Origin of the sequence: Zoogloea sp. 1C4 (assembly GCF_009469605.1) — a bacterium.
Taxonomy (GTDB): domain Bacteria; phylum Pseudomonadota; class Gammaproteobacteria; order Burkholderiales; family Rhodocyclaceae; genus Zoogloea; species Zoogloea oryzae.
Genome location: NZ_SSXU01000014.1, coordinates 1 through 55,768 on the forward strand (window position 1 = coordinate 1; position 55,768 = coordinate 55,768).

Here is a 55,768-nt window from a genome sequence, read left to right on the forward strand (position 1 = left end):
CAGATCAAGGCCGATACGCGTAATCTTCATGGCGGACTCCTTCTTTCTGATTGACCGGGGGTGACACTTCCCAGTCTGGCTCATCGAAGCCGTTTCAGGAGGGAGGAGTCCATCTCATTGACCTACAGTTCTGGCTTCCGGGCGACGTGGGGACGGCTCGCCGTCCCCTTCCAGATCAGAAACCCCGGCCCGGCACCCAGTTGGTGCCCGCCAGCGGGACGCCGGCCATGGCGGCGGCTTCGATGGTGAGGGCGACCAGATCTTCCGGTTCCAGGTGATGCACGTTCTGCTTGCCGCAAGCCCGGGCAATGGTGGTGAGCTCCATGTTGAGGGTCTTGAGGTAGTTCTTCAGGTGCTTGGCGCCCACCGCCGGGCTCAGGCGCTGCTCGAGGATCGCGTCCTGGGTGGTGATGCCCACCGGGCACTTGCCGGTATGGCAGTGGTGGCAGAAGCCCGGCGCGGTGCCGAGGGCGTTGTAGTCGGCGAGGGCGTCGTGGTGGGCGCCGTGCTGGAAGTAGGTCTCGCCGTTGCAGCCCAGCGCCACCAGCACGCCCTGGCCGATGGCCACGGCGTCGGCGCCCATGGCCAGCGCCTTGGCGACGTCGGCGCCGGTGCGGATGCCGCCGGAGACGATCAGCTGCACCTTGCCCTTCATGTCCAGGTCTTCGAGGGCATCGACGGCCTGGCGCACGGCGGCGAGGGTCGGGATGCCCACGTGCTCGATGAAGCAGGTCTGGGTGGCCGCGGTGCCGCCCTGCATGCCGTCCACCACCACCACGTCGGCGCCGGAATGCACGGCCAGCTTCACGTCGTTGAAGGTGCGGGTGGCGCCAACCTTCACGTAGATGGGCTTCTCCCAGTCGGTGATCTCGCGCAGTTCCTGGATCTTGATGGCGAGGTCGTCCGGGCCGGTCCAGTCCGGGTGGCGGCAGGCGGAGCGCTGATCCACGCCTTCCGGCAGGGTGCGCATCTTGGCGACGCGCGGGTTCACCTTCTGACCCAGCAGCATGCCGCCGCCGCCCGGCTTGGCGCCCTGGCCGATGACCACCTCGATGGCGTCGGCCTTGCGCACGTCGTCGGGGTTGAAGCCGTAACGGGACGGCAGGCACTGGTAGATCAGCGTCTTGGAGGAGCGGCGCTCTTCCTGGGTCATGCCGCCGTCGCCGGTGGTGGTGGAGGTGCCCATCTCGGTGGCGGCGAGGCCCAGCGCCTCCTTCACGTTGGCGGAGAGCGCGCCGAAGCTCATGCCGGCGATGGTGATGGGGATGTCGAGCTCGATGGGCTTCTTGGCGAAGCGGGTGCCGAGCACGGTCTTGGTGAGGCACTTCTCGCGGTAGCCTTCGAGCGGGTAGCGCGACATCGAGGCGCCCAGGAAGACGAGGTCGTCGAAGTTGGGCAGCTTGCGCTTGGCGCCCATGCCGCGGATTTCATACAGGCCGTGGGCCGCGGCGTTGCGGATGTAGTCGAGGGTCTTGCGGTCGTAGCCGTAGGATTCCTCGCGGGAGATGTTCTTGAAATGCAGGGGTTTGGTTTCCATGATCGTGTCCTCGATGTTCCGGGTGGCGCGCGGGGGGCGGCGCAATATTCCTGCTCGGTATTCCTGCTCAGTACTCCTGATTCGCGTCGGCGTTCCAGTGGTACAGGGAACGCTTGGAGGCGATTCGCCGGAAGGCCTTGGGGTCGTGGTCGAGGCCGGCCTGATCGAGCAGGCTGGCCACGGCGGCGATGTCGGCGTCGCTCATCTCCTCGTACTGGGCGTCGGCGCCGAGGGATTTCACCTTGCCCTTCACGTAGAGCACCGCCTCGTAAAGCGAATCGCCGAGGGCGTCGCCGGCGTCGCCGCAGATCACCATGCGGCCGGCCTGGGCCATGAAGGCCGAGAAGCTGCCCACCGAGCCGCCGACGACGATGTCGCCGCCCTTGAGCGAGATGCCGCAGCGCAGGCCGGCGTCACCGTCGATCACCAGGAGGCCGCCGTGGGCCGAGGCGCCGGCGCCGTTGCTGGCGAAGCCCTTCACGTGCACCTTGCCGCTCATCATGTTCTCGGCCACGCCGGTGCCGGCGCTGCCGGTGATGGTGACGGTGGCCGACTTGTTCATCCCGCCGGCGTAGTAGCCGGCATGGCCGACCACTTCCACCTGCACGGGGCAGTCGAGGCCAACGGCGATGTTGTGGGCGCCGTCGGGGTTGAGCACGGTGACGTGGCGGGGCTTGCCATCCTTGGCGTCGTTGTGCAGGAAGGTGTTGAGCTCGCGCAGCGGGGTGGTGGCGAGGTCAAAGGTCAGGCGTTCCATACGTACATCTCCTCGGGCGCGGGTTCGAAAACGGTGGCGTGCTTGATGCCGGGCAGGTGGGCGAGCGAGCGGAACTCGGAGGCGATGGCCACGTAGTCGTCGGTCTCGGCCACCACCGCCGGCTTGCAGGCGAAGGGGTCGCGGATCAGGGCCAGCTTGTCGGGCGTGCCCATCAGGAAGGTGAAGAAGCCGTCGAGCTCCTCGAAACCCTTCTGCAGCGCGGTTTCCAGGTCGTCGCCTTCGCGCAGGCGCCACTCCAGAAAGCGGCAGGCGGCTTCGGTGTCGTTGTCGGTCTCGAAGCGGATGCCGCGCGGCTCCAGCATCCGGCGGATGCCGTTGGGGTTCGACAGCGAGCCGTTATGCACCAGGCAGAAGTCCTCGCCGGCGGTGAAGGGGTGGGCGCGGTCCGGCGTCACCGCCGATTCGGTGGCCATCCGGGTGTGGCCGACCAGGTGCGAACCGGTGAGGCCCGAGAAGCCGTAGCGGGCGGCCACCTCGGCCGGCGTGCCGATGTCCTTGTAGAGGTCGATGCTGCGGCCGGTGGAGAGGATGTGCAGCTTGGGGTGATGCTCGGCGATCCAGCGCTTGACGATGGTCGGGGCCACGTCGAAGCTGAGGATGGCGTGGTTGCCCTTGATGCTGACGTCCACCGGCACGCCCAGGTGCTCCTTCAGGCTGTGGGCGAGGCCCAGCCAGTTGAAGTCGGCGCCGTCCTCGGTGAGGCCGGAATACACGCTGATCTTGCGCTGGCTCTCGGCCAGCGGGTTGCCGAACACCGCCAGGCCGGCCGAATCAGGGCCGCGCTCGGTCATGCCGATCAGCATCGGCACCATCAGTTCGCCGAGCTGCTCGCGCAGGGCCGGTGTCTTCACCAGCAATCCAACGATTCCACACATGGTTTGTTCTCCTTCGTCCTGTTATCAGAAAAATTCCAGGTAGTTCTTGATTTCCCAGTCCGACACGTGGCGCATGTACTCCACCCACTCCATGTGCTTGAGGCGCAGGAATTCGGGGGCGACCGGGCCGAGGGCCTTGCACAGCACGGTGTCGTTCTCGAGCGCCAGCAGGGCCTCGTGGAGGTTCTGGGGCAGGATGCCGATGCCGGCGGCCTTGAGCTCTTCGGGGCTCAGCGCGTAGAGGTTCTGGTTGTGGGGTTCGCCCGGATCGAGGTCGCGCTCGATGCCGTCGAGGCCGGCGGCGATCACCGCGGCGGTGGCGAGGTAGGGGTTGCAGGCGCCGTCCGGCAGGCGCAGTTCGAGCCGGCCGTGGGGGATGCGCACCATCGACGAGCGGTTGTTGTCGCCGTAGCTGATGTAGGCCGGGGCCCAGGTGGCGCCGGTGAGGGAGCGGCCGACCACCAGGCGCTTGTAGCTGTTGACCGTGGGCGCGCAGATCGCCGCCAGCGCCGGGGCGTGGGCGAGGATGCCGGCCAGGAACTGGTAGGCCAGCTTGGAGAGGCCCAGTCCGCGCTTGTCGTGCTTGTCGGCAAACAGGTTGGTCTTGCCATCGCCCAGCGACATGTGGATGTGCATGCCGTTGCCCGGGCGGTTGGCGAAGGGCTTGGGCATGAACGAGCAGATCATGCCCAGGTCGTTGGCGATCTCCGAGGCGGCCATCTTGAACAGCAGGTAGTGGTCGGCGGAGGTGAGGCAGTCGGCGTAGGTGTAGTTGATCTCGAACTGGCCGTTGGCGTCCTCGTGGTCGATCTGATAGACGTCCACATCCACCTTGCGCAGGCTGTCGGTGAGGGTTTCGAGGAACTGGCGGTTGCGCGACAGGCCCTTGTAGTCGTAACAGGGCTTGGGCAGCGTGTCGGTGGGGTCGGTGGGGATGATCTGGCCGGCCTCGTCCTTCTTGAGGAGCGAGAACTCCGGCTCCAGCCCGGTGAAGAAGGTGTAGCCGCGGGCCTCGAGGCGCTTGATCTGATCCTTCAGCACCACGCGGGTGTCGAGCGGCCAGGGCTCGCCCTTCACATGCCCGTCGCAGGCGATGCGGGCGTAGCCGGGCTGCCAGGGCACCAGGGTGAGCGTCGAGAGGTCGCCGATGGCCATGTAGTCCGGGCCGTTGGGCTCGATGCCGAGGCCCCACACCGCGAAGCCCGCAAAGCCGGCGCCAGTGGTGAGGATGCTCTCGAAGTGCGCGGCCGGTACGGCCTTGGTCTTGGCCGCGCCGTGGATGTCGACAAACTGGGCAAGGACATACTTGACGTCGTTGTCCGCGAGAAACTGCTTGGCTTCTGTGGGCGTCATTGCCGCTCTCCTGAAGTTGGGGTTTGGGGGTTTTTTCAGTCGATGCTGCGGGCAACCACCGCGCCGCCGCCGAGATCGCCGGCGATGTCGAGCAGGGTTTCCCACAGGTAATGTCCGTAGGTGCCGTCGCACCAGATGCGCAGGGTCGGGCGGCCGGCGCAGAGCTCGGGGATCGCCGTCACCCCGACACCGACCATCGAGGTCAGCACCACCGGGCGGGCGGTCAGGTCGAGGGCGCGGAAATTCACGCTGCAGCTCTGGCGCAGCAGCTCGTCGAGCCGGCTGCCGGACAGCACGAAAGCGGCGTCCTGGCGCAGCACCGGATACACGCCCGGGCCCCGCGGTGCGGCGGCAAGGGGGGCGATCAGCGCGACCGGGCCTTCAATCAGAAACTCGGTGAAGCCGAGCCGGGCGATGCGCCCGCCGTCGTCCAGCGGCAGCCAGCTGTTGGGCGCCGGCGGAATCGGCAGGCCGCGGGCCACAAGCCATTCGGCGGCGCCGGGGCCCTTGCAGCCGTGGCGGGCCAGGTCGGAGCGGTCGGCAATGCCCAGGGTGGCCGCGGCGGCGGCCTGCTGCTCGGGCGGGAGGAGCGTGGCGGCGACGAGGTCGGCCACCGGGCTCAGGGCGAGGTGCGCGCTCATGCGGCCTCCTTCTGCTTGAGGTTTTCGGGGTCGTAGAACGGGGCGGCGGCGACGGTGGCCTGCACCAGCGAGCCACCGGTGAGGCGGATGTCGAGCCGGGTGCCGGTTTCGGCGAGCTCGGGCTTCACGAAGGCGAGGCCGATGTGGCAGCCGACCGCCAGGCTGAAGGCGATGCTGGTGACGCGCCCGGCGATCTCGCCGCCGGCGATGACCAGGTTGCATTCCAGCGGCACGGGGCCGACGTGATCCGCCGGGAAGCGGATGCCCACCAGCTTCTGGCGGCGCGGCAGGCGGCCGACCGCGGCGAGGCTGCGCTGGCCGACGAAGAAGGGCTTGTTCATCTTGAGCGCCCAGTCGAGGCCCACCTCCAGCGGGGTGGTGAGGCCGTCGGTGTCCTGGCCGATGATGATGTGGCCCTTCTCCAGCCGCAGCAGGCGCTGGGCTTCAACGCCGAAGGGGCGGATGCCGTGGGCGCTGCCGGCGGCCATCAGGGCGTCCCACAGGGCGCCGCCGCTGTTGGCGGGCACGTGGATCTCGTAGCCCCACTCGCCCACGAAGCCGACGCGCATCAGCCGGGCGGGGATGCCAGCCACCTCGGCCTCGCGCACCGCCAGGTAGGGGAAGGCGGCGGCGGAGAGATCCAGCCCGGTGAGCTTGGCCAGCACCAGCCGGGATTTCGGCCCGGCGAGATTCACCGCGGCAAAGGCGCCGGTGTGATTGACGATGCCGCAGTCGAGGCGCCACATGGTGTTGAGGCGCGACAGCTCGCGGTAGATCGTCGCGGCGCCGGAGGTGGTGGTGGTGAAGTAGAAGTGATCCTCCGCCAACCGGGCCACCACGCCGTCGTCGATCACCACGCCGGCCTCGTCGCACATCACCGCGTAGCGGGTCATGCCCACCTTGAGGTTGGCGTAGCTGGCGGTATAGACGCGCTCGAGGAACTCGGCGGCCTGGGGGCCGATCACCTCCAGCTTGCCGAGGGTGCCCACGTCGATGATGCCGACGCCCCCGCGCACCGCCGCCGCTTCGCCGCGGATGCAGTCGAGACGGCTCTCGCCGGCGCGCTGGTAGAACTCCGGCCGCTGCCACACGCCGGCGGGCATCCACCTGGCGCTGAGGGCTTCGTGGCGGCTGTGCAGCGGGGTGCGCCGCTCGGGGCTGAAGCCGCGCCCGGCCAGGATGGACATGGGCACCGGGTGGAAGAACGGCCGGGCAGTGGTGGTGCCGACCTGCTGGGGCGCCTTGCCGGTGAGCCGGGCCAGGATGCGCAGCCCGTTCATGTTGGAGTGCTTGCCCTGGCTGGGGCCCATGCCGTTGGTGGAGAAGCGCTTGAGCAGTTCGATGTTGTCGAAGCCCTCCTGCACGGCGTTGCAGAAATCCTTGTATTGCAGGTCTTCGTCGAAATCGACGAAGTTCTTGCCAGCCGGGTGATCGACGATCGGCCACGGATGGCTGGGGCACTCGGCTTCCGGTGGCAGCGCGTCGCCGGTGGCGCTGCCGAAGCCGGCCGCAGCGGCGGCGTGGCTGCCGGCACGGGCGCCGTCGGCGAGCTTGCGCTCAAGGCCGAACACGCCATTCACGCGGCCGCAGGCGAACACGCCGTCGGGCAGCACGTCGGGCACGAACTGCTCGACCGCGGTATCAAAGCGCATCCGGGTGCCGGCCTGGTAGAGCAGGTTGGCGGCGGGTGCCCAGCCGGTGCTCATCAGGATGCCGTCGCAGGCGATCTCGCGCTCAGCGCCCACCGGCTTGCCATCGGCGCCGAGGCTGGCGATGCGGGCGCCGGCGCACAGCCCGGCGGCGTCGGCGACGCCTTCGACGATGCAGCTGCCGGTGAGCACCTCGACGCCGGCCTGGGCGAGCAGGCGGGCCAGGGGCTCGGCGCTGCCGACCGTCGGGCGCAGATCCACCACCGCGGCCACCGCCACGTCGTTGGCGAGCAGGTCGAGGGCTGCGCGGTAGCCGTCGGCGTTGGCGGCGAGCACCACGGCGCGCTGCATCGGCTTGACGCCGTAGCGGTAGATCAGGCGCTGGGCGGCGCTGGCCAGCATCACGCCGGGCAGGTCGTTGTTGTGGAAGACGGCGGGCTGCTCGAAGGCGCCGCTGGCGACCACCACGCTGCCGGCGCGCATCTTGACCATGCGATCGGCGCTGACCAGCGGAATCCAGTGGTCCTTGTAGTAGCCGGCGGCGTAGGTGGCGGTGACGACCCGGATGCGCGGCTCGGCGGCCACGCAGGCGAGGAGCTCGGCGTGGGTGCGGCGGCGGGTGGCGTCGTTGCCGAGCTGGTAGCCGGCGGCGCCACCGATGCGGGCGTTCTCGTCCACCACCACCACGTCGGCGCCCTGGGCGGCCGCAGCCAGCGCGGCGGAGAGGCCGGCGGCGCCGCCACCGATCACCAGCACGTCGCAGAAGTCGTAGGCCTTGGGCGTGCGCTTGCGCGGGGCGCTGACATCGACGCGGCCGAGGCCGGTCATCACCCGGAACATGCGCTCCCACATGGGGAACAGGCGCTTGTTGTGGAAGGCCTTGTAATAGAAGCCCACCGGCAGGAAGCGCGACAGCTTGCCGAGGATGCGGCCCTTGTCGTTCTCCAGCGAGCCGAAGGTGTTCACCGCGGTGAGATCCATCCCGGCGACCAGCGGCGTCACGTCGGCGCGCAGGTTGGGCATGTCGCCCCACTGGTGGATGGCGTTGGTGTCGTGGTTGGCGAGGGACAGCACGCCGCGGGGCCGGTGGTACTTGAAGCTGCGGCCCAGCACGCGGACATCGGCACCCCACAGGGCGGTGGTGACGGTGTCGCCCTCGTAGCCCTTGTAGGTGCGGCCCTCGAAGCGGAATTCGACGGAACGGGAGCGGTCGATCCATTCGCCGCTAACGGCAGGCAGTCGCATCAGGCTTCTCCCTCGTAAAAGTAGGTGCGCACGACGACATCCTTTTCGGTGTCGCGCTCGGCGATGAACCAGGTGTTGCTGGGGGTGTGGCACCACCACTCGCGCTTCACGCCAGGGGCGCCGTTGCGGTTGAAGACGTAGTCGGCCCAGGTGGCGTCGTCGCAGGCGGCGGGGTCGGGCATCGGCCGGACTTCGCCCCAGCAGAAGAACTCGGAGACGGGGCGCGGACCGTTCAGGGGACAGGTCAGGATCTTCATGGTCGGAACCTCGCTTAGTGGCCCACGCTCGCCGCGCCCTTTTCGCCGGTGAGGGCGTAGTTGCGGAAGCGGTCGAGGGAGAAGCCGGTGATGAGCGGATGGTTGGTGTCGGTGGCCACCGTGTGGGCCATGGTCTTGCCGCACACCGGCGTGGCCTTGAAGCCCCAGGTGCCCCAGCCGGAATCCAGGTAGAAGCCTTCCACCGGGGTCTTGCCCATCACCGGGGCAAAGTCCGGCGTCATGTCGGCCATGCCGGCCCACTGGCGCATCACCTTCACGTTGGAGAGGAAGGGGAACATCTCGAGCATGTGGGTGGTGAGGCCCTCCACGAAGTCGAGGGTGGAGCGGGTGCCGTGGAGCTCGTAGGGGTCGAGGGAGGCGCCCATCACCAGCTCGCCGCGGGCCGACTGGCTGATGTACACATGCAGGCTGCCGGAGACGAGGATCGGGTCGAGCCAGGGCTTGACCGGCTCGCTGACCATCGCCTGCAGCGGGTGGATGTAGATCGGCGACTTGATGTCCACCATCTTGAGGATGCGCGGGGTGGAGCCGGCCACCGCACACAGCACCTTGTTGGTGGCGATGTAGCCGCGGGAGGTCTGAACGCCCTTGACCTTGCCGCCTTCCACGTCGATGCCGAGCACCTCGGTCTGCTGGTGGATCTCGACGCCGCGCTGGTCGGCACCGCGGCCGTAGCCCCAGGCCACCGCGTCGTGGCGGGCCACGGAGCCCGGCGCGTGGTACAGGGCGCCGAGGATGGGCGCGTGGCCGCTGCAGGTGATGTCGATCATCGGGGCGGCTTCCTTCACCACCTCCGGGCCGACCACTTCCGAGGCCACGCCGTAGTGCTTGTTCACCTCGGCGCGCCAGCGCATGGTGCGCAGGGCCGAATCGGTGTGGGCCAGGGTGAAGTGGCCGCGGTTGGCGTAGAACAGGTTGAGGTCGAAGTCTTCCGACAGGTCCTGCCACAGGCGCACCGACTCGTCGTAGAACTGCACGCCCTCGGGGGTGAGGTAGTTGGAGCGGATGATCGTCGTGTTGCGGCCGGTGTTGCCGCCGCCGATGTAGCCCTTCTCGAGCACGCACACGTTGGTGATGCCGTGCTCGCGGGCCAGGTAGTAGGCCGCCGCCAGGCCGTGCCCGCCACCGCCGATGATCACCACGTCGTAGCTCGGCTTGAGCTCGGCGTGGGGGGTGAACATCCGCGGCTCGGGATGTTTCTTGTTGAGCGCAAAGCGCAGGAGACGCCAGGGCATGGTGGATTCCTCAGTCTCGGTTCAGGGGTGCCGGGTTGTGCTGCGCTAACCCGGCCTGCCTCTTGGTTACGTAGGTCGGGTTAGCCCGCAGGGCGTAACCCGACGGAAGCGGCTCAGCGGAACACCACCGTCTTGTTGCCATGGACCAGCACCCGGTCCTCCAGGTGGTAGCGCAGGCCGCGGGCCAGCACGGCCTTCTCGATGTCCTTGCCGTAGCGCACCAGATCGTCCGGGGCGTCGGAGTGATCCACGCGGATCACGTCCTGCTCGATGATCGGGCCCTGATCGAGCTCGCTGGTCACGTAGTGGCAGGTGGCGCCGATCAGCTTCACGCCGCGGGTGTAGGCCTGGTGGTAAGGCTTGGCGCCCACGAAGCTGGGCAGAAAGCTGTGGTGGATGTTGATGATCCGGCCCGGGTAGTTGGCGCACAGCTCCGGCGACAGGATCTGCATGTATCGCGCCAGCACCATCACGTCGCCCTCGGCCTCGTTGAAGAGCTGCTCGACCTTGGCGTAGGCGGCGGGCTTGTTGTCGGGCGTCACCGGCACATGGTGGAAGGGGATGCCGTGCCATTCCACGAAGCCCCGGAAGGTCTCGTGGTTGGAAATCACGCAGGGGATGTCGATGTCCAGGTCGCCCGACTGCCAGCGGGCGAAGAGGTCGTACAGGCAGTGCTCCTGCTTCGAGACCAGGATCACCACGCGCTTCTTGCGGGCGCTGTCGCTGATCGACCAGTCCATGTCGAACTCGGCGGCGATGGGGGCGAACTTCTCCTGAAACTCACCCAGGCCGAACGGCAGCGTGTCGGCCAGGATTTCCTGACGCATGAAGAAACGGCCGGCTTCGGCATCGGCGTGGTGGTTGGCCTCGGTGATCCAGCCCTTGTTGTGGGCCAGGAATCCGCTCACCGCGGCGACGATGCCGACCCGATCCGGGCACGAGAGGGAGAGGGTGTAACGACGATTCGACGACATGTTCGCTGCTCCGCTGGAAAGTTCATACAACGAATTATTTTTGAACATGGTGCATCTTCGATAACTGCGTGTCAACTATTTTTCTCAGCAGGAAACATATGGCGTGTGCAATAATCGCCCCAGCCTGTTGAGGGGAAATTCCATGACCGAAAACCAAGACACGACCAGCCTCGAGCGCTACCTGGGCAACACCATCCGGGATCTGCGCCAGAAGCACGGGCTGACCATCGCCGACGTGGCCAACCTGGCCGGCATCAGCCGCGGCATGCTGTCCAAGATCGAGAACGCCCAGACCGCCACCAGCCTCGACACCCTGTCACGGCTCGCCAACGCCCTCGGGGTGTCCATCTCCACCCTGTTCCGCGGCTACGACGTGCGCGACGGCAGCGCCCAGCTGGTGAAGGACGGCGAAGGGATGGAGGTCGTCCGCCGGGGCACCAAGAGAGGCCACACCTACCACCTGCTGGCCTACGACCAGGGGCCCACCAAGGTCTTCGAGCCCTTCCTGATCAGTATCGACCACGCCTCCGAGACCTTCCCGATCTTCGAGCACCCGGGCACCGAGTTCATCTACATGCTCGAAGGCGAGATCGAGTACCGCCACGGCCAGAACACCTACGTGCTCAAACCCGGCGACGCCCTCACCTTCCGGGGCGACGTGCCCCACGGGCCCGAGAAGCTCAACCAGGTGCCGATCAAGTTCCTGTCGATCCTGATGTACCCCTCGTCGGGCGGCGACGACTGACCGCCATCCGGTACGCTGACAAATCGGGACGCCCACGGGCGTCCCGATGTCGTTCCGGGCGCCCTCCGCTCAGAGGTGGTAGGCCGATTCGCCGTGGGCCGCGTGATCCAGGCCCTCGCGCTCCTCGTCCTCGCTCACCCGCAGGCCGATGGTCATGTCGATCAGCTTGAAGCCCAGGTACGACACCACGCCCGACCACACCACCGCGGTGCCCACACCCCAGGCCTGGGCGATCAGCTGCGCGCTCATGTCGTAGGGCGCAACCGCGTTGGCCACGTAGTCATAGACGCCGGTGCCGCCCAGCTCCGGCGCGGCGAACACGCCGGTGAGCAGCGCACCGAGGATGCCGCCCACGCCATGCACGCCGAACACGTCGAGGGTGTCATCCACGCCCAGCATGCGCTTGAGGCCATTGACGCCCCAGTAGCACACCACGCCACCCAGGAGCCCCATCACGATGGCGCCCATCGGGCCGACCAGGCCGCAGGCCGGGGTGATCACCACCAGGCCGGCGATGGCACCGGACACCGCGCCGAGCATCGACGGCTTGCCCTTCAGCACGGCCTCGATCACCGTCCAGGCGACGGTTGCCGCACAGGTGGCAACCAGCGTGTTGAAGAAGGCGAGGCCCGCGGTGGCGCCGGCTTCCAGCGACGAACCCACGTTGAAGCCGAACCAGCCCACGAACAGCAACGACGCGCCGACCATGGTCATGGTGAGGCTGTGGGGCGCCATCGACTCGCGGCGGTAGCCCAGACGCGGGCCGATCATGAAGGCGCCGATCAGCGCGGCCACGCCGGCGTTGATATGCACCACCGTGCCGCCCGCGAAGTCGAGCGCGCCCTTGCCGAACAGGAAACCCGCCACTTCGCCCGCCTTCTCCGCCGCTTCGGCCGAGGTGTAGGCATCCGGGCCGGCCCAGTACCACACCATGTGGGCCATCGGGATGTAGGAGAAGGTGAACCAGATCACCATGAAGATCAGCACCGCCGAGAACTTGATGCGCTCGGCGAAGCCGCCGATGATCAGCGCCGGGGTGATCGCCGCGAAGGTCAGCTCGAAGGCCGCGAAGATGTACTCCGGCAGCACCACGCCCTTGCTGAAGGTGGCCACCACCGATTCCGGCGTCACGCCCTTCATGAACAGCTTGTCGAAACCGCCGATGAAGGCGTTACCGTCGGTGAAGGCCAGGCTGTAGCCATACACCGCCCACAACACCCCGAGCAGACAGAACACCACCAGCGTCTGCATGAGCACCGACAGCATGTTCTTGGCGCGCACCATGCCGCCGTAGAACAGCCCGAGACCCGGCGCGGCCATCATCACCACCATCATCGTGGCGGTGATCAGCCAGGCCGTGTCGCCCTTGTTGGGCACCGGCGCCGCAGCGGCGGCAGGGGCCGCGTCCTCGGCAAAGCCGGGCACGGCAAACAGCATCCCCAGCAAGGGGGACGCACTGATGAGCAAGCGTTTCATCGTTATCACTCCTTACAGGGCTTCGTTGCCGGACTCGCCGGTACGGATGCGGACGGCTCTTTCCAGATCGAAGACGAAGATCTTTCCGTCGCCGATCTTGCCGGTGGATGCGGACTTCTCGATGGCGCCGATGGCGTCCTCGACGCGCTCGTCGGCCACCGCCATCTCCAGCTTCACCTTGGGCAGGAAATCCACCACGTACTCGGCGCCCCGGTAGAGCTCGGTGTGGCCCTTCTGGCGGCCGAAGCCCTTCACCTCGGTGACGGTGAGGCCGTGCACGCCCACCACGTTGAGGGCCTCGCGGACCTCGTCGAGCTTGAAGGGCTTGATGATTGCGCTAATCAGCTTCACGGGAGCGTCCTCCACGAAGCGGCGCCGCGGCGCACCGTACGACCGTTCTCTGCTGGCATTGCATGGCTGTACCTCCATTGCATGAAGTGAATAAATTTTTCACTACATGAAGCACGAGGCGTGCCACGGCGCCAAAGCCCGATTTAGCTGGTTTTAACCACAGAGAAACAAAGATTAATGCATCACAACACAGCGCACGCCTGCTGCGGCGCACCAAAGCGGAACGCAGAACCGGTGAGGAATGGACGCGGAGAAGGCGCGGAACCGCGCCCCGCGTCAGCCCGGCGGAAGGTGCTTGCCGGCCTCCCGCCGGGTGAGGGGCGACAGCACGCCGGCGTGACGGGCGAGGAAATCCCTCACCGCCGCCGGGTCGTGACGGGCGTAGTCGCGCAAGGCCCAGCCGATCGCCTTGCGGATGAAGAAATCCGGCTCCGGCGCCAGCCGCAGCGCGTAACCGAACAGCCGCGCCAGATCGGTGTCGCCGCGCCAGCCCAGCTGATGGAGCATCGCGATACGCCGCACCCATTTGTCCGGGTGCGCCACCGCCGCGTCCATCTGCCACGCTGCGTCGGCCGGCACTGGGCGCAGCACGTCGCCCACCACCCCAGCCAGCGCATCCACGGTGTCCCACCAGGCCTTGCCCCGGGCCAGCTCGATCACCGCCGGCATGTGGGCCGCATCCAGCACCCGCCACTGGCGGGCGAGCAGATCACTGCCCACGTACTGGCATTCGCGCTCCGGCTGCGCCCACAGGTCGGCCGCGATCGCGAAGAGCTCATCCGCCGGCCGCACCTCGCGGATGAACGGCCGCGTCAGCGCCCGCCGCACGGGCGTCTGAATGCCGAAGAACGCAAACTGACCACGCATGTAAGCCACCATCCCCTCAGCACGGGCGGAGTCGGCATGGGCGGCAAGCGCGGTGACGATGGACTGGGCGACGGGATGCATGGGCAAGAAGGCCGCGTTGGCAAATTGATCCACGAGCAGTAAAGGCGTCAATCCCGCGCCGCACATTGGTTTCGCACCTTCAGACGCGTCGGCGCGCAGAAGACGCGAAGCCTACCCTGCCTGAATCAAGCCAGAAAACCAAAGCGCTTCAAACCATCCCGCACCGCCCAGCTGGCACGCGGCTGCGCGGAAACGAGCCCTGAAGCACCCCCGAGTTCGGGTTTTCAGATTGGGGGCATCGGCTTCCAGATCGAGCGACATACCCCCAATGATGCCCCCGGGCATCGCCCGCTGGCAGCAGAAAGCTCGGAACACTACGGACGCAAAAAAGGCCGGAACCCTTGATTTTGCTGGGTTTGCCGGCCTGATTTGGACTGCTTTGGAACACCTAATGGTGCCTTGGGCGAGACTCGAACTCGCACGGCTTTCGCCACTACCCCCTCAAGATAGCGTGTCTACCAATTTCACCACCAAGGCACTGCAGCAACCTGTTTGACGAGGAGCGCAGAAGGGCATGGATTTTAGCTTAATCCTGAGCTTCGTCAAGGGGTGATTGCATGTCCCGGGCGGACGGCGCGCCGGCAGGGGTGGCCTGTGGTACCGTGGGAGACACGGCACGCCCGGATGCAGGGGCGGTTGTCCTGCCCCCGCCCGGCCTTGATGCGCGCCGCCCCTGCTCGTCCGGAGACCCCATCCGCATGATCGACTGGCTACCCGCTCTGGTCAGAACCCTCGCCGCCGGCGATTCTGCCGTGCTGCTCACGATCGTCCATACCGTCGGCTCCACGCCCCGCGAAGCCGGCACGACCATGCTGGTCACCCCGGGCGACAACCTGGGCAGCGTTGGCGGCGGGCAGCTGGAATGGCTCGCCACCAGCGCCGCCGATGCGCTGCTCGAAGTGGGCGGCCCACCCCGTCTGCTGCGCTTCACCCTCAGCCCGACCATGGGCCAGGCCTGTGGCGGCATCGTGTGGCTGGCGGCAGAGCGCATCGACACCGCCACGCAGCCCGAATGGCAGGTGCGTGCCTCGGCGGTCGAGGCCGGCATGGGCCTACGCCGCCGGCTCTCCGACACCGACGGCGCATCCGGCTGGACGCTGATCGACCCGCGGCTTGCGGGTAGCGGGCCGGATTTTGCCCACCTCACCACCCACGGCGAGCACTGGCGCTTCAGCCAGCAGCTGGGGGGCGATCCGTTTCCGGTCTATGTCTTCGGTGCTGGCCATGTGGGCTCGGCCGTGGTGCGCGCGCTCACGCCGCTGGGCACCCAGATCACCTGGGTGGATGGGCGGGCCGAGCTGTTCGAGGCGGCCGGCCCCCAGGCCGACAATGTCCGCCCGCTCGTCACCGACCAGCCCGCCACGCAGATCGCCACCGCCCCGCAGGGCGCCTACCTTCTGGTGATGACCCACAGCCACGCCCTCGACCTTGAACTCTGCGAGGCCGCCTGCCTGCGCGAGGACTTCGCCTTCCTGGGCCTCATCGGCTCCGAATCCAAACGGGAGGCCATCAGCCGACAGCTGGTCCATCGCGGGCTGCACCCGGAACGCCTCGACGACCTCACCTGCCCGATCGGCATCCCCGGCATCGAAGGCAAGCACCCGGCAGCCATCGCAGCATCGGTGGCGGCGCAGATCCTCCAGGTGCGCGAAACCCGCATGGCCATCGGCCACGCCACCCACCCCGGGCCCGACGTGCCGCCCCTGTCGTCGCTGCCGAGGCCCCAATGATGGCCGCGCAGCACGTCCTCGTCCGCGGGCAGATGCTCCACTTCCTGTCCGATCCGGGGCCGGAGGCCGACCCGGCCGCCTGGCAATATTTCGACGATGGCGGTCTGTGGATCGTCGATGGGCGCATCCAGGGCGCCGGGCCGTGGGACGCCATCGTCCCGGCCCTGCCGCCCGGCGTGCGCGAATCCGCCGCCTTCCACGACCACCGGGGCCGCCTCGTGCTGCCGGGCTTCGTGGACACCCACCTGCACTACGCCCAGGCCGGGATCATCGGCGCCTACGGCCGCCAGCTGCTCGACTGGCTGAACGAATACACCTTCCCCGCCGAGGCGCGGCTGGCCGATCTTTCCGAGGCCGAGCGGGCCGCCGCCTTCGTGGTGGAGCGTCTGCTCGCCCACGGCACCACGTCCGCGTCGGTGTTCGGCACCGTGCATGCCCACTCGGCCGACGCCTTCTTCGCCGTGGCCGAGGCGCACCGGCTGCGCCTGCTGTGCGGCAAGGTACTGATGGACCGCAACTGCCCCGACAACCTGCGCGACACCGCCGAATCGGGCATCCGTGACAGCCTCGACCTGATCGGCCGCTGGCACGGCCGCGGGCGCCTGCGCTACAGCCTCACGCCGCGGTTCGCGCCCACCTCGACGCCGGAACAACTGCGCCTCGCCGGCGAGCTCTTCGCAAGCGTGCCGGATCTGCACCTGCAGACCCATCTGGCCGAAAATCGCGCCGAGCTGGCCTGGGTGGCCGATCTTTTTCCGGATCAACGCAGCTATCTGGATGTTTACGCCCATTTCGGGCTTCTCGGCCCACGGGCGATCCACGCCCACTGCATCCACCTGGATGACGACGAACGCCGGGCGATGGCGGCCAGCGGCACCAGCGCGGCCTTCTGCCCCAGCTCGAACCTGTTCCTCGGCAGCGGCTTCTTCGATCACGCGGCCAGCCTCGACGCCGGCCTGCGGGTGGGCCTCGCCACCGACATCGGCGCCGGCACGGGCTTCAGCCTGCTCGCCACCCTGCGCGATGCCTACCACGTGAGCCAGACCTGCGGCACGCCGCTGGGGGCGCTCCGGGGCTTCTACCTCGCCACCCTGGGCGGGGCCCGCGCGCTTTACCTGGATGAATTCATCGGCAGCTTCACGCCGGGCCGCGAGGCGGACTTCGTCGTCCTCGACTGGGCCGCCACGCCGGAGCTCGCGTGGCGGATGGAACGCACCACCACGCTGGCCGAGCGCCTGTTCGCCCTGATGATCCTCGGCGACCAGCGCTGCGTGGTGGCCACCCACGTGCTGGGCGCGGTGGCCTGGCGACGGGGCTGACCCCCGTCAGGCGGGCAGCAGCACCGCTTCCTTCGGGTTGGGGCCGTATTCGTTGGTGCCCGGCTGGCTGTCCTTAACCATGAAGAACAGCATGATCAACGGGCCGACCAGCGGAATCAGCGTGATCAGCATCCACCAGCCCGACTTGCCGGTATCGTGCAGCCGACGCACCGACAGGGCGAGGCTCGGGACGAACACGACCAGGGTGTAGAGGCCCGACACCACGTCGGTCAGCCCGCCCTCCCTGCCGCCGACCAGCCCCGCCAGCATGCCCAGCCCCAGGGCGATCAGCAGGTTGAAGAGGGTGAACATCCAGTATTCCTTGCGCGGCGAACGCCCCTTGAACTCGGCGAACTTGCGGAAAGCCAGCAGATACCACTCCATCCTGTCACCTCATGCATGAAAACGGGCGGATTGCCCCTGAACGACGATAGCATGCGCCGCGCCGCCGGTGCTCGATCCGGGCGCGGCCAGCCCCTTCACAGCGGGCGGCAAGCAGACTACCTTCCGGGTTTGCCCGCCGCCTCGCCCCCATGCCGCCGTATCTCCGCGCCCTCGCCTCCCGCAACTACCGCATCTACTTCGCCGGCCAGCTGGTGTCCCTCGCCGGCACCTGGATGCAGCAGATCGCCATGGTGTGGCTGGCCTACCGGCTCACCGGATCGGCCTTCGTGCTGGGGGCGGTGGGCTTTGCCAGCCAGATCCCGATCCTCGTGCTGGGCGCCTTCGGCGGGGTGATGACCGACCGCTTCGACCGGCGCCGGCTGCTCCTCGTCACCCAGGCCCTGTCGATGGCCCAGGCGCTGCTGCTGGCGCTGCTGGCCTGGCAGAACGCCGCCACGCCGGCCCACCTCATCATGCTGGCCTTCGGGCTGGGCTGCATCAACGCGCTGGACGTGCCGGCCCGCCAGTCCATCGTGGTGCAGCTGGTGCATAGCCGCGACGACCTGCCCAACGCCATCGCCCTCAACTCATTCATGATGCACGCCACCCGCTTCGTCGGCCCGGCCCTGGCCGGCTGGGTGGTGGCCACCACCGGCGAGGCCCTGTGCTTCCTGCTCAATGCCGCATCGTATCTGGCGGTGCTGCTGGCCCTGCTGGCGATCCGCCTGCCGGCCGGCACCGGCACGCGTCCGTCCGCCCCGCCGCTGCAGGCCCTGAAGGAAGGCCTCGCCTACTGCACCGGCAACCGGGCGATCCGCTCGTCGCTGCTGCTGGTCGCCAGCCTGAGCCTGCTCGCCACGCCCTACGCGGTGCTGATGCCGCTGTTTGCGAAGGAGATCTTCGGCGGCGACGCCCGCCTGTTCGGCCTGCTGATGGGCTGCGCCGGCGCCGGGGCGCTGTCGGGCGCGGTGCTGCTGGCGAGTCGCACCGACACCGCCGGCCTCACCGCCCTGGTGGGGCGCGCCGCGCCGGCGGCCGGCGTGGCGCTGGCCGGTTTCGCGCTTTCCGGCAGCCTGTGGCTCAGCGTACCGATTCTGCTGGTGCTGGGCTTTTCGATCCTGCTGTGCGTGGCGGGCAGCAACACCCTGATCCAGACCGCCGTGAACAACGACTTCCGCGGCCGGGTGATGGCGCTGTTCACGATGGCCTTCCTGGGCCTCGCGCCCATCGGCAGCTTCGTCGTGGGCAGCGCCGCCCACGCCTTCGGGGTGCGCCCGACGCTGGTGGTGTGCGGGCTGGCGAGCTGCGTGGCCGGGCTCATCTACCGGCGCAGCCAGCGGGCCACTCAGGGGGCCGCCGAGGTGGCCACTTAGGCGGCCGCGTCGCCGCCCTTGGCCTCGCGCAGCTCATCCTCGTCGAGGAGCGAGGTGTCACCCTCATCCGGCAGCAGCGTCATCACGTTCGGGCCCCGCCAGGAGCCTGCCTCGCGCAGCACGGGCAGCTCCTTCAGCCCGGGCCGCACGTGTTCGAGCCAGAGCACCCCCATCAGGCAGGCGTCATGGGCTTCGCTGAGCAGATCGCGCAGGTTGCTCTCGCCACGCTCGACCAGCGCCCGCAGCCGCACCACGAAGGGCCGCAGCTGGGCCACGCTCAACATGTGGCCGCGGATCTCGTCGATGTCCACCTCGTCGTCGTTCTCGAAAACCAGCCGCTCGCGCTTGATGACCTCGGCCGCCTTCTGGATGAAGACTTCGTCGCGCGGGTAGAAGGGCGTGCCTTCGGGAAGTTCGGTCTCGTCGTAGTCGTCGAGGATCGCGAACTTTTCTTCGAGGATGGCCACTGCGCGCTCGATGGCCTGCAGATCGCTCTGGCTGAAGTCGAAGGTGGAACGGTAATCGTAGTCGTCGTTCATGGCGGGTTCCTGCAGGAAACGGGGGCATAGAACGCCGGAATTCTAGGCCGAAAATCGCCATTTGCATAATCCGGAATCCACCACCGACGCGGCAGGCCGCCATCCACGGGGCCGCGGGCAAGACCCCACAACGGCTAATCCGGAGCCCGCTCAGCCGTGCAACCACTCACGAACCGGCCACAAAGCCCCTTGCCGCCCTGTCGGCGCCCCGCTTATCGTCTAGTACCAACAACAATAATCCCGGGGAGCCCAATGCCTTCCACCTCCCGCCTGGCCGCACAGACCTGGCTACTCCTCAGCGAGAAAACCCCCGAGCGCATCCGGGCCGTCGTGGCCCGACTCATCCAGCAACACAAGACCACGCTCGCCACCACCTTCTACACCTTCATGCTCGACGATGCGGCGGCGCGGCCCTTCCTGTCCCTTGCCGCCGTCGAAGCCCGCCTCAAGCCCGGCCTGCAGCGCTGGATGGAGATGCTGTTCTGCCATTCGAGCCAGGAAGAGCTCACCGCCGCCCTGGCGATGCAGCGCCACGTGGGCGAAGTCCATGCCCGCGCCCAGATCCCGGTGGGGCTGGTGGCCAAGGGCCTGCGCCTGCTCAAGCACGACATCAACGCCCTGCTGATCGAGACATCCCTCCAGCGGATCGACCTCGTCCGCGCCGTGGTGTATGTGGATGCCCTGATCGACGTGGCCTTCGAGGAGATGAGTACCGCCTTCGTGATGTTCTCGGAGCGCGGCGCCCGCACCGACGAGGCCTTCCGCATGTCGGTGGCCGGACACGACCTGGCGCTGGAGCGGGAGAAGCAGTCGGTCGCGCTCCTCGAATGGGAAGCGCGCTTCTACCGCATGCTCGCCTCGGGCAACCTGGCCGAAGAGATGCCCAACCTGCAGGAATCCGAGTTCGGCCTGTGGCTGCACCACAAGGCGCCGATGCTCTTCGACGACTCCCGCGAGCTGCACCTCATCACCGAATGCGTCGAGCGGGTGGATGACGCCCTGTTCCCTCAGCTCGCCCTCGGCCGCGACCGGGACATGCAGTCCGACGCCAATCGCGACCTGGCCCGGGCGGTGCTCAGGCAGCTGGACGAGATCAAGTTCCTGCTGCGGGCGATGTTCGACCGGCTGGTGGATCTGGAAGTCGGCCGCGACGTGCTGACCCAGCTCTTCAACCGGCGCTTCCTGCCCTCGGTGCTCAAGCGCGAGATCACCCTGTCGCGCCAGCGCGGGCGCAGCTTCTGCGTGCTGATGCTCGACATCGACCACTTCAAGCGGGTCAATGACGCCCACGGCCACGAGGCCGGCGACCGGGTGCTCCAGCACGTGGCCAGCCAGATCGTGAACCTCGTGCGCAGCGGCGACTTCGTGTTCCGCTACGGGGGCGAGGAGTTCCTGGCGGTGGTGGCGGCGGTGGATCAGGAGCGCGCCCTCGCCGTCGCCGAGAAGATCCGCCAGCAGATCGAGGCGGCCGCCATCCCGCTCTCCGGCGGCCAGTCGGTACGCGTCACCACCAGCATCGGCATCGCCGAGGACAACGGCCACCCGGATTACCAGCGCCTCATCGAGCGCGCCGACAAGGCGCTCTACGCCGCCAAGGAAGGGGGGCGGAACCGCGTGGTGGTGGCCTGATATCATTCGGGCCTTCCCCCTTTTCGCGCCCCGCGGGCCTCGGGCCCGCCCCCGCCATGACCGAAAGCCCCGGCCTTCGCGTGCTGTCGCTCATCCCCCCGATGACGCAGCTCAACACGCCCTACCCGTCCACCGCCTACCTCACCGGCTTCCTGCGCGCGCGGGGCGTGGACGCGCGGCAGGACGACCTGGCCCTCAAGCTGGTGCTCGAACTCTTCTCCCCGGCCGGCCTCGACGCCCTGCGGGAGCGCACCCGGGCGATGCCCGCCAAGAAGCGCCCGCCCGCGCTGCAATCCTTCGACGCCCAGTTCGACCGCTACCTCGCCACCGTCGGCGCGGTGCTGGGCTTTCTGCAGGGGCGCGACCCGACCCTCGCCCACCGCATCGCCAGCCGCGCGTTTCTGCCCGAAGGCCCGCGCTTCGCGTCGCTGGACGCCTACTACGACCCGGACGGCGGCGATCCCCTCGCCTGGGCCTTCGGCGCCCTCGGCGTGCAAGATAAAGCCCGGCACCTGGCCACCCTCTACCTCAACGACCTCGCCGACGTGCTGCGCGAAGCCGCCGACCCGCGCTTCGAGTTCGTCCGTTACGCCGAATCCCTGGCGATGGCCCAGCCCACCTTCGCGCCCCTGGCCGCCGCGCTGGCCGCGCCGCCCACGCTGGTGGACGAAACCCTCGCCCGCCTCGCGCTGGATGCCGTCGCCCGCCACGCACCGCGCGTCGTGCTGCTGTCGGTGCCCTTCCCTGGCTCGGTGTACGCCGCCTTCCGCATCGCCCAGACCATCAAGGCCCACGACCCGTCCATCGTCACCGTGCTGGGCGGCGGCTTCGTGAATACCGAGCTGCGCGAGCTCACCGAACCCCGGGTGTTCGACTATTTCGACTTCGTCACCCTCGACGACGGCGAGCGCCCGCTGCTGGCGCTGCTCGAACACCTCGACGGCAAGCGCGGCAAGTCGCGGCTGGTGCGCACCTACGTGCGTGAAGACGGCCAGGTGCGCTACATCAACCTCGCCGAGCCCGACATCCCCTTCGCCGAGGTCGGCACGCCCACCTGGGACGGCCTGCCGCTGGATGGCTACCTGTCCATCCTCGACATGCTCAACCCCATGCACCGGCTGTGGTCCGACGGGCGCTGGAACAAGCTCACCGTGGCCCACGGCTGCTACTGGAAGAAGTGCAGCTTCTGCGACGTGAGCCTCGACTACATCGGCCGCTACGACGCCGCCAGCGCCGAAGTCCTCGTCGATCGCATCGAGGCCGTGGTGGCCGAAACCGGGCAGACCGGCTTCCACTTCGTGGACGAAGCCGCCCCGCCCAAGATGCTCAAGGCCCTGGCCGACGAGCTCGCCCGGCGCAAGCGCAGCATCAGCTGGTGGGGCAACATCCGCTTCGAGAAGTCCTTCACCCCGGAACTGTGCCAGCAGCTCGCCGACAGCGGCTGCATCGCCATCTCCGGCGGGCTGGAGGTCGCCTCCGACCGCCTGCTCACGCTGATGAAGAAAGGCGTCTCGGTGGATCAGGTGGCGCGCGTCACCAAGGGTTTCTCCGACGCCGGCATCCTGGTGCACGCCTACCTGATGTACGGCTTCCCCACTCAAACGGTGCAGGACACGGTGGACGCGCTGGAGTACGTCCGCCAGCTCTTCGACGCCGGCTGCATCCAGTCCGGCTTCTTCCACCGCTTCGTGTGCACCGTGCACTCGCCGGTGGGCCAGCACCCGGACGAATACGGCATCAAGCTCAAGCCCCTGCCGCCCATCAGCTTCGCCAAGAACGACGTGGGCTTCATCGACCCCACCGGCGTGGACCACGACGCCCTCGGCGTGGCCCTCAACAAGGCCCTCTACAACTACATGCACGGCATCGGCCTCGACGAGGACGTGCGTCGCTGGTTCGACACCAAGGTGCCCAAACCCCGCGTCCCCCGCAACTTCATCGCCCGCGCGCTGGGCTATTGATCCACTGCAATCGCCATGAAAATCAACCTCATCCCCCTCGGCACGCGCTTCGAATACGAAGGCGATATCTACACCAAGACCGGCCCGATGACCGCCGCCTCCGAGAAAGGCGGCCAGCGCATGATCCCGCGCTACGCGGTGCTGCGCCCCGTCGGCGAGATTCCGCCCGCGCCGCCCGCCGCCCCGGGCCGGCAGGTGGACGCCGACAAGGTCCGCGCCGCCTTCGATGCCTACCACGCCGTGGCCCTGCGCCTCGCCGACGACTTTGCCCGGCCGGAACTCGAAGCCGCCCGTCAGACCTTCCTGGCAACGCTCGACGCCTGAGGAAAGGCGCGGCGCACCCGAGCCGACCAGCCCCACGCCCATCCAGAGAAGATCGGCGCCCCGGCCCCCGACCGCCCTTGCCCTCGCCACCCCTGGCGAAGCCCTCGACACGACCGGCATGGCCGACTCGCCCCCCGCCCGGTGCTCCCGACCAGCCCGGAGCCCGTCGCGACCACCCCGGATCTCCTCGCGAGAAGCTCGGCGAGTGTCGTGCCCTGTCCCGGCGTCTCTCGCGAGCACCTCGCGGATAGACCACCCCTGTCCCGCCGACACACCCTGCCTGTCGGCGAGCTCCTCGCGAGGAGCAAAAAGCTGCTCGCGAGGAGCTCCGGGACAGGGGCCGCCTATCCGGAAGACAGACCCGAGCAGCCCGGAGACAGGCCCCGCCTATCCCGCAGGTCCAACCGAGGGCTTCCGCCATAGGCCCGACCACCTCGAAGGTAGGCCGGACTATCTCCGAGGTACTCGCGACCACCTCGCCGGTGGTCGGGCGCAGCGCGCCGGTGGTCACGAGCACCTGCCCGGGCGCGGCGACCACCGCAAACCCTCCCCGACGCCCTTCCAAGCTCGTCCGCAGCACCCGATGCATGGGCGCGCCGGGCCGGCCGTCCGGCGCGGCAGGCCCGACGGGGGTCAGCCCTTTTACCTTGCCTCCCTCCTGCCCGCCCCCCCTTGATGCGATAATCCGCCCTTTCCCACGATCGGCGTGCCGGCCTGCGGCTGCCGTTTGCGCTCATGCACGTTTTACTGCCGGACCATCCCGCCCGTCGCGCCGCCCCCATCGGCGCCGCCCTGCGCCCGAAGGCCGCCCGATGACGATGGACATCTCCAGCACCAGCGGCCGGGTTCGCGCCTGGTTCGACATGCACCTGGTGGACCACGGGGCGATCCGCGCCATCTACAACAACTTCTACGACCTGGGCGGCGGCATGTACCGCTCCAGCCAGCCCAGCCCGGCGCAGATCCGCAAGTACGCCCGCAAGTACGGCCTCAAGAGCATCATCAACCTGCGCGGCGCCCACGGCTACGGCTCCTACGCCCTCGAAAAGGAAGCCTGCGACGAGGCCGGCATCGCGCTCTACGACGTGAAGCTCTACTCCCGCACGCCGCCGGAGATCGAGGAAGTCCATGCCATGGACGAGCTCTTCAAGCAGATCGAATACCCGGCCCTGCTCCACTGCAAGTCCGGCGCCGACCGGGCCGGCCTGGGCGCCGCGCTGTACCGCATCCTGCACCTGGGCCATCCGGTCGAGAACGCCATGAGCGAGCTCGGCTGGAAATACGGCCACTTCAAGCAGGCCAAGACCGGCGTGCTGGATTTCTTCTTCGCCACCTACGTGGCCCGCAACGCCCAGTCGCCGATCAGCTTCCTCGAGTGGGTGGACACCGAATACAACCGGCTCGAACTGCACTCGCGCTTCCACGAGGAAGGCTGGGCCAGCCTGATCGTCGATAAGGTCCTGCACCGGGAATGAACGAATCCTTCCAGCTTTACCGCCGCCTGCTCGGCTCGGTGCGGCCCTACTCGCGGGTGGTGCTGCTGTCGATCCTGGCGATGGTCGCCGCGGCCTCCCTCGAGCCCGTGCTGCCGAGCCTGCTCAAGCCCCTGGTGGACGAGAGCCTCATCAAGAAGAGCCAGACCGCCCAGTGGCAGGTGCCGCTGTTCCTGATGCTCGCCTTCCTGGCCAAGGGCGTCGCCGAATACGCCGCCAACGTGTCGAGCCAGTGGATCGCCAACAAGGCCATCAACGACTTGCGCCAGCAGGTGTTCCGCCACCAGATGCACCTGCCGATCCCGGTGCACCAGGCCGAAGCCGGCGGGCGGATGCTGTCGCGCATCCTCTACGACATCCCCCAGGTGGGCGCGGCGCTGTCCAACGCGTGGATCATCGTGGTGCGCGACTCGCTGATCATCGTCGGCCTCACCGGCTACCTGATCTACACCGCCTGGGAGCTCACCCTCGTCATCGTCGCCATCGCGCCGATCGTGGCGTGGCTGATCCGCGTGGCGAGCCGCAAGCTGCGCGGCTCCAACCGCGAGATGCAGGAGACCGCCGGGCGCCTCACCGGCACGGTGGAAGAAACCCTCGGCGGGGTGCGCGAGATCAAGCTCTTCGGCACCCACGACCACGAGGACGCGCGCTTCGCCGACATCTCCGAAAAGCTCCGCAAGCAGACCATGCACACCGTGCGCGTGTCGGCGATCAACGTGCCGCTGGTGCAGGTGCTCGCCGCGGCGGCGGTGGCCACGGTGATCTGGACGGCCACGTCACTATCGGCCCAGGATAAGTTGAGCCCCGGCGAGTTCGTGTCCTTCGTCACCGCCATGTCGATGCTGTTCGAGCCGATCCGCCGCCTGACCAACATCAACGCAGTGATCCAGCGCGGCCTGGCCGGCGCCCAGAGCATCTTCGAGCTGCTCGACACGCCTGCCGAAGTCGACACCGCCACCGGCAGCTTCCCCCGCGCCACCGGCGCGCTGCGCTTCGAGCACATCAGCTTCCGCTACCCGGGCCAGACCGAATACGCCCTGCGCGACTTCGACCTGGACATCCCGCCCGGCCAGACCATCGCCCTGGTGGGCGCCTCCGGCAGCGGCAAGAGCACGCTCGTCAATCTGGTCGCCCGCTTCTACGACATCGACGAAGGCCGCATCCTGCTCGACGGCACGCCGCTGTCCAGCCTGCCGCTCGCCCACCTGCGCCAGCAGCTCGGCTGGGTCGGCCAGCAGGTGGTGCTGTTCGACGACAGCGTGGCCGCCAACATCGCCTACGGCCGGCCCGACGTGCCCGAGGCCGAGATCATCAAGGCCGCCCGCGCCGCCCACGCGATGGAGTTCATCGACAAGCTGCCCGACGGCCTCGCCACCCGCGTCGGCGCCAACGGCAGCCAGCTCTCCGGCGGCCAGCGCCAGCGCATCGCCATCGCCCGGGCCTTCCTGCGCGATTCACCGATCCTGCTGCTGGACGAAGCCACCTCGGCCCTCGACAACGAATCCGAACGCGCCGTGAAGGACGCGCTCATCGAGCTGCGCAAGAACCGCACCGTGATCGTCATCGCCCACCGCCTGTCCACCATCCGCGACGCCGACCGCATCGTGGTGATGGAGCGCGGGCGCATCGTCGAATCCGGTACCCACGACACCCTGGTCGCCGCTGGCGGCGCCTACGCCCGGCTGCTCGCCAGCGGCGAGGCCCACGACATTCCGGAGGCCTGAACCCATGAGCGATCGCGTCGCCCTCTACTTCGTCGCATCGCCGCTGCAGTATCTGGCGGCGCGGCGCATCGCCGAAAACTTCGAGCCCGGCGCCCGCCAGGTGCTGGTGTGCTACAAGCGGGGCGTCACCCCGATCATCAAGCAGACCGACTGGGACGCTGCCGGCTACATGCCCTGGCCCCGCTGGGAACCCCTGCCCGGCCCCTTCGGCCGCCTGCGCCGCCAGCGCGAGAACATCCGCCTGGTGGCCGATCTGGTCGGCCGCTGCAAGGTGCTGCACATCCACAGCGCGGTGTTCGACACCGAGGCGATCAACTACTTCCTGCGCGCCCTGCCGCCCCGCTGCGGCGCCAGCGAGATGCACGCCCGCATCCTGCCCGACGGCATCATCAGCATCCGCCGCTATCCGCTCACGCTCGCCAAGCGCTTCCTCCAGTACGTGCGCAAGCTGCGCCAGCTGGTGGCGCCCGAGCTCGATTACTGGTGCTTCTCGGGCGACCGCATCGGCTCCGACGCGCCCTTTTGCGACCGCGTCTACGTGCTGCCCGGCCTGCCCCACGAATACCCGCCCGCCAAGGCGGTGGTGCTGCCGCCGCTGGTCGAACCCGACCCGACCCGCGTTGTCGTCGACGGCGAACCCACCGCCCTGGTGATCGGCCAGCCCCTGGAAGGCGCCGGGCTGATGAAGGGCGCCGACCGGGACGCCGTCAGCGAGGAGATCCGCGCCTGGCTCGCCGGGCAGGGCATCACCCGCATCTTCTACAAGGGCCACCCGAAAGACCCGTCGCGGGAGCTCAACCAGCCGGATTACGAAGTGGTCAATCTGGACGAGCCGCTCGAAGTCCACCTCGCCCGCACGCCCTACAACGCCGTCGTCGGGGTGCGCTCCAGCGCCCTGCTGTTCGCCCGCCAGACTGCCCCGGCCAGCACGAAGGTGGTGGCCTTCGGCTGGGATCGGGTGCGCTTCAAGTCCGCCGACGAGAAGCGCCAGATGCTCGAAGCCTTCCGCACCACCGGGGTTGATGTCCATGGCGCCTGAGATCCGGCCGGCGCCCTTCACCCGGCCGGAACCCGTGCCCGCAGCCCGCCGGCCCTACCTGGTGTTCATGCGGGTCGGCGCCACTGACCTGCTGCCCGACTGGCTCGCCGCCGAGCCTCAGCGCAACTGGGATCTGTTCGTCAGCGGCTATCTCCCGAGGGAGCCTCACCCCGCCGCCATCGCCACCCACACGGGCGGCTACAACAAGCTCGAACACTTCCACCAGTGCGTGAAGTCCGGCGTCCTGGATTTGTCGGACTACCGCTACGTGCTACTGGCCGATGACGACCTGGCAGTCACCGGCGGCAGCATCTCGGATTTCTTCGAGACCACCGAGCGCCTGGGTCTCACCGTATCGCACCCGGCCCAGGACTGGTCCGGCTACTGGTCGCACCGCATCATGCTGCGCAACCCGCTGGCCGAATGGCGCGAGACCAATTTCGTCGAGGTGATGTGTCCGTGCTTCGAGACCGGCTTCCTGGCCCGCCACCTGGACGCCATCCCGATCACCCGCAGCACCTGGGGCAGCGACCACGCCTACTGCCACCTGGCCCACGCGGCCGGCGGCAAGGTCGGCATCGTCGACACTGCGGTGATCCGCCACACCAAGCCGATCCAGGCTAGCGGTGCCTTCTACCGCAAGCTCGCCGCCGACGGCATCGATCCAGGGGTGGAGCTCGAGACCGTCCTCGTCGATCTGCCCCCGGCCTATCGCGACCACCGGGTGCTCGGCATCCACGTGCGACGCGGCCCGCTGGCGCTCCTGCGCCAGGCAGCCGCCCACTTCACCGAAAAACACAAGCGCCGGATCATGAAGCTGTGTGGCCACCACCAGCGCCACGAAGACTGAAAACACACCATGAAGATATTCGTCGTCAATCTTGAGCGTGCCGCCGACCGTCGCGAGGCCATCCTCCGGCACCTGGGCGAACTCGGGCTCGAGGCGGAGATCCTCCCGGCCGTCGAAGGCGTCAAGGTCGATCGCGCCACCCTCGGCCCCGACGCCGAGCCGGGCCTCTCCAACGGCGAGGTGGGCTGTTACCTCAGCCACCTGCGCTTCTGGCAGATCGTCGTCGAGCGCCGCCTGCCCCACGCCATCGTCCTCGAGGACGACGTGGTGTGCAGCCCGTCGCTGATGCGCGTCGCCCGCGAAGCCGCCGCCCTGATGCCGCCCTTCGACGCGGTGCGCCTGTCCGCCCTCCAGCCGATCCGCGGGATTCCCGTCGCCACCCTGTCGGGCGGCGAGCAGCTCGTCCTGCCCACCAAGCACCCCAGCGGCACCCAGGGCTACATGGTCAGCCTCGAAGGCGCCCGCCGCCTGCTGGCCGCCATCCCGGTGCCAAAGAGCCCCATCGACGACACCCTCGACCGCTACTGGAAGTTCGGCCTCTGCGTGCCGGTGCTCTCCCCGAGCGTGGTCGTCGAAGATGCCAGCATCGCCAGCAGCATCGGCGCGCGCTTCGGCAGCAAGGGCGCAGACAGCGTCGCCCGCCGCCTGACCCGCCACTTCGCCCGGGTCGCCGAGGCCGAGCGGCGCAAGATCAGCGTGTTCCTGATGGCCCGCCGGCTGAAGGCGAAACTGCACGCCCGCGGCTAGCGCATTTCCCGGCGATGTCCTCCCGAAACACCCCGGCGGGCCTGCAGGCCCGCATTGCCGCCCACATCCCCGCCATCAACGGGTTGCTGTTCGCGAGCCTGTTCTTCTTCCTGCCGGCCCATGTGGCGCCGGCCTACTCGATCAGCGGGCTGATCCTGCTGCTGTCGCTGGTCGAAGGCCGCTTCGCCGAAAAATGGGCGCAGCTAAAGGGCGATCCGCTGTTCTGGATCTTCCAGGCCTTCTTCTGGATCACGCCTCTGTCGCTGCTGTGGACCGACGACCTGCAGGCCGGCCTGCGGATGGTCGGGCGCTACGCCTTCTTCCTGCTCTCCCCCCTTTACCTCACCATCGCCCGGCGCGAACTCGCCCCCCGCTGCATCGCCGCCTTCCTGGCCGGCTGCCTGATGGCCGAGACGCTGGCCTGGTACAACTGGCTGGAGATGAGCTTCTTCCCCGAGTGGCCCGACGGCATCCGCGTCCGGAAGGAAGCCACCGAGACCGCGCCCTTCGTCGATCACATCCTGTACGCCCCGATCCTCGCCTGGGCCGGCTATCTGGCGCTGCGCGAAGCCCTCGCCGCCACGGGCTGGCGACGCGCCGGCTTCGCCCTGCTCGCGGCCCTCACCACCGGCAACCTGATCTTCTCCACCGGCCGCACCGGCCAGCTGGTCTTCCTGGTCCTCGTCGCGCTGCTGATCTTCCAGCGCCTCGCCGGCCGCCACCCGCTGCGGGCAGCCCTGGCGGCGGTCAGCCTCACCGGCGGCCTCGCCGTGCTGGCCTACCACACCAGCGCCCCGATCGCCGCCCAGGTGGATGAGACCCTCAGCGAATTCGCCCGGCGCGACGACACCTTCGACACCGCCACCGCCCAGCGGCTGGGATTCCTCACCAACAGCCTGCGCCTCGCCGCCGAGAACCTCCTCACCGGGGTTGGCGCCGGGGATTTCTACCCCGCCTACGTGGACATCAACCAGCGCTACACGCCCGACTGGACCACCACCGACAACCCCCACAACCAGTATCTGTTCACCGTCACCACCACCGGCATCGGTGGCGGCCTGATCCTGCTCCTCACCTACTTCCCGCCCATCCTGTGGCGCCGCCAGCGCGACGCCCTCGCCCAGCACCGGGTGGCGCTGGTGGTGTTCATCGGCGTGTGCAGCCTCTTCGAGGATTACCTGTGGCGCTCCAACACCTCGCTGCTGTACGTGCTCTTCGCGGTGCTGCTGCTGGGCCGGCGCAGCCTCGGGCCGCCTGCGGACGGCCGACAAGCCGCGCCGATTCGGGCAGAATAGATCGCCTTCTCCATTCCGAACACCGACCATGAACATGGGCGCCGACGGCGAAATCCTCAACGACGCTCCGGGCGTACCCTTCCTCACCTGCGGCTTCTTCACCGACGGCTACGCCGCCGAAGCAGCCCAGCTGCGCGAATCCCTCGACCGCACCGGCACCCCGTACTTCCTCAAGCGCTTCGCCAGCCGGGGCTACTGGGAAGCCAACACGCGCATCAAGCCCGAGTTCCTGCTCGACTGCCTGCGCCGCTTTCCTGGCCGCGACGTGGTGTACCTCGACGCCGACTCGGTCGTCCGCTCGCCCCTCAAGCTGTTCTTCGATTTCGATGCCGACCTGGGCGTGTTCATCGCCCCCGCCGACGCGGGGATGACCCACCGCTACCTCACCGGCACGCTCTACCTGCGCAACACCCCGGCGATGCACGCCTTCGTCGAAGACTGGATCGCCGCCCAGGACGGCATGGTGCTGGGCGTCGATCAGGACAGCTTCACCACCGCCGTCGAGCGCCACCCCGAGCTGAAGGTCGGCGCGCTGCCCGAGAGCTACGTGAAGATCTTCGACCGCGGCAGCGAAACCCCGGTGGTCGAGCACTTCCAGGCCAGCCGCCAGCGGGTCAAGCTCCAGCGCACCATGAAAAAGACTCGCAACGTGGTGCTGGGTGTCGTTTTCGTTGCGGCGCTGGCCTGGCTGATCACGACCTGGCTGTAGGCCCGCGCCTGCCGGCGCAGCCCATTGATAGAAAGTGTTAATTCAATGAGCCGGTCGTGACATTTCCCTGCACGGCACGGAACATGCCGAAACAAAATTCCGGCATGATTCGTGCCCGGGCGTGAAATCCCTATCCAGAATGAGCCGAGTCCACATCCTGATGTATCACCAGGTTGGTGATTTTCCGACGCGCATGCCCAGTCATCGGGGGCAGTATTGCCATCGTCCGCGCTTTACCGCGCAGATGAGCATGCTCAAGCGCTTCGGCTATTCGGTGGTAAGCATGGACGACGCCGTGGCCGGCCTGCGTGGCGAGGCCACCCTGCCCGCCCGCGCGGTGGTGCTCACCTTCGACGACGGCTACGTGGATTTCCTCGAATGCGCCGCGCCGGTGCTCAAGGATTTCGGCTATCCGGCCACCGTCTATGCCGTTGCGGGGCTGCTCGGCCAGGCCTCGTCGTGGGTCGAGCCCGAAGGCCTGCGCCCCGCCGCGCTGATGAACGCCGCCCAGCTGCGTGAAGTGCAGTCCATGGGTTTCACCATCGGCTCCCACTCGGTCAGCCACCCCCGCCTCGCCCAGGTCGACACCCAGCGCATCGCCGAAGAGATGACGATCAGCAAGCGCATGCTCGAAGACGCCCTCGGCAAGCGGGTCGACCACTTCTGCTACCCCTACGGCAGCCACGACATTCGCGCGGTGCACGCCGCCGCCGAGGCCGGCTACGTCACCGGCACCACCTGCCTGCGGGCCGTCGCCACCCCGGCCGACGATCTGTTGACGCTGCCGCGCAAGCCGGTTTCCCAGGGCAACACCGCCCTCGGCGTGCTCTGGAAGCTCGTCGCCAGGAACTCCCCGCGACACCCGCCGATCCGCCGCACCTAGCCACCCGCGGGCGAAAGCGGCACGACTTGCGGCACAATAGCGGTCTTTGCGCCGCCCGGTTTTTGCCCATGACGTTCCGCCTCCGCTCCCAGCCCCGCCGCCCGGCCGCCCACGGCCGCGCCGGAGTCTCCGCGTGAAGCGCATCCTCATCGTCCGCAGCTCGGCCATCGGCGACGTGGTCTTCGCCTCGGCCCTGCCCGCCGCCATCAAGCGCGCCTACCCGGACGCCCATGTGGCCTGGCTGGTCGAGCCCGGCATCCACGAGCTCCTCCTCACCGATCCGGCCATCGACGAGGTCATCACCTGGAGCAAGGCCGAGTGGGTCAAGCTCTGGAAGGGCGGGCAGAAGCTTGAGCTCGCCCGCCGCGTGCTGGCCCTGCGGCGCGAGCTCCACGCCCGCAATTTCGACGTGGCGCTGGATCTGCAAGGCCTGCTCAAGAGCGGCTTCATCACCTGGCTCTCGGGCGCGAAACGCCGCGTCGGCCTCGGCTCGAAGGAAGGCAGCCAGCTGCTGATGACCGAGGTCATCCCCCGCGGCGGCGACATCCACCGCATCGGCTCCGAATACCAGTTCCTCGCCCAGCACCTGGGCGCGGACGCCGGCGACTTCCTGCCCACGCTCCACGTCGCCCCGGCGGCGGATGCGAGCGTGCAGGCCAAGCTCGCCACCCACGGGCTCACCACCGGCCGCTACGCAGTGTTCGCCCCCTTCACCACCCGCCCGCAAAAGCACTGGTTCGAGGACGCCTGGCAGGCGCTGGCGCCCCAGCTCATCGCCGCCACCGGCCTCACCCCGGTGATCCTCGGCGGCCCGGCCGATGCCGACGCCGCGGCCCGCATCGCCGCGGCCGACCCGCGCATCGTCAATCTCGCCGGCCAGACCCGCCTGCCCGAGGCCGTCGCCGTCATCGCCCGTTCGGCGCTGGTGATCGGCGTCGACACCGGACTCACCCACATGGGCACCGCGCTGGCCCGGCCCACGGTGGCGATCTTCGGCTCCACCTGCCCCTACCTTGATACCGGCCGGCCCACCGGCAGCGTGATCTGGCTGGGACTGGAATGCTCGCCGTGCAAGCGCCGGCCCACCTGCGGCGGCAAGTTCACCTGCCTGCGCGACATCACCCCGGCGATGGTCATCGAACGCGCCCAGGCCATGCTTGCCATCCAGGACGGAGGCGCGCGATGAAGATCCTCCACGTGGAAGCCGGCAAGTTTCTGTACGGCGGCGCGCGTCAGGTGCAGTACATTGTCGAGGGCCTCGCCGCCCGCGGCATCGACAACCTGCTCGCGTGCCCCACCGGCAGCGACTCCGCCCGCCAGCAGCCCGCCGGCGTGCGCGTGGTGCCCATGAAGATGGGCGGCGACGGCGATCCGGGCATGGTGCTGCGCCTGGCCAGCCTGATCCGCACCGAAAAGCCCGACCTCGTGCACCTTCACAGCCGCCGCGGCGCCGACACCTGGGGCGGCCTCGCCGCAAAGCTCGCCGGCGTGCCCTGCGTGCTGTCGCGACGGGTGGACAACCCGGAATCCCGCCTCGCGGTGGCGATCAAGTACCGGCTGTACGACCACGTCATCACCATCTCGGAGGGCATCCGCCAGGTGCTGCTGTCCGAAGGCCTCGCGCCGGGCAAAGTCACCTGCGTGCGCAGCGCCGTGGACGCCACGCCCTACCTCGCACCGGTCGATGCCGCCGCCTTCCGCGCCGAGTTCGGCCTGCCCGCCGACGCCCTCGTGGCCGGCGTGGTGGCGCAGATGATCCCGCGCAAGGGCCACCGCTACCTGCTCTCCGTGCTGCCGGCCCTGCTCGAAAAGCACCCGAAGCTGGTCGTGCTGATCTTCGGCCAGGGCCCGCTGGAGGCCGAGCTGCGCGCCGAAGTCGCCAGCCGCGGGCTCGACGCCGCGGTACGCTTCGCCGGCTTCCGCCACGATCTGCCGCGCTGGCTGGGCGGGCTCGACCTGCTGGTGCATCCGGCCGACATGGAAGGGCTGGGCGTGTCGCTGCTGCAGGCCTCGGCCGCCGCCGTGCCCATCGTCACCACCCACGCCGGCGGGCTGCCGGAGGCCGTGCAGGATGGCGTCACCGGCCTGCTGATTGAGCCCGGCAACGAAGCTCAGCTCGCCGCCGCCATCGACCGCCTCGCCGCCGACCCGGCCCTCCGCGCGCGCTTCGGCGCCGCCGGCCGGGCGCGCATCCTGGCCGAGTTTTCCATCGACGCGATGGTGGCCGGCAACCTTGCCGTCTATCGCCAGGTGCTCCAGCCATGAAGATCATCACCGTGCTGCACAGCCTGCGCAGCGGCGGCGCCGAGCGCCACGCCCTGCAGCTGATGCGCGGCCTGCGGGCGCGGGGCCACGAGGCGCTGTTCGCCGGCTCGATGAACGGCTGGCTCGGCCAGCAGCTCACCGCCGACGGCTTTGGCGGCATCAACCTGCCAATGGTGGGCATCTACGATCTGCCGTCAGTCATCCGCCTGGCGCTGTATGCCCGCCGCGAAAAGGCCGACCTGATCCACGGCCACCTCACCCGCGGGGCGCTGTACACCGGGTTTGCCGCGAAGCTGGCGGGCGTGCCCAACGTGGCCACCGCCCACTCCGACAACGCCGGCAAGCACTTCGGCCGGGCCGACCGGATCATCGCCGTATCGGGCGCCGTGGCGCGCTTTCTTGAGCGCGAGGGCTACGACCCGGCGCGCATCCGGGTCGTCCATCACGGCATCGCCGACATCGCCGCCAGGCTGCCCGCCAACGTGCGCCACGCAACCCGAGCGGCGCTGGGCCTCGCCGACGACGTGCCGTGCCTGCTGATGGCCGCCCGCATCGTCACCGCCAAGGGCCACGACACGGCCCTGAAGGCGCTGGCCCGCATCAAGGATCAGCGCTGGACGCTGCTCCTCGCCGGCGACCACCACGGCGATCTGGGCCCACAGATCCAGGCCCTCGCGACCGAACTCGGCATTGCCGACCGGGTCCGCTTCCTCGGCCTGCGCGAAGACGTGCCGGCCCTGCTGGCGGCTGCCGACATGCTGCTGGCGCCGTCGCGGCGGGAGGCCCTGTCCCTGACCCTGCTGGAAGCCTCGGCCTGCGCCCTGCCCATCGTCGCCAGTACCGTCGGCGGCATCGGCGAGGTGGTCGAGCACGGCGCGAGCGGCCTGCTGGTGCCGCCGGACGACGTGCCGGCCCTCGCCGACGCCATCGCCCAGTTGCTGGCCGACCCCGAGCGGCGTTCCGCCCTGGGCGCCCGGGCCCGCCAGCGCTTCGAATCCGGCTTCACGGAGAATGCGATGTTCGACGGAACCCTGGCGGCCTACCGCGAGGCCTGCAGCCGATGATCCAGATCCTCATGTACCACCGGGTCGGGCACTTTCCCGGCCGGGTGAAGGCCCACGGCGCGCTGTACTGCCACCTGCCGCGCTTCCGCGCCCAGATGACGCTGTTCCGGGTGCTCGGCTATACCGTCATCAGCCTCGACGACGCGGTGGCCGGCCTGCGCGGCGACAAGGCGCTGCCGCCGCGCCCGCTGGTGCTCACCTTCGACGACGCCTACGTGGATTTCCTCGAGAACGCCGCGCCGGTGCTCAAGGCCCACGGCTATCCGGCCACGGTGTATGCGGTGAGCAGCCTGATCGGTAGCACGTCGTTGTGGGATGCGGGCGTCGGCCCCGAGCCGGCGCCGCTGATGGACGCCGCGCAGCTGCGCGAGGTGCGGGACATGGGCTTCACCATCGGCTCCCACTCCAAGAGCCACCTGCGCCTCGCCCAGCAGGACGAGGCCTGCATCGCCCGCGAGATGACCGACAGCAAGTCGGCGCTCGAAGACCTGCTGGGCCAGCGCGTGGATCACTTCTGCTACCCCTACGGTAGCCACGACCTGCGCAGCATGGAAGCCGCCGCCGCGGCCGGTTACCTCTCCGGCACCACCTGCGAGCGGGCGGCCGCCATCCCGTCGAACGACCTGCTGGCCCTGCCGCGCAAGGCGGTCTCGCGGGGCGACGACGTGTTCGGCGTGGCCTGGAAGCTGCTCACCAAGAACGCCCCCAAGCGCCCACTGCTGCACCGCGCCGGCTGAGGACGCAGATCAGGGCAGGAAGACCGGATCGGCAAACACCAGCGTGCCGTCGGCGCGCATCATCAGGTTGTCGGGATTGAGGATGTCGGGCTGGACGGGGTAGCCCTCGATGAAGTCAGACAGCCGCGCCACGGCCTCGACGAGGCTGGCGGGGAGTTCGGGCGGCGGTTCCTGGGCGATGTGATAGAGCGCCAGCCGGCCGCGATTGACGCCCATGTTGGCCCACTTCTCGCAGCCTTCCCAGTAGGCGGCGGCGAGCAGCCGGGCGAGCCGGGACGCTTCGCCCGACACCGGACGCAGGCGCTCGACCTCGACGAGGCGGAACGAATAGCCGTTGCTGGCCTTGCCGATCACGCCGTAATCGGCGAACACGCGGGGGAAATGAATGCCGGTGGGACGGTCGTCCGCGGCAAGATAGAAGTAGTCGGCAGGAGAGCTGACCACCTTGAAGACGCGCTCGCCGTCACCGGCGTCGAGCACGATCGAGAATTCCCCCCGCCCGATCTCGACGAGACCTTCGAGCAGGGGGTGAGCCGGAACCGGATCGGGAAGGCGACTGAGCGCTCTCCCGGCTTCCGGCAGCACGGCGGGCGGGTCGATCATCGCGGATCGACGAGGGTCATCCGATGATGTTGTAGCCAGCATCCACGAAGTGTACGCCGCCCGACATGTTCCGGCCAGCGTCGGAGACGAGGAACGCGGTGAGCGCGCCGATGTCTTCCGGGGTGACGAGGCGGTGCAGCGGCGAACGATCCACGGCAGCTGCCATCAGGCCGTCGAAACCGGCGATGCCGGAGGCGGCGCGGGTCATCAGCGGGCCCGGGGAGATCGCGTTGACGCGGATGTTCTTGGGGCCCAGCTCGAAGGCCATGTAGCGGGTGGCGGCTTCGAGGGCTGCCTTGCACAGGCCCATCACGCCGTAGTTGGCGATGACCTTTTCGCTGCCCAGATAGGTCATGGTGATGAGCGAACCGCCGCCGGCCTTCTCGAGGAGCGGCTCGGCCTTGCGGGCCAGGCGCACGAAGGAGTGGGTGGACACGTCCATCGCCATCGCGAAGCCGTCCGGCGAGGTGTCGACCACGCGGCCGTGAAGGTCGTCGCGCTTGGCGAAGGCCATGCTGTGGATCGCGAAGTCGAGCTTGCCGTGCTTGGCGTCGATCTGGGCGAAGACTTCGTCCATGGTCTCGGGCTTGGTCACGTCGAGGAGCAGGACGTCCTCGATGCCCAGGCGGCTGACGATCGGCTCGATGAACGCGAGGGTCTTCTCGTTCTGGTAGGTGATGATGACCTTGGCGCCCGCTTCGATACACGCTTCGGCAACACCAGTGGAGATGGACTTTTCGTTGGCAATACCGGTGATCAGACCCACCTTGCCTTCGAGATTGATGATCGGGTTCATAAAAACCTCCATGGGGTTCGATAAAAAATTACTGCACTGCAACAATTGCAGACCTTAGAATGGTCTACGAATACTGTTACGTGCAAACTTTTTTGATAACGGCAGGATTCCACCTTTCCTCAACCCAAATGTTGCGACGCATCAAACAATGACCGAAAACCTCCACAGCCCGGGCGTGATCCCGGTCTATGTCTTCCTCGATTTCGATGGGGTCACGCATCCCTGGCGCGAGGCGGAGGACTTTCGCTGTCTGCCGGTGCTCGAAGCCGTGCTGCGCGATTACCCCGAGACCCGGGTGGTGATCGCATCCGACTGGCGCACGCTGTTCTCGCTGCCCAAGCTGCGGGCGCGCTTCTCGCCGGACATCCAGCCCCGGGTGATCGACACCACGCCGGCGATCTTTCCGCGCAATCCCAACGAGCTCTACGGCCTGCGCGAGCGGGAAGCCCGCCAGTGGCTGGCAGCCAAGGCGCCCACCGCGTCGTGGTTGGCCATCGACGACGCGCCGGGCAACTGGCCGACCCGCGCACGGCTGGTGCTCACCGATTTCAAGCAGGGCTTCACCGAAGAGGACGCCGGGCGCATGCGCCGGCTGCTGGACGCCTTCCGCGCCGGCCAATTTGACGCCGAAACGGCAACCCCCGCCTGACGACAGCCTTCATCGACCCCGGTCTGTCGATAATCGGGCCGGCGAGAAGGATGTCAGGCCGGCGTAGATCGACATCACCGGGTTAACGAAGGACATTCACGCGCTGTAGATCGAATACAGGCGGTGTACGAACGATGTTCACCGGGTGTAGATCGATTACACCCCGTGAACAAAGGAATCCCATCGGGTGTAGAGCATATTCACCCCGTGAACAAAGGATATTCACGGGGTGTAGATCGAATACACCCTGCGTTGATGGAATGCCAGGCAGGCTCAGAACTGTCGCGCGAGGGGCGATTCGTCCATCAGCGCAACCTGCTCGCGCAGCGAGAGGATCATGTCCTGCCAGTAGCGCGGGGTGTCGAACCAGCTGAAGGCCGCCGGGAAGGCCGGGTCGTCCCAGCGCCGGGCGATCCAGCCGGCGTAGTGGATGAGGCGCAGGGTGCGCAGGGCCTCGACCAGATGCAGGCTGGCCGGGTCGAAATCGGCGAACTGCTCGTAGCCTTCGAGCACGTGGTCGAGCTGGCGGGCCATGGCCGGGGCGTCGCCAGAGAGGAGCATCCACAGATCCTGCACCGCCGGGCCGTTGCGGGCGTCGTCGAAATCCACGAAATGCGGGCCGGCGTCGGTCCACAGCACATTGCCGCCGTGCACGTCGCCATGCAGGCGGATCATCGGTTGCTCACCGGCCCGCTCGAAGCAGCGGCGCACGCCGTCCAGGGCCTGATCCACCACCGAACGCCAGGTTTCACGCAGCTCGGACGGCAGGAAGGGCGAGGCGAGGAGTTCGTCCCGCGGTTCTTCGCCGAAGCTGCGGATGGTCAGGTCTGGCCGGTGGGCGAAGGGCTTGTTTGCGCCGATGGCGTGGATGCGGCCGAGGAAGCGGCCCAGCCAGCCGAGCACCGCCGGGTCGTCCAGCTCGGGCGCGCGGCCGCCGCGGCGGGGGAACAGCGCCACCCGGAAGCCTTCGTAGTGATGCAGCGTGCTCCCGCCAACCTCCAATGCCGGCACGGCGGGGATCTCGGCGTCGGCGAGTTCGGCGAGGAAGGCGTGCTCCTCGAGGATCGCCTCGTCGCTCCAGCGCCCGGGGCGGTAGAACTTGGCGATCAGCGGCTGGGCGTCCTCGATGCCGACCTGATAGACACGGTTTTCGTAGCTGTTGAGGGTGAGCAGGCGGCCGTCGCAGACGAGGCCGCTGGCCTCGACCGCCGACAGCACGAAATCGGGCGTCAGCGGTCCGAAGGGGGCCGTCACTGCTTGCTTTCCTCACGCACGTAGGGCTCGTGGAGCTTGACCGGCGCGGTCTTGGCCGCCTGACGGGCACGCATGCGCAGGTTGAGCATCTCGACCAGCACCGAGAAGGCCATCGCCGAGTAGATGTAGCCCTTGGGCACGTGGTGGCCGAAGGCGTCGGCCATCAGCACCACGCCGATCACCAGCAGGAACGACAGGGCCAGCATCTTGACGGTGGGGTGGCGCGACACGAACTCGCCGATGGGGCCGGAGGCGACCATCATCAGGCCCACCGAGACGATCACCGCGGCCATCATCACCGGGAGGTTATTGACCATGCCGATGGCGGTGATGATCGAATCCAGCGAGAACACGATGTCGATCAGGATGATCTGCACGATCACCGCGCCGAAGGTGGCCTTGACGGCGCTGGAGGCTTCGCCTTCCTCGCCTTCCATCAGCTGGTGGACTTCCTGGGTGCTCTTCCACACCAGGAACAGGCCACCGCCCAGCAGGATCAGGTCGCGGCCCGAGAAGCCGTGGTCCAGCACGGTGACGACGGGCTCGGTCATGCCGGCCATCCACGACAGGGCTGCCAGCAGCGCGAGGCGCATGAACATCGCGAGGAACAGGCCGAGGCGGCGGGCGAAGGCGCGCTTCTCCGGCGGGAGCTTGTCCACCAGGATGGAGATGAAGATCACGTTGTCGATCCCCAGCACCAGCTCGAGGGCGGTGAGGGTGAGGAAGGCGATCAGCAGTTGCGGGTCGGTCAGGAATTCCATGTTTGCATCAAAGGTTATGACGGGATGCGCGCCCGCGTCGGCAAGCACGCGAGGCGCATGGTCGCACGAAACGGGGCGGATTGAGGATGTCGGCGCAGGCTGGGCGCGCCGACGTCGGAGCGGACGTGCTAGTGGCGGGTGGCGTAGGCGCGCATCCAGCGCTGCATCCGGGCTGCGGGCATCGGGCGGGCGATGCCGTGCCCCTGGACCAGATGGCAGCCCAGCTTGACCAGCGCCTGACGGTGGCGCGGGGTTTCGACACCCTCGGCGATGACCTCGCGGCGGAAGGCGGCGGCAAGGCCGATCATGCTCTGCACGGTGGCAAGGTCGTCCTCGTCGTTGAGCATGTTGTGGATGATCGAGCGGTCGATCTTGATGCTGCGCACCGGCAGGCGACGCAGGCTGCTCATCGACCCGAAGCCGGTGCCGAAGTCGTCGATGGCGAAGCTGACGCCCAGGTCATTGCAGGCCGCCATGATCCGGGCGATGCCGGACAGGTCGGTCATCGTGGTGGATTCGAGCACTTCGAGCTGCAGCAGGCCAGGGTCGAGCTCGGGGTGGGCTTCGAGCACCGAGCGCAGATGGGGCACGAAATCCGGGTGCGCCAGGTGGCGGGCCGAGATGTTGACGCTCATCCGCGTGGCCAGGCCGGCCGCGCGCCAGGAGTCGAGCTGGGCCACCGCGGTGGCGAGCACCCACTTGCCCAGGTCGATCTCGCAGCGCGATTCGCTCACCGTGGGCAGGAACTCGCCGGGCAGGCGCAGGCCGAGCTCCGGGTGTTTCCAGCGGATCAGCGCCTCGACGCCGGACAAGGTGTTGGTGAGGGCATCGACCTTGGGCTGGTAGTGGAGCTCCAGCTCGCCCCCGGAGAGGGCCGATTCGACGCGGATCTGGGCGTCCCGGTGGGCACGCAGGCGGCGGTCGCGCTCGGGGTCGAAGAGGTGGAAACGGTTGCGGCCGGCGCGCTTGGCCAGATACATGGCCTGGTCGGCATGGGCCAGCAGCACCTCGGGATCGGAGCCATCCAGGGGGCACAGGGTGACGCCGATGCTGGCGGTGACGCTCAGTTCGCGGCCGTCGACGGCGATCGGGGCGGAGATGCTGGCGAGCAGGCGGGCAAACACCTGCTCGCATTCGTCGGCGTGCTCGAGGCCGTTGTAGATCAGCGCGAACTCGTCGCCGCCCATCCGCGCCACGGTGTCGCCGGCGCGAGTGGAGGCCTGCAGGCGGCGGGCGATCTCCACCAGCAGGCGGTCGCCCACGTGGTGGCCGAGGCTGTCATTGACCGGCTTGAAGCCGTCGAGGTCGAGATAGGCGACGGCCGCCAGGGTGCCGTTGCGCTCGGCCTGGGCCAGGGACATGCGCATCCGGTCGGCCAGCAGGCTTCGGTTGGGCAGCTGGGTGAGCACGTCGTGGTAGGCGAGGTGCTCGAGCTGGCGCTGGTTCTCCTTCATGTCGGTGATGTCGGTGAACAGGCCCACGTAGTGAGTGGTCTGGCCGGCTTCGTTGCGCACCGCCGAGATGTTGCCGAGCTGGGCGTAGAACTCGCCGTTCTTCTTGCGGCTCCAGGTTTCGCCCTGCCACACGCCGTCGCGCAGCAGGTCGGCCCACATGGCGTCGTAGTAGGCCGCGTCGTGCAGGCCGGAGCGCAGCAGGCGGCTGTGCTGGCCGATGACCTCGTCGCGGGTGTAGCCGGTGAGGGCGCAGAAGCTGTCGTTCACCTCGAGGATGCGGGCATCCGGGTCGGTGATGATGATGCTCTCGTGGGCGTGGCGGAACACGCTGGCGGTGAGGCGCAGGTAGTCTTCGGCGGCCACCCGGGCGGTGACGTCGTTGAGGGTGCCGGAGGTGCCCACGAGGGTGTTGTCGGCATCGACGATGGCGCGGGCGTACAGATCCAGCCAGCGGAAGCTGCCGTCGCGGCACTTCACCCGCAGGGTGGCGCTGCAGTGGTCCTGGGCGCGCTCGACCAGCGGCTTGAGGGCTTCGCGGCGGGCGTCCTGGTCGTCCGGGTGCAGGAAGTCGAGGAAGCTGCGGCCGATGGATTCATCCACCGCATGGCCGGTGATCTCGGCCCACGCGGGGTTGAGGAGCTGCCAGCGGCCGCGGGCATCGGTCTGGAAGATGACCTCGCGCACGCTGTCGAAGACCTGCTGGTAGCGGATCTGACTTTCCAGCAGGGCCTGGGTGGTGCTGCGCATGGCGCTGATGTCGGCGATGCTGCCGACCATCCGCCGCGGGCGGCCATCCTGGTCGTAATCCACCACGTCGCCGCGGTCGCGCACCCACAGCCAGTGGCCGTCGGCGTGGGACAGGCGGTATTCGGCCACGTAGGTGCCGCCGCCTTCGAGGCAGGCGGCCACTGCGGCATCGACCCGCTCCCGGTCTTCCGGGTGGATCAGGGCCTGCAGGTCGGCCATGGCGTGGTTGAGCCAGCGGTCGTCGAGGCCCAGCATGGTGCACCAGTGGCGGTTGTGGCTGAAGCGGCCGGTGACGAGGTTGTAATCCCAGATGCCTTCGCCGATGGTGGCCAGCACGTCGGCGAGCTTCTTGCGGCTGCGCTGGGCAGAACGCTGCTCGCGCACCCGCTCGCTCACGTCGTAGGCCACGCCCACGGTGCCGACGACCAGCCCGTCGGGGCTGCGCACCGGCGCCTTGTAGGTCTCGAACCAGACCGTGCCATCGCCGTCGATCCGGTCCACCCGGCTGAGGGGCTGGCCCTCCTGCATCACCTGGGCGTCCTCGGCCCGCTCGGTATCGGCCACGGACCGGGAGAAGAGCTCGAGATCGGTCTTGCCGACCACCGCCTGGGGCATCGCCTGCCCGCAAGACTCGGCAAAACTCCGATTCACGATGAGGTAGCGGCCATCGCGCCCCTTGAGCCACATGCGCAGGGGCAGGCCGTTGATCAGGGCCGCTGCGCCGGGCGCCTCGCTGCCCGCCGCGGCGGCGCTTTCAGCCAGCGCGAGTTCGGAGACCGGCGTCTCTGCCGGCAGGCCCGCCTGCAGCGCGCGCAGCACCGTGTGGGCGCCGAGGTAACGCTGCCCCGGCCCGTCGTCCCCCACCGCCACGGTATCGAGGCCCTGGGTGAGCAGGCAGGAGAGGGCATCGAGCAGACTGCTCCCGGGCAACAAACGCCCGGCAACGCAGTTCCACGTTTCCCGGGAGGCGTGATCTAACGTCATCCTGTTTTATCAATTTTTCCAGTTTCCGCGATGGTGCATGGGACTGCGGCCATTGCCAAGGCAGGAAGTCCCACGCCAGGGCGACGGATGTCACGCCAACCGCAGATTCCGGATCGGAACAGTGACTTATCACCGCCAGGCCGCCGATCAGCCGTCCCGACCGTCGCTGCGCCGGGTCAGGTAGATGGGCACAAGGCGGCTCGCCCAGGGCAGGAAGACGACCAGCCAGCCGATGCCTGCCGCCAACAGCAGCAGCGCCTGCCCGGCCGGCAGCACGTCGGACAGCACCCGCAGCAGCGCGACCCCGTGCAGCCCGAGGGCGAGCCGCCAGGTGAGCTCGTCGGCCACCAGCGGACGCCCCGAGTGGCCCAGGGTGACGCGCGACACCATCGCCAGGGTCATCGTCGCGAAGTAGCCCACCGCCAGCGCATGCAGCGGCGCAAGGCCCAGCGTCTCGACGCCGGCCAGATGCAGCACACCCTGCACCCCGGCCAGCAGCCATGCGATGCCCAGCCACAGGAAACCGATGTGCAGCATCGCCAGCAGGCGCACCTCGAAGCTGCGCGGCAGCTGCCACTTCCAGCTCAGCCACAGGGCCGTGCCGGCGCCCAGCAGATCCAACGGCCAGGCCCAGCCGGCCAGCCCGGCGATGTCCAGCAGGCCGTGGACCACGCTCACGCCCAGCAGCACCCGCAGGGTCCAGTCCGGCCGCACCACCTCGTAGCGGGGCAGTGCCGAGCTGGAGAAGAACGGGATCATCCGGTGGCTGACCACCATGAAAAGCGGCGCCAGCAGCCCATACACGCCGATCGACAGGCCGACCCGCGCCGCCAGCGGCGTGCCCGTGGCCGCAAAGACGATCCACGCCACCAGCCCCACCGCGCCCGCCGCCAGCGCCAGCCAGGCGGTGCCCGCGTGCAGCCGTGGCTTGCCCTCCCGGAAGGCCACCGGATGCAGCACCGCCAGCGCCAGCCCCCAGCCGACCAGCACCAGCGCCAGTCCGAGCACCCGCAGCCACGCGGCGCCGGTGAGCAGGCCCAGATCGAACACCAGCCAGCCCGAGACCAGCCCCAGCCACGGCCGCCGGGCGACGCTGCCCGACGTGTCGGCCATGCCCTGCCAGCGGGGCATGGCGGTCATCAGGAAGCCGAACACGAAGAACGGGAACACCCCGTAGGCCGCCCACAGCCCATGCACCCAGCCCGGCGGCCACGGCCACGCGGGGCCGGCCACCGCGCCGGTGCGGGCGAGGAGCTCCCACACCCACGGGAGGAAGACCAGCACGCTCTGCACCGCCCCGGCGAGAAACATCGGTCGGTGGGGCGCGGCGAAGAGGATCGCCGCGCGGGACGCGGGTGCGGGCGGCACCGGGGGCGGCGCGGCGGGTCGGGGCTGGAGCTGGATGGGCTTTTCCATGTTTGATGAGTCAAAAAGTCAGCAAATGGCCCCAAGGCCGGCTGTGAAGCGCGCGCCCGGGGTTAGAATCAGGGGCTTGCCGCCGCCCACGTTGAAAGTCCGCCATGAGTAACGACAAGATCGACATCCCCGGCCTGCTGAGCCGGATGCCCCTGTTCAGCGCCCTGTCGCCCGAAGACCTCGCCCACATGGCGGCGGCCTCGCGGGAAAAGCGCCTGCAGAAAGGCGAACGGCTGTTCCAGCGGGGCGAACACCCCAAGGGTTTCTTCCTGGTCGTGTGGGGGCAGATCAAGCTGGCCTTCACCTCGGCCCAGGGCAACGAGAAGGTCGTCGAGATCCTCGGCCCGCTGCAGAGCTTCGGCGAGGCGGTGATGTTCCTCGACCAACCCTATCCGGTGCTCGGCGAGGCGCTCTCCGACACCCTGCTGCTGCACATCGGCGCGGGCGCGGTGTTCGACCAGATCGAGCAGGACCCGCGCTTTGCCCGCAAGCTGCTGGCGGGCATGTCGATCCGCCTGCACTCGATGGTGCGCGACGTGGAATCCTACGCGCTGCGCTCGTCCACCCAGCGGGTCATCGGCTACCTGCTGCAGCTGGCCGAAAGCGCCCCCTGCGCGCCGGGCGGGCGTCATGAGGTGGAGCTGCCCACCAGCAAGCAGGTGATCGCCTCGCGCCTGAGCCTGACCCCGGAAACCCTCTCGCGCATCTTCCACGAGCTGTCCGAAGCCGGCCTGATCTCGGTGCAGGGCAAGCACATCGTGATCCACGACGCCGCCAAGCTGGCCCTCCACGACTGAAACACAGCCTCAGGCGGCGGCCGCGTGGCGGATGTGGATGTGAAACTCCCCGCCGTCCGTGGCCTCGGTGCGATGGGTGTAGCCGTTGCGCCGCAGGATGTCGTACAGCGGCCCCGGCTCCCGATAAAGCATCAGGATCACCTCGCCGTCCGGCGGCAAGGTGTCGAGGGCCTCGAGGGTAAGGTTGAGGGGTTCCGGCGGCATCAGACCGCGGGCGTCGACAATGATGGGCGTGGTGATATCGGTCATGGGATGCTCTGGAAAAAGTGGCGGAAACGCCGGTGCGGACACCAGATTGGCCCAATCGCCCCCAGTGAACCTTGAGCGCGGTCAAGCTGATGAACGGTTGGCGTGGTGCAGGTCGCATACGAAGGCCCGGAATGGGTGATAAATTCGCGGCCATGCCGAATGAGACGCAATCGTGAAGGAAGGTTCCGCCCTGCTCGCCGCCCTGGCCCTGGCGGCGGGAATCGCCTATTGGTCCGATCACTTCCGCACGGACGGCTGGAGCGCCGCCCCGCAGACGGAGAGCCCCTTCCCCCACCAGCAGACGGCCGCCCGCTCGCCCAGCCCGGTGCCGCCACCAGCCGCGCCCGAACGCCTGGAAGTCCACGCTGCCAGCGACGCCACCGACAAGGCCGCCCTGTGCGCCGAGCTGCAGGAAGTGATCGAGGGCGTGGACGCTGCGCTCCTCCACCCCCAATCGCCGGGCTCCGCCGAACAACTTCTCAACCGCCGCCGGACCTACGTGGAAAAACGGATGGCGCTGGGCTGCTGATGGCCCGCCTGGCCCTCAGTGGCTGGTGCCTTCCGAACGCTGGATCTTGTTGAAGAGGTTGTACTTGCCGATGGGCTTGCTGGCGGGCAGGCGCTTGATTTCCTTGAAGGTGCTGGCGTCGAGGAAGATCAGCGCGCCGTCCTTCTCCATCAGGCTGGCGATCACGTAGCGGCCGTAGCGGTCGAACTCCACATGGGCGAAGGTCTTGCCCGGCTCGCGCACCTGGGCCACCACCTTCATCTGCTGCTTGTCGATGACCTGCAGGGTGTCCTTCGCCGTCGGGCTCATCATCGAATCGACCCACGCGTAGGGGCTCTTCTCGTGGCTGCGCAGGAAGAAACCCGGGCCCAGCGTGGGGATCGTCGCCAGCGTCTGCCAGTTCTGCATGTCGATCACGCTCACCTGGGCGTCCTTCAGGTTGGTGCTCGCCACCACCCGGCGCCCGTCGCGCAGCCACGAGATGCCGGAGCCCAGGTGCGGCATGCCGGGCAGATCCAGCGCGGCGATGGGGCGGCGCACGTCGAGGTTGATCACCTGCCCGCGGCCTTCGCGGCTGGCGCCGACCAGGTTGGCGTAATCCTGGGTGAAGAAGAAGTCGTCCAGCGGCACGTCGAGCATGGTGCGGCGCGGGTTGAGGTAACCCGGCGTGGCGATGGCCTCGCCCATCTTGTAGTCGTGCACGTAGCCGTTGAAGAAGGGCTTGGCGGCCGGGTCGTACGAGACTTCCCAGATCTCCGGCAGGTCCTTCAGGCCGACGATGAAGCTCTTGCGCGGGGCGGCGTCGTACACGGCCGAGATGCGCGACGCGGCGTCGCCCTTGAGGTTGCGCCCGTCGATGACCTTGAGCAGCTTGAGATCGGCATCGAAGATCACCAGATTGCCCGGCAGGTAGTTGGCCACCGCAACAAAGCGCCCGTCGGACGACACCGCCGCGTTGCGGGTGTTGATGCCAGCGCGCACCTCGGCGACGACCTTCAGGTTCCAGATGTCGAACTTGCTCACCCAGCCATCCCGCGACGCGAAGAACACGTAGCGGCCGTCCGGCGTGAACTTCGGCCCGCCGTGCAGCGCGTAGCGCGACGGGAAGCGGAAGATCCGCTCCATGCGGTCGCCGTCGAGCACGCTCACGTGGTGATCGCCAGCCTCGACGACGATGAACAGGTTCATCGGGTCGGCCTTGGCCACGTCGCCCTGGCGCGCGTCGGGCAGGCTGCCGGGCGGGAAGGGCTCGGTGCGCGAGGCGCGGATGTCGGCCTCGCTCCAACTGGGCGCGGGGCTCACCGGCGAGTAGATCCAGCCGGCCAGGGCGTCGATCTCGTCGGGCTGCAGCGTCTGGCCGAAGGGCGGCATCTGGGTGGCGGCGCGGCCTTCACGGATGGTGGCGACCGCGTCCTTGCGCTTGAGGCGTTCGAGGCTCTCGGGCAGCAGCGCCGGGCCCATGCCGCCCAGGCGTCCGGCGCCGTGGCAGCTCAGGCAGTGCTGAGTGTAGAGCGCGGGGGCGTCGGCGGCGGCGCTAGCGCCGGAGAAAGCCAGGGTGGCGAGGGTGAGGATGGAGAGCAGGCGTTTCATCGCACGGTTCCGATGTCAGATGGGGGCGCGGTGGGCGGATCAGGCGGCCGGCTGCAGGCGCACCCACGGCTTCACCTCCAGCCGCCCGCCTTCGGCCACGCCGATCTCGGCGTTGTCGAGGTAGCAGCCGGGGTCTTCCTGCCACGGGTCGCCGGTGAGCTGCTGGGCGCGCACGCGGGTGTTGCCGTTGCACATGGCGAGGTAGCGGCACTCGGCGCAGCGGCCGGTAACAGGCCGCGGCGACTGCTTGAGGCCGGCCATCAGCGGGTCGGAGACGTCCGTCCAGATGTCGCCGAACTTGCGCTCGCGCACGTTGCCCAGCGTGTGGTGCCACCACATGGTGTCGGGGTGCACGTTGCCCAGGTTGTCGATGTTGGCGACATTCACCCCGCTGGAGTTGCCGCCCCACTGCATCAGCTTCGCCTCGATGTGGTCGGCCCGCTCGGGGAAGCGGCGGCGCACCCACTGCACGAAGAACGGGCCGTCGGCGTCGTTGTTGCCGGTGGTGAAATCCCGGGTGAGGCCGCGCTCCTCATAGCGCCAGGCGGTCTCGAAGAGCAGCTCCATGGCGTCGCGGGTGAGGATGTGGCGGGCATCGTCGGCGCGGTTCTTGTTGCCGCGGCCGGCGTAGTTGAGGTGCGAGAAGTAGAAGCGGTCGATGCCTTCGTCCTCCACCAGTTGCAGCACGCCGGGCAGGTCAGACGCGTTGTCCTGGGTCATGGTGTAGCGCACGCCCACCTTCACGCCCAGCGCGCGGCAGCGGCGCAGGCCGGCCAGCGAGCGGTCGAAGGCGCCGTCGAGGCGGCGGAACTTGTCGTGGGTCTCGCGGATGCCGTCGAGGCTGACGCCCACGTAGTCGAAGTCGGCGGCGGCGATGGCGTCGATGTTGCTGTCGTCGATCAGCGTGCCGTTGGACGACAGGCCCACGTAAAAGCCCATCGCCTTGGCGCGCCCGGCGATCTCGAAGATGTCGGGGCGCAGCAGCGGCTCGCCGCCGGAGAGGATGAGCACCGGCACCCGGAAGGCCTTGAGGTCGTCCATGGTGCGGAAGATCTCGTCGGTCGAAAGCTCGCCGGCGAAATCCTTGTCGGCCGAGATCGAGTAGCAGTGCTTGCAGGTGAGGTTGCAGCGGCGGATCAGGTTCCAGATCACCACCGGGCCCGGCGGGTTGCGCTTCGGCCCGATCGGCGTGGGCGCCGCGATTTCGCGGAGATAGGCGGAGATGCGGAACATGACGGCAGCCTCGGTAAGGGATGGCCCGATTGTCACCGCCGCCCGGGCGCCATGACCTTGACGGGTATCAACGGCGCAGGGCTGATCGCACTGCGGACGGGCTCCAGCGCCGCGTTTTGTTAGCGTGGATCAAAGCGCGTCCGGCTGGCGGGGGTAAGCTGCCGATATCCGAGAAAAACACTCAACTACTCCAGCGCCACGCCATGGCCAAGAAGTTTCCCCTGCACCCGAAGCACCCCGAGCGCATCTGCTGGGGCTGCGACAAGTATTGCCCGACGGACGCCCTCGCCTGCGGCAACGGCTCGGGCCGCACCCTGCACCCGGCCGAGATGCTGGGCGAAGACTGGTACACCTTCGGCGACTGGGGCCTCGACATCGACCCCGAGACCGACAGCGTGCCGCCGACCCGCGACGGAACCTGAACCGGCCGATCCGGCGCTACTTCGCGCCCCAGGGCATCACCGGAACCGTCGAGATGCTGTTGGCCGGCGCACCGTCGATCAGCTTACGGCTGATGGCGACGTACACCAGCGTGTTGTTGGCCTTGTCGAACATCCGCACGATGCGGGTTTCCTTGAACACCAGCGAGGTGTCCTCCGAGAACACCACTTCGTTCTCGGGCAGCTTGGCCGGCAGGGTGATCGGGCCGGTCTGGCGGCAGGCCAGCGAGAACTGGGACGGGTCCTGGGCCAGCCCCAGGCTGCCCGACACGCCGCCGGTGCGGGCCTGGCTCACGTGGCAGGTCACGCCCGGCACCCTGGCGTCGTGGAAGGCCTCGACGCACACCTTGTGGTTGGCGCCGATGAGTTTCCAGGTGGTGGTCACGCAGCCCACCTCGTCGGCGCTGGCATGGTTGGCGGCGAGGCCGAGGACGATCGCGGCAAAGGCGTTGCGATAGCGCATCAGGGGCTTCCTTTCTGACAGAATGGGGCACATCCGGCTGCCCGGACGGCATCCGGGCCACGCTACCATATTCCGTCGACACCCATGGCCATCGTTCATCCCGCAGGCTGGCGCGAGCTGGCCGCCACCGGCGCCGCCCAGCGCGAGATCGAGACCCTCGCCCAGCTCGCTGACGGCCTCTCCGACGACTACACGATCTTCCACGGCGTGCACTGGACCCGCATCCACCAGGGCCGCCACGCCATCGTCGGCGAGATCGACTTCGCCATCGTCGGCCCCACCGGCAAGCTGCTGCTGGTCGAGCAGAAATCCGGCTTCCTGGCCGAAACCCCGGACGGCCTCGTCAAGCGCTACGGCCAGAAGGACAAGCAGGTGGCGATGCAGCTCGCCCGCAACGTGGACGCCCTCACCAACCGGCTGCGCGCCGTGTGCGAGGGCGAGCCCATCGAGGTGGACGCCCTGCTGTTCTGCCCCGACTACACCGTGCGGGCGCCCGGCACGGCCGGCATCGACCCGGCGCGCATCGTGGACGCCACCCGGCGCCAGTATCTGGTCGAGGTGATCCGCGCCATCCTGCCCGCCAGCGGCCCGCGGCTCATCAACCGGGCCAGGGTCGAGCGCTTCCTGGGCGACGTGCTGGAGCTCGTGCCCGAGGTACATGCCATCGTCGGCGAGGCCCACGCCCTGTACACCCGGCTCGCCGGCGGGCTGACCGACTGGGCGCGGCGGATCGACTTCACGCCCTTCCGCCTGCGCGTGGTGGGTACCGCCGGATCGGGCAAGACCCAGCTGGCGATGGCCGCCTACCGGGACGCCCTGGCCGCCGGAAGGCAGCCCATGTACGTGTGCTACAACCGCCCGCTGGCCGACCACATCGCGCTGATCGCCCCGCCCGGCGGCGTGGTGGTCACCTACCACCAGCTGGCCGACCGGCTGCTGCGGGCCCGCGGCGAGGCGCCGGATTTCACCCGGCCCGATGCCTTCGCCCGCCTCGAAGCCGCCCTCGACGACCTCCAGCCCGCCGATGCCGACCAGGTGGACGAGCTCATCATCGACGAAGGCCAGGATTTCCAGGCCGGCTGGGCCCGCAACCTGCTGCGCTTCCTGCGCCCCGGCGGCCGCGCCTGGTGGCTCGAAGACCCGCTGCAGAACCTCTACGCCCGCCCGCCGGTGGATCTGCCCGGCTGGGTCGTGCTCCACGCCGACACCAACTACCGCAGCCCGCGGGACATCCTCACCAGCCTCAACCGGCTGCTCCCCGGCCGCGGGGTGGAAGCCGGCAGCCCGATCGAAGGCGCCGAGGTGGAGATCATCAGCTACGCCGGCCCGGATGATCTCGCCACCGCCTCGACCCGCGCCCTCACCCGCGCCGTCGGGCTCGGCTTCAAGCGGCCGCATATCGCCCTCGTCACCTACCGGGGCCGCGAGCATTCGCTGCTCACGCCCCTCACCCGGCTGGGCAACCTCCCGCTCAAGGCGCCCACCGGCCGCTACGACCTGCTGGGCAACCCGATCCTCACCGACGGCGACATCCTCATCGACTCGGTGCACCGCTTCAAGGGCCGGGCCGCGCCCTGCGTGATCCTCACCGAGATCGACTTCACCCAGCTCGACGCCGCCGCCATCCGGCGCCTCTTCGTCGGCGCCACCCGGGCCACCCTCAAGCTGATCCTGGTGGCCACCGACAGCGCCGCCGCGGTGCTGCGCGAGCGCCTCCTGCCCGCATCCTGACCTTTCCCCGGAGCTCCCGAATGCCGCCCGAACCCACCCACTGCTTCACCTACGGCTCGCTGATGTGCGAAGACATCATGGGCGCCGTGTGCGCCACCCGCGCACCCTTCGTCGCCGCCACCCTCGACGGCTTCCGGCGCTCGCCGGTGACGGACGAGGAATACCCCGGCATGGTGCCCGCCCCTGGCGAACGGGTCGAAGGCGTGCTCTACCTCGACCTGCCCGAATCCGCTTGGCCGCGCCTCGACGCGTTCGAAGGCATCGAATACAGCCGCGAGCAGGTGACGGTGCACACCGCCGACGGCCGCTCGCTCGCCGCCTGGACCTACGTCTTCAAGCCCGAATTCGCCAGCCGGCTTGGCCCCGGCGAGTGGGATTTCCAGCGCTTCCTCGCCACCGGAAAGGCCCGCTTCACCGCCCAGTTCATGGGCTTCGACGAATCCACCCGCCCATGAAAAACGGCGGCCGCGAGGCCGCCGGACGGTTGAGCCGGGGCTGACTCAGCCGCGCAAACGACGCACCCCCAACCAGCCGAGACCACTCAACATCAGGGCCAGGATGCCGGGTTCGGGCACGGTGCCGCCGCCCGGATTGGTCGGGTCGACCACCGGGGCGAACTCGCTGTTGAACACCCAGCGCCGGATGTCGTGGTCGGCCGTCGCCGCGCCGGTGCCCGAGGTGAAGCCGACGAACGCATTGGTGGTGCCGAGCACCGACACCAGATCGACGGTGTAGCTCATCAACGCGGCCGCCGGGCGGGTGTCGTTGAGGGCCAGACGCACCTCGAGGCTGTCGGTCACGCCGTTGTAATCCACCCAGGCGTGGAAGATGCTGCCGCTGTCGAGCTGCGCCGGCAGGGTGTCAGCGCGCACCACCGAGCACACGCTGCCAGCAAGGTTGATGCCCGCGTGGTTGCCGTTGTTGCCGTCGCAGGGGCCGTTGTCCCAGTTGTCGAACTCGACGCCCACGCTGTTGGCGAGCCCGTCGTAACCGATCCCGCCACCGCCGCCGCCAGCCGTGTTGGCCACGGTCTGCACGGTGAACACGATGCCGTCGGCGCCGCCACCGCCCTGGTTGGTGAACTGGAACTCGAAGTAGCTCGAGAAGGACGCGTCCGAAGCCAGCGAGATGGCGTTGGTCAGGAAGGCGCTGCCCGACTGGGCGTAGTTGTTGGTGAGGCGCAGCACGCGCTCGTCGCCGACATTGGGGCCGACCACGCCCATACCGCCCGTGTCGATGGTGGCGGTGACGCCGTTGAGGGTGAAGTCGGCCAGGCTGTTGAAGTTCTGCATGTTCACCAGCAGCGCGTGGGCCGGCGCCGCGGCAAACATCGCGCCGGCCACGCCCAGTGCGCCGGCAAGCTGTCGCAGGCGGGCGCCCGCGAACGTCGGAGATTCAGTGCTTCTCGACATGGAAAACCCTCCCGATGCGGTCAGAAATGCGCGCGCCAGCCTTCCAGCGAGCGATATCCGGACAGACGCATAAGCCATGCCAAAAAACACAAGATGCCCCTGTCCTGCCGCGAGGGTCTTGTCGCCCAAAATGGCCAAGAACGTTGAGCCATGGGCTTTTCGGGGACACGCCCGAACCATGAACCCGGTTTGGGTATTTATAAAAATCAACGATTTGAGAAAATCGTCAGACGCCCACTCTGGGCGCCCTCCAACGACCGCCGGACGAAAAAATGCCGCCAGGTGTTAAAAATTCCGACACCTGACGGCACTTTTGATTGACGCCGGCTGCCCGGCTGCGGGTCAGATCACCGTTTCCTTGTCCTCACCCCCCAGCACCTCCAGCAGCGCGGGGATCAGGCGGGACAGTTCACCGCTCATCAGGGCGAAATCGGCCTCCATCTGCATGTCGGCGGATTCGGCGTTTTTGTCGGCTTCCTCCTTGATGATGTCGAGGAAGGCGACCCGCTTGATCTCCATCTTCTCGGTCAGCACAAAGCTCACCCGGTCGTCGAAGGTGAGCGCGAGGCGCGTCGGGAGCTTGCCGGCGGCGAGGTGGTCCTGCACGTCCTTGCCGTCCAGCGCGTGGCGCACGTAGCGCACGGCGGCCTTCTCGTCGGTGACGGCGCGCAGCTCGCAGTCCAGGTCGATGGTGAAGTTGCCGCTGGCCTCGTTGGCGGCCAGCCAGCCGGTCATCACCGACACCGGCGACAGCCTGGTCTTGACCATCTTCACCGGCAGCTCGTCGAGGGTGTCGCGCAGGGCTTCGAGGACTTCCTCGGCGCGGGCCGGGCTGGAGGCGTCGATGACGAGCCAGCCGCCCACCGGGTCGATCCACGCAAACACGCGGCGGCGGCGGGTGAAGGCGCGGGGCAGCAGCTCCTGGAGCACGGCCTCCTTGATCTCCTTCATCTGCTTGCGGCCGGGCTTGTAGCCCTGCTGGGCCTCGATCATCTCGGCCTTGTCGGCAGCCACGTCATTGACGACGGACGAAGGCAGCAGCTTCTGCTCGACGGCCAGCGAGATGAGGAAATGGCCCTTCACCGGCAGCACGAAGCGGTCGTCCTTGGTGGGCGAGCTCCAGCCGCGGCTCGCCATGTCCTGGCTGCCACAGGGCTGGAAAGGACGGGCGGCGAGCTTTTCCTGCAGCGTGTCGGCGGTGAGCGCCCAGTTTTCGGGGAGACGGTAGATCTGGAGGTTGCGGAACCACATGGCGGGGTACATCCGTGCTGATGGAAAAGAGGCGGCATTGTAGCGGCTCGGGCGCGACCGGGAAGGGGCCGTGACCTCGCGGTGGTTGACACTCTGAATTTCAGAGCAATAAACTCTGAACCGCAGAGTAAAACCTCACGGAATATCCGACCATGGCCGACCCGATCACCCGCCAGCTCGACAGCATCCAGTCCATGCTCACCCGCGGCCAACGCAACCTGCGCATGGAGCGCCACAGCCTGATCCTGTGGGGCCTCGCCGGCGCCGGGCTGTTCGCGGCGAGCGATCTGGTATTCACCGCCGAGCAGATCCCCGACACCGCCAGCCGCGCGGTGGCCTGGCTGCTGCTGCTCGCCGCGGTGCTGGGCGGCACCGGCTTTGCCGACTGGCACCTGACCCGCCGCGTGAAGGCCGCGCGGGACGAGACCTGGTCGTTCATCCACCGCCAGGTGGTCAAGCTGCTGTGGCTCTTGATGGCTGTGGGCACGCTGTTCACCTTCGCCACCTTCTTCTACGGCGGCGCCTACATGCTGTGCACCGTTTGGCTGGTGATGATCGGGCTGGCGTTCTACGTCCACGGCCTGTTCTCGGAAGAAGTGCTCGAATGGACCGGCGGCATCATCATCGCCATCGGCGTGGCGGGCCTCGTCGCCCGGCTGCCCTTCGAGACGATGAAGTGGATCGCCGCGGCGGTGTTCGGCATCGGCCTGCCGCTGCTGTCGCTGCTCCTCGACCACGGCCGCGCGCGCCCCTTCCTGGTACGCCTCGGGCAGTCCGTGGGCTGGACGGTGGCGGTGCTGGCGGTGCCCCTCGTCGCCCACCGCGTGGCCGCTTCCAGCCTGCCGCCCGAGCTGCCCGTCACCGCCCTGGCCGACTACCGGGCCGGCGCGGCCCCGGCCGGCGAGACCATCGTCCGCCTGCCCGCCGGCCAGCCGGTGCCGGTGAAGGTGGCGGTGTCCGGCGACCTGTTCCGCCCGGCGCCGGACGCCGTGCTGCCCCTCACCCTCGACCGCCCGGTGGAGATCCTGCTGCGCGACGGCACGCCCACCGGCGACCTGCGCCTGCCCGGCGAGCCGTGGCAGCTCGCCCGCGAAACCCGCTGGATCTCCATCCCGTGGATCCGCGCCCGCCTCGACCCGACCGCCGGCCCGGTGGTGGAGTCGGCGCTGGTGGTGGATTTCCACGGCCATCCCCGCAACTGAAACCTTCCCTCACCCAGGAGCACCACGATGATCCTCCGCACCCTCAGCATCCTCGGCGCCTGCGCGCTGACCGCCTGC

53 protein-coding genes and 1 tRNA gene (1 of these 54 cut by a window edge) are annotated in these 55,768 nt (G+C 68.5%); 27 read left to right on the forward strand and 27 right to left on the reverse strand.

From position 1 onward, the window contains the following. Positions 1-175: 175 nt before the first annotated feature. From GH681_RS15880 to purU, 9 genes are all read right to left on the reverse strand, one after another. Positions 176-1,537, reverse strand: coding sequence for an FMN-binding glutamate synthase family protein (locus tag GH681_RS15880; protein ID WP_153162477.1), 1,362 nt, complete (start codon positions 1,535-1,537; stop codon positions 176-178). 67 nt (positions 1,538-1,604) lie between these two features. Next, complete coding sequence (locus GH681_RS15885) at positions 1,605-2,294, reverse strand: protein glxC (protein WP_153162478.1); 690 nt, start codon at positions 2,292-2,294, stop codon at positions 1,605-1,607. Further along, positions 2,282-3,190 carry a class II glutamine amidotransferase gene (locus GH681_RS15890; RefSeq protein ID WP_153162479.1) on the reverse strand — a complete coding sequence of 303 codons (909 nt, stop codon included), beginning with the start codon at positions 3,188-3,190 and terminating at the stop codon, positions 2,282-2,284. The genes GH681_RS15885 and GH681_RS15890 overlap by 13 nt, the downstream gene beginning before the upstream one ends. 24 nt (positions 3,191-3,214) lie before the next feature. Next, positions 3,215-4,543, reverse strand: coding sequence for a type III glutamate--ammonia ligase (gene glnT, locus GH681_RS15895; RefSeq protein WP_153162480.1), 1,329 nt, complete (start codon positions 4,541-4,543; stop codon positions 3,215-3,217). A 35-nt stretch (positions 4,544-4,578) separates the two neighbouring features. Next, positions 4,579-5,184 carry a hypothetical protein gene (locus GH681_RS15900; RefSeq protein WP_153162481.1) on the reverse strand — a complete coding sequence of 202 codons (606 nt, stop codon included), beginning with the start codon at positions 5,182-5,184 and terminating at the stop codon, positions 4,579-4,581. Further along, complete coding sequence (locus tag GH681_RS15905; protein WP_153162482.1) at positions 5,181-8,078, reverse strand: 2Fe-2S iron-sulfur cluster-binding protein; 2,898 nt, start codon at positions 8,076-8,078, stop codon at positions 5,181-5,183. Before GH681_RS15905 ends, GH681_RS15900 begins: the two co-directional genes overlap by 4 nt. Beyond that, the gene (locus GH681_RS15910; RefSeq protein ID WP_153162483.1) at positions 8,078-8,335 is read right to left on the reverse strand and encodes a sarcosine oxidase subunit delta; all 258 of its coding nucleotides are present in this window, start codon (positions 8,333-8,335) and stop codon (positions 8,078-8,080) included. Before GH681_RS15910 ends, GH681_RS15905 begins: the two co-directional genes overlap by 1 nt. A gap of 14 nt (positions 8,336-8,349) precedes the next feature. Continuing rightward, positions 8,350-9,591 carry an FAD-dependent oxidoreductase gene (locus GH681_RS15915; protein WP_153162484.1) on the reverse strand — a complete coding sequence of 414 codons (1,242 nt, stop codon included), beginning with the start codon at positions 9,589-9,591 and terminating at the stop codon, positions 8,350-8,352. A gap of 113 nt (positions 9,592-9,704) precedes the next feature. Next, a complete protein-coding gene (gene purU, locus GH681_RS15920; RefSeq protein WP_153162485.1) occupies positions 9,705-10,565 on the reverse strand; it encodes a formyltetrahydrofolate deformylase in 861 nt (286 codons plus the stop codon). 142 nt (positions 10,566-10,707) lie between these two features. On the opposite strand from purU, the gene GH681_RS15925 reads away from it, so the two are divergent. Then, complete coding sequence (locus GH681_RS15925) at positions 10,708-11,310, forward strand: XRE family transcriptional regulator (protein WP_153162486.1); 603 nt, start codon at positions 10,708-10,710, stop codon at positions 11,308-11,310. Between the two features lie 69 nt (positions 11,311-11,379). Here GH681_RS15925 and GH681_RS15930 read toward each other — a convergent pair whose 3' ends face one another. The 4 genes from GH681_RS15930 to GH681_RS15945 all read right to left on the reverse strand — a co-directional run bounded on the left by GH681_RS15930 (position 11,380) and on the right by GH681_RS15945 (position 14,562). Further along, the gene (locus tag GH681_RS15930) at positions 11,380-12,786 is read right to left on the reverse strand and encodes an ammonium transporter (protein ID WP_153162487.1); all 1,407 of its coding nucleotides are present in this window, start codon (positions 12,784-12,786) and stop codon (positions 11,380-11,382) included. A gap of 12 nt (positions 12,787-12,798) precedes the next feature. After that, complete coding sequence (locus GH681_RS15935; protein WP_153162488.1) at positions 12,799-13,137, reverse strand: P-II family nitrogen regulator; 339 nt, start codon at positions 13,135-13,137, stop codon at positions 12,799-12,801. Positions 13,138-13,413: 276 nt separating this feature from the next. Beyond that, positions 13,414-14,085 (reverse strand): DNA alkylation repair protein, encoded by a 672-nt coding sequence (locus GH681_RS15940; protein ID WP_153162581.1) that lies wholly within the window; start codon positions 14,083-14,085, stop codon positions 13,414-13,416. Between the two features lie 392 nt (positions 14,086-14,477). Next, positions 14,478-14,562, reverse strand: a tRNA-Leu gene (locus GH681_RS15945). Between the two features lie 221 nt (positions 14,563-14,783). Here GH681_RS15945 and xdhC point away from each other — a divergent pair. Continuing rightward, positions 14,784-15,815 carry a xanthine dehydrogenase accessory protein XdhC gene (gene xdhC, locus GH681_RS15950; protein ID WP_194271255.1) on the forward strand — a complete coding sequence of 344 codons (1,032 nt, stop codon included), beginning with the start codon at positions 14,784-14,786 and terminating at the stop codon, positions 15,813-15,815. Beyond that, entirely contained in the window at positions 15,812-17,134 is a 1,323-nt protein-coding gene (gene guaD / locus GH681_RS15955) for a guanine deaminase (protein WP_228111937.1), read from the forward strand. The genes xdhC and guaD overlap by 4 nt, the downstream gene beginning before the upstream one ends. A 6-nt stretch (positions 17,135-17,140) precedes the next feature. Here guaD and GH681_RS15960 read toward each other — a convergent pair whose 3' ends face one another. Beyond that, the gene (locus GH681_RS15960) at positions 17,141-17,518 is read right to left on the reverse strand and encodes a DUF805 domain-containing protein (protein WP_153162490.1); all 378 of its coding nucleotides are present in this window, start codon (positions 17,516-17,518) and stop codon (positions 17,141-17,143) included. A gap of 149 nt (positions 17,519-17,667) precedes the next feature. Here GH681_RS15960 and GH681_RS15965 point away from each other — a divergent pair, with 149 nt between their 5' ends. Beyond that, positions 17,668-18,891 (forward strand): MFS transporter, encoded by a 1,224-nt coding sequence (locus tag GH681_RS15965; protein WP_153162491.1) that lies wholly within the window; start codon positions 17,668-17,670, stop codon positions 18,889-18,891. Here GH681_RS15965 and GH681_RS15970 read toward each other — a convergent pair. Continuing rightward, the gene (locus GH681_RS15970; protein WP_153162492.1) at positions 18,888-19,430 is read right to left on the reverse strand and encodes a hypothetical protein; all 543 of its coding nucleotides are present in this window, start codon (positions 19,428-19,430) and stop codon (positions 18,888-18,890) included. The genes GH681_RS15965 and GH681_RS15970 overlap by 4 nt on opposite strands. A gap of 252 nt (positions 19,431-19,682) precedes the next feature. On the opposite strand from GH681_RS15970, the gene GH681_RS15975 reads away from it, so the two are divergent. The 15 genes from GH681_RS15975 (at position 19,683) to GH681_RS16045 (ending at position 36,150) form a co-directional block, all read left to right on the forward strand. After that, positions 19,683-21,059, forward strand: coding sequence for a diguanylate cyclase (locus GH681_RS15975; RefSeq protein WP_153162493.1), 1,377 nt, complete (start codon positions 19,683-19,685; stop codon positions 21,057-21,059). A gap of 56 nt (positions 21,060-21,115) precedes the next feature. Beyond that, positions 21,116-23,020 carry a radical SAM protein gene (locus tag GH681_RS15980; protein WP_153162494.1) on the forward strand — a complete coding sequence of 635 codons (1,905 nt, stop codon included), beginning with the start codon at positions 21,116-21,118 and terminating at the stop codon, positions 23,018-23,020. 15 nt (positions 23,021-23,035) lie between these two features. Then, entirely contained in the window at positions 23,036-23,344 is a 309-nt protein-coding gene (locus GH681_RS15985; protein ID WP_153162495.1) for a hypothetical protein, read from the forward strand. An 812-nt stretch (positions 23,345-24,156) separates the two neighbouring features. Next, a complete protein-coding gene (locus GH681_RS15990; protein WP_228111938.1) occupies positions 24,157-24,819 on the forward strand; it encodes a sulfur transferase domain-containing protein in 663 nt (220 codons plus the stop codon). Then, positions 24,816-26,561: a lipid A export permease/ATP-binding protein MsbA gene (gene msbA, locus GH681_RS15995; protein WP_153162496.1), complete on the forward strand. Its 1,746-nt coding sequence runs from the start codon at positions 24,816-24,818 to the stop codon at positions 26,559-26,561. Before GH681_RS15990 ends, msbA begins: the two co-directional genes overlap by 4 nt. Positions 26,562-26,565: 4 nt before the next feature. After that, on the forward strand, positions 26,566-27,600 hold the full coding sequence (locus GH681_RS16000) for a polysialyltransferase family glycosyltransferase (protein ID WP_153162497.1): 1,035 nt from the start codon (positions 26,566-26,568) through the stop codon (positions 27,598-27,600). Next, entirely contained in the window at positions 27,590-28,450 is an 861-nt protein-coding gene (locus GH681_RS16005; RefSeq protein ID WP_153162498.1) for a hypothetical protein, read from the forward strand. Before GH681_RS16000 ends, GH681_RS16005 begins: the two co-directional genes overlap by 11 nt. A gap of 9 nt (positions 28,451-28,459) precedes the next feature. Next, positions 28,460-29,197, forward strand: coding sequence for a glycosyltransferase family 25 protein (locus tag GH681_RS16010; RefSeq protein ID WP_153162499.1), 738 nt, complete (start codon positions 28,460-28,462; stop codon positions 29,195-29,197). A gap of 14 nt (positions 29,198-29,211) precedes the next feature. Beyond that, positions 29,212-30,492 (forward strand): O-antigen ligase, encoded by a 1,281-nt coding sequence (locus tag GH681_RS16015; RefSeq protein ID WP_153162500.1) that lies wholly within the window; start codon positions 29,212-29,214, stop codon positions 30,490-30,492. Positions 30,493-30,520: 28 nt separating this feature from the next. Beyond that, complete coding sequence (locus tag GH681_RS16020; protein WP_153162501.1) at positions 30,521-31,201, forward strand: putative nucleotide-diphospho-sugar transferase; 681 nt, start codon at positions 30,521-30,523, stop codon at positions 31,199-31,201. A gap of 139 nt (positions 31,202-31,340) precedes the next feature. Then, entirely contained in the window at positions 31,341-32,084 is a 744-nt protein-coding gene (locus GH681_RS16025) for a polysaccharide deacetylase family protein (RefSeq protein ID WP_153162502.1), read from the forward strand. Positions 32,085-32,217: 133 nt separating this feature from the next. Next, a complete protein-coding gene (gene waaF / locus GH681_RS16030) occupies positions 32,218-33,270 on the forward strand; it encodes a lipopolysaccharide heptosyltransferase II (RefSeq protein ID WP_153162503.1) in 1,053 nt (350 codons plus the stop codon). Next, positions 33,267-34,349, forward strand: coding sequence for a glycosyltransferase family 4 protein (locus GH681_RS16035; RefSeq protein ID WP_153162504.1), 1,083 nt, complete (start codon positions 33,267-33,269; stop codon positions 34,347-34,349). Before waaF ends, GH681_RS16035 begins: the two co-directional genes overlap by 4 nt. Beyond that, complete coding sequence (locus GH681_RS16040) at positions 34,346-35,413, forward strand: glycosyltransferase (RefSeq protein ID WP_153162505.1); 1,068 nt, start codon at positions 34,346-34,348, stop codon at positions 35,411-35,413. Before GH681_RS16035 ends, GH681_RS16040 begins: the two co-directional genes overlap by 4 nt. Further along, the gene (locus tag GH681_RS16045; RefSeq protein WP_153162506.1) at positions 35,410-36,150 is read left to right on the forward strand and encodes a polysaccharide deacetylase family protein; all 741 of its coding nucleotides are present in this window, start codon (positions 35,410-35,412) and stop codon (positions 36,148-36,150) included. The genes GH681_RS16040 and GH681_RS16045 overlap by 4 nt, the downstream gene beginning before the upstream one ends. A 9-nt stretch (positions 36,151-36,159) precedes the next feature. Here the strand turns inward: GH681_RS16045 and GH681_RS16050 are convergent, their stop codons facing one another. After that, positions 36,160-36,753 carry a hypothetical protein gene (locus GH681_RS16050; protein ID WP_153162507.1) on the reverse strand — a complete coding sequence of 198 codons (594 nt, stop codon included), beginning with the start codon at positions 36,751-36,753 and terminating at the stop codon, positions 36,160-36,162. Between the two features lie 16 nt (positions 36,754-36,769). Further along, positions 36,770-37,549, reverse strand: a complete 780-nt coding sequence (fabI, locus tag GH681_RS16055; RefSeq protein ID WP_153162508.1) for an enoyl-ACP reductase FabI — start codon at positions 37,547-37,549, stop codon at positions 36,770-36,772. 148 nt (positions 37,550-37,697) lie between these two features. Between fabI and GH681_RS16060 the strand changes: the two genes are divergently transcribed. Continuing rightward, positions 37,698-38,198, forward strand: a complete 501-nt coding sequence (locus tag GH681_RS16060) for an HAD domain-containing protein (RefSeq protein ID WP_153162509.1) — start codon at positions 37,698-37,700, stop codon at positions 38,196-38,198. Between the two features lie 273 nt (positions 38,199-38,471). Here GH681_RS16060 and GH681_RS16065 read toward each other — a convergent pair whose 3' ends face one another. The 4 genes from GH681_RS16065 to GH681_RS16080 form a co-directional block, all read right to left on the reverse strand. Then, on the reverse strand, positions 38,472-39,452 hold the full coding sequence (locus tag GH681_RS16065) for a serine/threonine protein kinase (protein WP_153162510.1): 981 nt from the start codon (positions 39,450-39,452) through the stop codon (positions 38,472-38,474). Then, positions 39,449-40,213 (reverse strand): TerC family protein, encoded by a 765-nt coding sequence (locus tag GH681_RS16070; protein ID WP_153162511.1) that lies wholly within the window; start codon positions 40,211-40,213, stop codon positions 39,449-39,451. The genes GH681_RS16065 and GH681_RS16070 overlap by 4 nt, the downstream gene beginning before the upstream one ends. Positions 40,214-40,341: 128 nt before the next feature. Beyond that, positions 40,342-43,344, reverse strand: coding sequence for an EAL domain-containing protein (locus GH681_RS16075; protein WP_194271256.1), 3,003 nt, complete (start codon positions 43,342-43,344; stop codon positions 40,342-40,344). Between the two features lie 201 nt (positions 43,345-43,545). Beyond that, entirely contained in the window at positions 43,546-44,814 is a 1,269-nt protein-coding gene (locus GH681_RS16080) for an NnrS family protein (protein ID WP_153162513.1), read from the reverse strand. Between the two features lie 104 nt (positions 44,815-44,918). Between GH681_RS16080 and GH681_RS16085 the strand changes: the two genes are divergently transcribed. Continuing rightward, positions 44,919-45,611, forward strand: a complete 693-nt coding sequence (locus tag GH681_RS16085; protein ID WP_153162514.1) for a Crp/Fnr family transcriptional regulator — start codon at positions 44,919-44,921, stop codon at positions 45,609-45,611. A 9-nt stretch (positions 45,612-45,620) separates the two neighbouring features. Here the strand turns inward: GH681_RS16085 and GH681_RS16090 are convergent, their stop codons facing one another. Further along, the gene (locus GH681_RS16090; RefSeq protein ID WP_153162515.1) at positions 45,621-45,860 is read right to left on the reverse strand and encodes a sulfurtransferase TusA family protein; all 240 of its coding nucleotides are present in this window, start codon (positions 45,858-45,860) and stop codon (positions 45,621-45,623) included. 172 nt (positions 45,861-46,032) lie between these two features. Here GH681_RS16090 and GH681_RS16095 point away from each other — a divergent pair, with 172 nt between their 5' ends. Next, on the forward strand, positions 46,033-46,389 hold the full coding sequence (locus GH681_RS16095) for a hypothetical protein (protein ID WP_153162516.1): 357 nt from the start codon (positions 46,033-46,035) through the stop codon (positions 46,387-46,389). A 15-nt stretch (positions 46,390-46,404) separates the two neighbouring features. On the opposite strand, the gene GH681_RS16100 is transcribed toward GH681_RS16095, so the two are convergent. Beyond that, positions 46,405-47,958: a cytochrome D1 domain-containing protein gene (locus GH681_RS16100; protein WP_153162517.1), complete on the reverse strand. Its 1,554-nt coding sequence runs from the start codon at positions 47,956-47,958 to the stop codon at positions 46,405-46,407. Positions 47,959-47,997: 39 nt separating this feature from the next. Beyond that, the gene (nirJ, locus tag GH681_RS16105; protein WP_153162518.1) at positions 47,998-49,191 is read right to left on the reverse strand and encodes a heme d1 biosynthesis radical SAM protein NirJ; all 1,194 of its coding nucleotides are present in this window, start codon (positions 49,189-49,191) and stop codon (positions 47,998-48,000) included. 203 nt (positions 49,192-49,394) lie between these two features. On the opposite strand from nirJ, the gene GH681_RS16110 reads away from it, so the two are divergent. Further along, on the forward strand, positions 49,395-49,613 hold the full coding sequence (locus tag GH681_RS16110; RefSeq protein WP_153162519.1) for a DUF3079 domain-containing protein: 219 nt from the start codon (positions 49,395-49,397) through the stop codon (positions 49,611-49,613). 16 nt (positions 49,614-49,629) lie between these two features. Here GH681_RS16110 and GH681_RS16115 read toward each other — a convergent pair whose 3' ends face one another. Beyond that, positions 49,630-50,094, reverse strand: coding sequence for a CreA family protein (locus GH681_RS16115; RefSeq protein WP_153162520.1), 465 nt, complete (start codon positions 50,092-50,094; stop codon positions 49,630-49,632). Positions 50,095-50,178: 84 nt separating this feature from the next. Here GH681_RS16115 and GH681_RS16120 point away from each other — a divergent pair, with 84 nt between their 5' ends. Both GH681_RS16120 and GH681_RS16125 read left to right on the forward strand, forming a co-directional pair. Then, on the forward strand, positions 50,179-51,825 hold the full coding sequence (locus tag GH681_RS16120) for an ATP-binding domain-containing protein (protein WP_153162521.1): 1,647 nt from the start codon (positions 50,179-50,181) through the stop codon (positions 51,823-51,825). 20 nt (positions 51,826-51,845) lie between these two features. Beyond that, entirely contained in the window at positions 51,846-52,280 is a 435-nt protein-coding gene (locus GH681_RS16125) for a gamma-glutamylcyclotransferase family protein (protein ID WP_153162522.1), read from the forward strand. Positions 52,281-52,325: 45 nt separating this feature from the next. Here GH681_RS16125 and GH681_RS16130 read toward each other — a convergent pair whose 3' ends face one another. Beyond that, positions 52,326-53,237, reverse strand: a complete 912-nt coding sequence (locus tag GH681_RS16130; RefSeq protein WP_228111939.1) for a PEP-CTERM sorting domain-containing protein — start codon at positions 53,235-53,237, stop codon at positions 52,326-52,328. Positions 53,238-53,579: 342 nt separating this feature from the next. After that, the gene (locus tag GH681_RS16135) at positions 53,580-54,488 is read right to left on the reverse strand and encodes a recombination-associated protein RdgC (protein ID WP_153162523.1); all 909 of its coding nucleotides are present in this window, start codon (positions 54,486-54,488) and stop codon (positions 53,580-53,582) included. Positions 54,489-54,640: 152 nt separating this feature from the next. Between GH681_RS16135 and GH681_RS16140 the strand changes: the two genes are divergently transcribed. Both GH681_RS16140 and GH681_RS16145 read left to right on the forward strand, forming a co-directional pair. Continuing rightward, positions 54,641-55,690 carry an MFS transporter permease gene (locus tag GH681_RS16140; RefSeq protein WP_153162524.1) on the forward strand — a complete coding sequence of 350 codons (1,050 nt, stop codon included), beginning with the start codon at positions 54,641-54,643 and terminating at the stop codon, positions 55,688-55,690. Between the two features lie 27 nt (positions 55,691-55,717). Beyond that, on the forward strand, positions 55,718-55,768 hold the 5' portion of the coding sequence (locus GH681_RS16145) for a hypothetical protein (RefSeq protein ID WP_153162525.1). 342 nt of this gene lie beyond the right edge of the window; 51 of the gene's 393 nt are visible here — the first part of the coding sequence; its start codon is at positions 55,718-55,720; its stop codon lies off the right edge, out of view.

Bases quoted from the DNA above. Each gene is read 5' to 3' on its own strand.
- GH681_RS15880 (WP_153162477.1), bottom strand. From the start codon at position 1,537: ATGGAAACCAAACCCCTGCATTTCAAGAACATCTCCCGCGAGGAATCC.
- GH681_RS15885 (WP_153162478.1), bottom strand. From the start codon at position 2,294: ATGGAACGCCTGACCTTTGACCTCGCCACCACCCCGCTGCGCGAGCTC.
- GH681_RS15890 (WP_153162479.1), bottom strand. From the start codon at position 3,190: ATGTGTGGAATCGTTGGATTGCTGGTGAAGACACCGGCCCTGCGCGAG.
- glnT (WP_153162480.1), bottom strand. From the start codon at position 4,543: ATGACGCCCACAGAAGCCAAGCAGTTTCTCGCGGACAACGACGTCAAG.
- GH681_RS15900 (WP_153162481.1), bottom strand. From the start codon at position 5,184: ATGAGCGCGCACCTCGCCCTGAGCCCGGTGGCCGACCTCGTCGCCGCC.
- GH681_RS15905 (WP_153162482.1), bottom strand. From the start codon at position 8,078: ATGCGACTGCCTGCCGTTAGCGGCGAATGGATCGACCGCTCCCGTTCC.
- GH681_RS15910 (WP_153162483.1), bottom strand. From the start codon at position 8,335: ATGAAGATCCTGACCTGTCCCCTGAACGGTCCGCGCCCCGTCTCCGAG.
- GH681_RS15915 (WP_153162484.1), bottom strand. From the start codon at position 9,591: ATGCCCTGGCGTCTCCTGCGCTTTGCGCTCAACAAGAAACATCCCGAG.
- purU (WP_153162485.1), bottom strand. From the start codon at position 10,565: ATGTCGTCGAATCGTCGTTACACCCTCTCCCTCTCGTGCCCGGATCGG.
- GH681_RS15925 (WP_153162486.1), top strand. From the start codon at position 10,708: ATGACCGAAAACCAAGACACGACCAGCCTCGAGCGCTACCTGGGCAAC.
- GH681_RS15930 (WP_153162487.1), bottom strand. From the start codon at position 12,786: ATGAAACGCTTGCTCATCAGTGCGTCCCCCTTGCTGGGGATGCTGTTT.
- GH681_RS15940 (WP_153162581.1), bottom strand. From the start codon at position 14,085: ATGCATCCCGTCGCCCAGTCCATCGTCACCGCGCTTGCCGCCCATGCC.
- xdhC (WP_194271255.1), top strand. From the start codon at position 14,784: ATGATCGACTGGCTACCCGCTCTGGTCAGAACCCTCGCCGCCGGCGAT.
- guaD (WP_228111937.1), top strand. From the start codon at position 15,812: ATGATGGCCGCGCAGCACGTCCTCGTCCGCGGGCAGATGCTCCACTTC.
- GH681_RS15960 (WP_153162490.1), bottom strand. From the start codon at position 17,518: ATGGAGTGGTATCTGCTGGCTTTCCGCAAGTTCGCCGAGTTCAAGGGG.
- GH681_RS15965 (WP_153162491.1), top strand. From the start codon at position 17,668: ATGCCGCCGTATCTCCGCGCCCTCGCCTCCCGCAACTACCGCATCTAC.
- GH681_RS15970 (WP_153162492.1), bottom strand. From the start codon at position 19,430: ATGAACGACGACTACGATTACCGTTCCACCTTCGACTTCAGCCAGAGC.
- GH681_RS15975 (WP_153162493.1), top strand. From the start codon at position 19,683: ATGCCTTCCACCTCCCGCCTGGCCGCACAGACCTGGCTACTCCTCAGC.
- GH681_RS15980 (WP_153162494.1), top strand. From the start codon at position 21,116: ATGACCGAAAGCCCCGGCCTTCGCGTGCTGTCGCTCATCCCCCCGATG.
- GH681_RS15985 (WP_153162495.1), top strand. From the start codon at position 23,036: ATGAAAATCAACCTCATCCCCCTCGGCACGCGCTTCGAATACGAAGGC.
- GH681_RS15990 (WP_228111938.1), top strand. From the start codon at position 24,157: ATGACGATGGACATCTCCAGCACCAGCGGCCGGGTTCGCGCCTGGTTC.
- msbA (WP_153162496.1), top strand. From the start codon at position 24,816: ATGAACGAATCCTTCCAGCTTTACCGCCGCCTGCTCGGCTCGGTGCGG.
- GH681_RS16000 (WP_153162497.1), top strand. From the start codon at position 26,566: ATGAGCGATCGCGTCGCCCTCTACTTCGTCGCATCGCCGCTGCAGTAT.
- GH681_RS16005 (WP_153162498.1), top strand. From the start codon at position 27,590: ATGGCGCCTGAGATCCGGCCGGCGCCCTTCACCCGGCCGGAACCCGTG.
- GH681_RS16010 (WP_153162499.1), top strand. From the start codon at position 28,460: ATGAAGATATTCGTCGTCAATCTTGAGCGTGCCGCCGACCGTCGCGAG.
- GH681_RS16015 (WP_153162500.1), top strand. From the start codon at position 29,212: ATGTCCTCCCGAAACACCCCGGCGGGCCTGCAGGCCCGCATTGCCGCC.
- GH681_RS16020 (WP_153162501.1), top strand. From the start codon at position 30,521: ATGAACATGGGCGCCGACGGCGAAATCCTCAACGACGCTCCGGGCGTA.
- GH681_RS16025 (WP_153162502.1), top strand. From the start codon at position 31,341: ATGAGCCGAGTCCACATCCTGATGTATCACCAGGTTGGTGATTTTCCG.
- GH681_RS16035 (WP_153162504.1), top strand. From the start codon at position 33,267: ATGAAGATCCTCCACGTGGAAGCCGGCAAGTTTCTGTACGGCGGCGCG.
- GH681_RS16040 (WP_153162505.1), top strand. From the start codon at position 34,346: ATGAAGATCATCACCGTGCTGCACAGCCTGCGCAGCGGCGGCGCCGAG.
- GH681_RS16045 (WP_153162506.1), top strand. From the start codon at position 35,410: ATGATCCAGATCCTCATGTACCACCGGGTCGGGCACTTTCCCGGCCGG.
- GH681_RS16050 (WP_153162507.1), bottom strand. From the start codon at position 36,753: ATGATCGACCCGCCCGCCGTGCTGCCGGAAGCCGGGAGAGCGCTCAGT.
- fabI (WP_153162508.1), bottom strand. From the start codon at position 37,549: ATGAACCCGATCATCAATCTCGAAGGCAAGGTGGGTCTGATCACCGGT.
- GH681_RS16060 (WP_153162509.1), top strand. From the start codon at position 37,698: ATGACCGAAAACCTCCACAGCCCGGGCGTGATCCCGGTCTATGTCTTC.
- GH681_RS16070 (WP_153162511.1), bottom strand. From the start codon at position 40,213: ATGGAATTCCTGACCGACCCGCAACTGCTGATCGCCTTCCTCACCCTC.
- GH681_RS16080 (WP_153162513.1), bottom strand. From the start codon at position 44,814: ATGGAAAAGCCCATCCAGCTCCAGCCCCGACCCGCCGCGCCGCCCCCG.
- GH681_RS16085 (WP_153162514.1), top strand. From the start codon at position 44,919: ATGAGTAACGACAAGATCGACATCCCCGGCCTGCTGAGCCGGATGCCC.
- GH681_RS16090 (WP_153162515.1), bottom strand. From the start codon at position 45,860: ATGACCGATATCACCACGCCCATCATTGTCGACGCCCGCGGTCTGATG.
- GH681_RS16100 (WP_153162517.1), bottom strand. From the start codon at position 47,958: ATGAAACGCCTGCTCTCCATCCTCACCCTCGCCACCCTGGCTTTCTCC.
- nirJ (WP_153162518.1), bottom strand. From the start codon at position 49,191: ATGTTCCGCATCTCCGCCTATCTCCGCGAAATCGCGGCGCCCACGCCG.
- GH681_RS16110 (WP_153162519.1), top strand. From the start codon at position 49,395: ATGGCCAAGAAGTTTCCCCTGCACCCGAAGCACCCCGAGCGCATCTGC.
- GH681_RS16115 (WP_153162520.1), bottom strand. From the start codon at position 50,094: ATGCGCTATCGCAACGCCTTTGCCGCGATCGTCCTCGGCCTCGCCGCC.
- GH681_RS16120 (WP_153162521.1), top strand. From the start codon at position 50,179: ATGGCCATCGTTCATCCCGCAGGCTGGCGCGAGCTGGCCGCCACCGGC.
- GH681_RS16125 (WP_153162522.1), top strand. From the start codon at position 51,846: ATGCCGCCCGAACCCACCCACTGCTTCACCTACGGCTCGCTGATGTGC.
- GH681_RS16130 (WP_228111939.1), bottom strand. From the start codon at position 53,237: ATGTCGAGAAGCACTGAATCTCCGACGTTCGCGGGCGCCCGCCTGCGA.
- GH681_RS16135 (WP_153162523.1), bottom strand. From the start codon at position 54,488: ATGTGGTTCCGCAACCTCCAGATCTACCGTCTCCCCGAAAACTGGGCG.
- GH681_RS16140 (WP_153162524.1), top strand. From the start codon at position 54,641: ATGGCCGACCCGATCACCCGCCAGCTCGACAGCATCCAGTCCATGCTC.